This is a genomic window from Streptomyces gamaensis (genome assembly GCF_042656465.1).
GTDB classification, from domain to species: Bacteria; Actinomycetota; Actinomycetes; order Streptomycetales; family Streptomycetaceae; genus Streptomyces; species Streptomyces gamaensis.
The window spans coordinates 55,589-111,285 of the sequence record NZ_JBHSPB010000005.1; the positions used below are offsets into that span (position 1 = coordinate 55,589).

Sequence of the window (55,697 nt, forward strand, 5' to 3'; positions counted from 1 at the left end):
GCGCAGTGACACGCGTGCCCTCAGCGTGCCCGGCTGCCCACGCGCCGCCCTGTCGTGCCCAGTTCGTCGGGAACCCGGAACCGCGCCACCATGACCTTGCCGCAGCCCCGCGCGTCCCGTTCCGCGCCGATGGATCCGCCGTAGGCGGCGGCCAGGTCGGCGACGGTGCGCAGCCCGTCCCCGACGGCTTCCGGGGAGAGGTCGGGCAGGCGGGGGTCGCGGTCGGCGACCCCGATCACGAGCTGTCCGGCGCCGGCCGCGACCGTGACGTCCGCCGTCGGCGAGTGCTCGGCGGCGTGCCGGACGGCGTTGGCGACGAGTTCGCTCACCACGAGCAGGACCGCGCCGGCGAACGCGGAGTCCGGCCGGATCCCGTACTCGGCGAGCGCCGCCGTCGCGTCCTCGCGCGCGAGCCGTACCGCCTCGGGCTCCAGCGGGACCGTCAGGATGCGGCGCCACACGGGCGGCGGCGTGCGGTCGCAGGCCGGCTGCGGGCGGCCGCGCCGCCGCCTCACCGAGCGGCCCCCGCGGAGCCCGCCCCGCGCAGCTCCTCCAGCAGCTCGTTGCGGCCGGCGAGCATCTCGGTGAGGATGCGGCGCGCGGCCCGCATCAGCTCGGCGACGTCGCCGCCGGACAGCTCGTAGACGACGGTCGAGCCGGTGCGGGTGGAGCTGACGATGCCGTACCGGCGCAGCACGGCCAGCTGCTGGGAGAGGCTGGACGGCTCGATCTCGATCGCCGCCAGCAGCTCGCGCACGGGTTTGGGCCCGTCCTGCAGCAGCTCCAGCACGCGGATGCGCACGGGATGCCCCAGCATCCGGAAGAACTCGGCCTTCGCCTGGTACAGCGGAACCGGTGCCCTGCCCACTCAACGCCCTCCGCGTCCTGTCCGCCTCGGCTGCGATGCCCGGCGCTGCGACAGCTCACGATGTGAAGAACTCTTCAAGCCCCAGCGTAGCCGCTCCCCGGGGTGTGGTGCTGCGGTCCCCGGGAACGGGAGCGTACGGGCGTACACCAGCGGGAGCTAGGCCCCGCGCAGCAGTTCCAGCACCTTGACGCCCAGGGACAGCGCCTCCTCGGGTTCCCGCACGCACCCCTGGAGGTCGATGAAGCAGTCGGCGCCGGGGTCCCGTACGCCGGACAGGGCGGCGGTGATCTCCTCGGCGGTGGAGCCCGGCCCGGGGTTGAGGCGCAGTCTCTGCCGCAGCGCGTCGGGGTCGCGGCCGGCCTCCCGCGCCGCGCGGCGGGCCGTCTCCCACAGCGCGGCGTGGGCCTCGGCCGGCAGGACGACGCCCATCCAGCCGGCGGCGCGGCGTCCGACGCGGCGCATCGCGGCCGGGGAGACGCCGCCCAAGTAGACGGGCGGGTGCGGCTGTTGGAGGGGGCGCAGCCCGAAGTGGGAGCGCGGTATGTGCCAGTACGTTCCCTCGTGCCCGTACTCCTCCTGGGTCCAGATGCCGTGGAGGACGTCGAGGAACTCGTCGAGCCGTGCGCCGCGTTCGCCGAAGTCGGCTCCGGTGGCGGTGTATTCGTCCCGCAGCCAGCCGACGCCGAAGCCCACGTCCAGCCGCCCGCCGCTGACGCGGTCGAGCGTGGTGAGGGCCCGGGCCGGCAGTACGGGCGGGTGCAGGGGCGCGGTGAAGGTGCTGGTCCCGAGCCGGACCCGGGACGTGGCCGTGGCGGCGACGGTCAGCACGGTGAGCGGGTCGAGGAAGGTCCGGTGCGCGGGCGGGAGGGGGTTCTCGGGGGTGCCGCCGGGGTAGACGTCGCTGGGCTCGGTGGGTGCGAGCGTGCGGTCGCCGACCCACAGCGAGTCGAATCCGGCGGCTTCCGCGTCCCGGGCGAAGGCGGCGATCGTCTCCGGGCGGGCGTGGGTGCCGTGCTGGGGCAGCGCGATACCGATATCCATGGCGCCATGATGGTCCGGACGGGCCGGGGATTCTGACAGGCCGTCACCACAGGGCGGGTGAGATCCACCACAGCGCGGGCGGTATCAGCCGCTGCCGGGCGCCCACGACCGCACCCAGCTCCCCTCCCAGTGGTGCACCGCGTAGGCGTCGGGGAAGCGTTCCCTCCGGCGGTGCGGCTCGCTGTAGTGGTACGGGTGGAAGCAGGTACGGGGGAAGACGGTCAGCGGCGGAGGTGCGCCGGGGCGCCGCAGCCGGTGGTAGATGTCGGTGGTCAGCCCCGGTCCGGTCCTGTGCGCCGGGCTCGCGCCCCGGAGGCGGGCCGTCCGGGCGGGGAGATACTCGACGCATGCGGCGAGGAACGGGTGTCCCGGCACGGCACCGAGGATGTTGCTCGCCACGTGACAGCCGTCCGGTGTGCCGGCGAATGCGTTGACGCCGTTGAGCAGTTCGTCCAGCGAGCGCAGACACTCGAAGTCGGTGTCGGCGTAGATTCCGCCGTACCGCAGCAGGATCTCGTACCGTGCCACGTCCGACTTCTCCGACCAGGACGACGCGGCGTCGTAGGCCGCGCGGTTCCTCAGCAGAGGCTCGATGTCACGCTCGCGCCACAACCGGTAGTCCCAGCAGGGGTGGTGGCGCAGCCAGGTGCGGGTGTACCGGCGCAACCGCTCGGGCATCGGTCCGCCCAGCCACACCTGGTGCAGGATCTGCGGCAGGGTCATGTCCTCCCCTTTCCCCGGCCGTGTCCTGTCCGTGCCGGCGGGTGACCGGATCGTGGGCGCACGGCAGTGGACAGTGACGTGTGCATGCGCGGTCGTCGTGCGTCGTCACGCTGGTGACGGTGAGTGCCGGGCTCCGCCACGATGAGGCACGACGAGGGCCGGCAACGCGTCGTCTGCGGCCGGTGGTTCTCCTCCGGCCCGGGTGAAGGGGCACACCATGGATGGTGCGGTGCTCACCGTGTTCGGGGAACTGGCCGCGGCCGCGCCGCCGGCCGACGGACGCCGGCCGGGTGTCGTGGTGCTGGGCATGCACCGCAGTGGCACCTCGGCTGTCACCCGCGCGCTGAATCTGCTGGGGCTGTCCGTCGCTCCCGCGAGCGATCTCGTGGGGGCCGGTCCCGGCAACGAGCGCGGGCACTGGGAGAGCCGCACGCTCGTGGAGTGCAACGAGCTGATCCTGCGGGCCGCCGGAGCGTGTTCGTGGCGGCCGCCGCCGGCGGGAGGGGCGTGGCTGGCCTCGCCCGGGGTGCGTGCCCTGGTGCCGTTGTGCCGGGCGGCGTTCCGCGTGGTGCATCCCCACGGGCCCTGGGTGTGGAAGGATCCGCGGACCTGTCTGACGGCCGGGCTGTGGCTGTCGCTGCCGGCCGTGCCGCCGGCGGTGGTCCTGGTCGTCCGTCACCCGGTGGCTGTCGCCCGTTCGCTCAACGCGCGGGACGGGTTCGCGTTCCCGTACTGCCTGGCCATGTGGGAGCGCTACGTGCGGGAGTCCCTGCGGGTATCGGCGGGGTTGCCGGTCTGGATCACCTGGTTCGAGGAACTTCTCGACGCCCCCGAGGAGTGGGCGGACACCGCGTCGCGGTTCCTGCGTATTTCCGGGGTCGTGCCGGACGGCCGCCTGCCCGGCCCCGGACTGCTGCGTCCGTATCTCGACCCCCGGCTGCGCCATCACACGGGGGAGGAGGGCGAAGCCCCCCGCGGCCTTCGGCTGTCCTCGGAGCAGCAGCGGCTCCTGGACCGCCTCCAGTGGCTCACCGGCACGCACCGGTCGTTCCCGCCCCCGGTCCTTCCGGACGAAACCCCGGGAACCCAAGGGCGTTTCGCGGTCCCGCAGGCCGTGACCGCCTGACGCCCGACCGCGCTTCCTCCGGCACAGCACACGGCACGAGTCAGGCGAAGGGACGAGGATGGACGACACCGCGCTCACCGCGATCAGAGAGCTCGCCTCGTGCGACGACGGCCGCCACCGGCTGCGGCCGGAGTCCGGCCCGGCCGGGGAACAGCGGACGCTCACGGTCGGGATGGCGACCTACGACGACTACGACGGCGTGTACTTCACGGTCATGAGCCTGCTGCTCTACCACCCGGAGGTCAGGGACCGGATCGGCCTCGTGGTCGTGGACAACCACCCCGCCGGCCCGGACGCCTGGGCGCTCAAGCGCCTGGAGGAGCGCGTGCCGGGGCTGCGCTACGTCCCCTACGACCGGCGGGTGGGCACAGCGGCCCGGGACCGGATCTTCCGCGAGGCCCGCTCCGACTGGGCTCTGTGCCTGGACTCGCACGTCCAGCTGCTTCCGGGGGCACTGGCGGCGCTGCTGGAGTTCATCGACGCCCACCCCGACAGCGACGACCTCGTCCAGGGGCCACTGGTGGCCGAGGATCTGCGCACGGTGCGCACGCACTGGGAACCCGGCTGGGACCGGGGCATGTACGGGCAGTGGGGCTGCGATCCACGCGGCGCCGACCCCGCCGGACCGGCCTTCGAGATCGGCATGCAGGGCCTGGGGGTCTTCGCCTGCCGTACCAAGGCGTGGCCCGGCCTGAACCCCGCCTTCAGTGGTCACGGCGGCGAAGAGGGCTATCTTCAGGAGAAGTTCCGTCGCGCCGGGCGTCGTGTGCTGTGCCTGCCCGCCCTGCGCTGGACCCATCGCTTCAACCGCTCCGGGAAGGTGCCCTTCCCGCACAGCTGGGACCGGCGGCTGCGCAACTACCTCATCGGCTGGGGCGAACTGGGCCTGCCGGTCGACGAGATGACCGATCATTTCGCCGGACTGATCGGCGCGGAGCCTGTCGAGCGAGCGGTGCGGGACCGCCAGGCCGAGCAGAACAACCCGTTCACCTCGTTCGACGGCATCACCTGCATCAACCTGGACGAGCGGCCCGACCGCTGGGAACGTACCCGCGCGCGCCTCGCCGCCCTGGGCATCCACGGGGACCGGGTGCACCGTCTGCCGGCGGTCCCCACTCCTGGCAACCACCACATCGGCTGCGCTCTGTCGCACCGCAGGGCCGTCGAACTGGCCCACACCGACGGCCTGGAGAACCTGCTCGTCCTGGAGGACGACGTCCTCTTCCTCGACGGCGCGACCTGGGTGCTGCGCCGGGCCCTGGACGAGCTGCGCGGGCGGCCGTGGTCGCTGCTCTACCTCGGCGGGGCCGACTGGGGCCGTACGTTCGAGCGCGCGGACGGCTGTCATCACCTGGAGCACGTCACCGGCGTCACCACGACCCACGCCATCGTCTACGACCGCGGCGTCTTCAGCAGGCTGCTGGACGAACTGCCCGACAACGAGGCGGACATGGCGGCGTGGATCGGCGAGCACAGGGCCATCGACCAGTACCTCGCGCGCTGGGACCAGCCCGGCTGCTACCGCACGGTCCCGGTCGTCGCGGCCCAGGAGAACCAACTCGCTCTCGTCCCGCCCGACCTGCACGACCAGTTCGGCACGGCACGCACGGCATACACGGCATCGTGAAGGGAGACCCCTCCATGTCCCAGCCGCACGCCCGTCGCGACGGCCTGCGTTCCCGGGCCCTCGACGGCGGCCGGCTCGCCGTCTACGACGAGCGCACCGACACCGGCCACCTTCTCTCCCCACTGTGCGCGACGGTCTTCCGGTGCGCCGACGGCACCCGCACCCTCGACGACCTGGCCGAGGCCGCGTCGGCCGGCTCGGGCGTCCCCGTGAGCGTGGATCTCGTCCGGCTGGCCCTGGCCGAGCTGGAGGACAAGCGTCTGCTGGACCCGCCGGCCGGCTCCTCCGGGAGCGGTCTGACGCGCAGGCGGGCCCTGGCCCGGGTGGCCGCCGTAGGCGCGGCGGCCGCGTTGCTGCCGTGGATCGATTCGGTACCGGGCGTCACACGCCGGGCCGCGCAGGCGGCCGAACCGGCCCGGCCCGGGCAGCGGTCGGCGGCGGGGTCCCCGCAGCGGCCGCTGGACATCACGCTCACCGAGCCGGTCTGCGTGTCCGGGCTCATCTGCACGACCATCGAAGTCACTGTGCCGGTGCCGACCGAGACGCCCCCGCCAGACACCACTTCACCAGCCGGGGCCCCACGCACCGGCCGCTGAACCGGCCGCCGCGAACGGCCCGTTACTCTCCCACGATCACCACCGTCAGCCGTCGCGGCCCGTGCACGCCCTGGACCCGGATCATCTCGATGTCGGCGGTGGCCGACGGGCCGCTGATCCAGGTGAGCGGGCGGCGCGGGTCGAGCCGGCCGATGGCCTCGGGGAGGGCGGAGACGGTCTGGTCGGCGCGGACCACGCACACGTGGAGGTCGGGCAGCAGGGTCGGGGCGCGGCGGCCCTGGCCGGGGCCGGCGTCGAGGACGAGGGTTCCGGACTCGGCGATGGCCACCGCGCAGGCCGTCACGACCGCGTCGACGGCGTCGAGTGCGGTGTGCGGCAGGGGCGGGGAGTCCTCGTGGACGGTGCCGGTCCAGTCGGCGATCCAGGGGGCGGGGAGTCCGGCGGGGACGACGGCCGTACGGGCTCCGCCGTCGTCCAGGGCGCGGGGCACTGCGTGCGGCAACTCCTCGGCGCCGACGCGGTGGACGACGGCGCCGTACTCCTCCAGCCGCTCCGTCAGCAGGGCCACGGCGGCGGCGCGGTCGTCGGGGGAGTCGGTGGGGGCGTGCCGCAGATAGCGGCGGGGGATGTCGGCGCGGTCTGGGGGCAGGTCGGCGACGGCCGCGCGGATGCGGGCCAGCACGGTTTCGCGTGAGCTCACTCGGTGTCTCCGTCCTTCGTGCCGCCGTCGGTGCGTTTCCACCAGGTGCGGAAGGATTCCTTGGGGATGTCGGGGAGGGCGCGGCTGTCGGTCCAGCCGTGCAGGGGGCCGGGCAGCTTGCGGTGCGGCGGGAGCAGTACGCCGGCCTTGCCGGCCGCTTTCACCGCCGCGTTCCACAACGGGCTGTGTGCCATGACCTGTTCGACGGCCTTGAGGGCTGCTTTCTCCGCCGGGTGTTTGACGCGGGCGTCGCCCTCGGCGATGTCGGAGCGGAGTTCGAGGAGTACGTCGGTGAAGCGGATGCGGACCGGGCAGACGTCGTTGCAGGCGCCGCACAGGGTGGAGGCGTAGGGCAGGGAGGCGGTCTGCGGGTCGTCGGGGCCTTTGAGGAGAGGATTGAGGATCGCGCCGATCGGTCCGGGGTAGACCGAGCCGTACGCGTGGCCGCCGGTGCGCTCGTAGACGGGGCAGATGTTCATGCAGGCGCCGCAGCGGATGCAGCGCAGGGCCTGCCGGCCGACGGGGTCGGCGAGGGCGCGGGTGCGGCCGTTGTCGACGAGGACGAGGTGGAAGGCGCGCGGTCCGTCGCCGTCGGTCACCCCGGTCCAGGTGGTGGTGTAAGGGGCCATGCGTTCGCCGGTGGCGCTGCGGGCGAGCATTTGCAGGTAGATCTCCAGGTCCCGCCAGGTGGGTACGACCTTCTCGATGCCGACGACGGAGATCAGGGTGTCGGCGAGGGTCAGGCACATACGGCCGTTGCCCTCGGACTCGACGACGCACAGGGTGCCGGTCTCGGCGACCATGAAGTTGGCGCCGGAGACGGCTACTTTCGCTTGAAGGAACTTCTCCCGCAGGTGCAGGCGGGCCGCTTCGGCGAGTTCGGCGGGGTCGTCGGTGAGGCCGTCCGGGGCGGGCCGGCCGTGCTTGCCCATCTCGCGGACGAAGATGTCGCGGATCTCGGTGCGGTTGCGGTGCAGGGCGGGCACGACGACGTGGGAGGGCAGGTCGTCGCCGAGTTGCACGATGGTGGCGGCGAGGTCGGTCTCGCGGGCGCTGATGCCGGCCTCCTCCAGAGCGCTGTCCAGTCCGATCTCCTCGGTGAGCATCGACTTGACCTTGACGATCTCCGTCTCGCCTGTCTCCCGGACCAGGGCGGTGACGATGCGGTTGGCCTCGGCGGCGTCGGCGGCCCAGTGGACGGTGCCGCCGGCGGCGGTGACCCGCTCCTCCAGCTGCTCCAGGTAGGTGTCGAGGTGGGCGAGGACGTCGTCCTTGAGCGCCGCCGCCGCGTCCCGCAGGTGCTCCCAGTCGGGGCGTTCGGCGACGAGGGCGTCGCGTTTGGCGCGGATGGTGTGGGTGGCGCGGCGTACGTTGGCGCGCAACTGCTCGTCGCGCGTGGCGTGTTCGGCCGCCCTCGGGAAGGCGGGCCAGCCGACGAAGGTACGGCTCATCGCGGGGCTCCGCTCGGTGCGAGGGGCACCCCGGGCAGTGGTCCGTCCCGTTCGGTGCGGGCGAGGATCTCCACGAGGTGCAGGGTGCGGACGGTGTGGCCGTCCTTGGTGAGGCGGCCGCCGATGTTCATCAGGCAGGAGTTGTCGACGGCGGCCAGCACGGGTGCGCCCGTCTCGACGACGTGGCGGGCCTTGTCGCCGTTCATGGCGGCGGAGACGGCCCCGTTCTTGACGGAGAAGGTGCCGCCGAAGCCGCAGCACTCCTCCTGGGCGGGCAGTTCGACGAAGTCGATGCCCTGGACGGCGCGCAGCAGCCGGTAGGGGCGGTCGCCGAGCCCCGAGGCGCGCAGGCTGTGGCAGGTGGGGTGGTAGGTGACGCGGTGCGGGAAGTACGCGCCGACATCCTCGGCGTGCAGGACGTCCGTCAGGTACCGGGTCAACTCGTGGACGCGCGGGGCGAGTTCCCTGACGTCCCGCAGCAGGCCCGCGTCTCCGGCGGCCTCGGCGGCGGCCCCGTACGCCTCGGAGGGCAGCCCGCCGCAGGAGGCGGAGGGGACGACGACCGCGTCGTAGGCGCCGAAGACGTCGACGAAGTGGCGGGCCAGCTTCGCGGTCTCCTTGCGGTAGCCGGTGTTGTAGTGCATCTGCCCGCAGCAGCTCTGCCGCTGCGGGAACTCCACGTCCACGCCGAGCCGGCGCAGCAGGGCGACGGTGGCCTGCCCGCTCCGGGGATGGAGCGCGTCGTTGATGCAGGTCACGAAGAGCGCGGTGCGCAACGTGCCTCCTTGTCCGCGGGGGAAGGGGCGGTGCGGGGTCCGTTTCCCGCAGCCTCCACGAGAGTACGAACATAGATGCAAGACGGGACGCAAGGGGACGGGGCCGACGGCACAATAGGAACCATGACCTCTCCGCCGCCCACTGCCGACCGCGCCTACACCCATGTCCGGGAGCGCCTGCTCGACGGCCGCTATCCGGGCGGCGAGCTCCTCTCCGAGGGGGCCGTCGCCACGGAGCTGGGCCTGTCCCGCACGCCGGTGCGCGAGGCGTTCCTGCGCCTGCAGGCCGAGGGCTTTCTGCGGCTGTACCCCAAGCGGGGCGCGCTCGTCGTGCCCGTCTCCCCCGGCGAGGCGCGCTCGGTGCTGCAGGCGCGGCTGCTGCTGGAGCTGTTCGCGCTGGACTCGCTGGCCGCGCGGGGAGCGGAGGCGCTGCGCGGGACGGGCGAGGGGCTGCTGGAGGACTGCGCCCGGGAGCGCGCCGAGGAGGCCTCGCCGGTCCGGGCCCTGGAGATCGCCCGGGCCTTCCACACGCGGCTGGTGCGCGCGGGCGACAATCCGGTGGTGGCCTCGATGTACGAGACCCTGTGGGACCAGCAGATCCGGGTCTTCGCGGCCGCGACCACGGGGCGGGGCCACGCGGCCGAGGACGTCGGCGAGCACGTCGCCATCGCCGAGGCCCTGCGCGCGGGCCGCGCGGCGAAGGCCCGCCGTCTGCTGACGGAGCACGTCGCGGCGGCCCAGCGGCGCGCGGATCTCGGCGGCGAACCGGCGCTTCCGCCGCCGACGCAATAGGACGTGGCGGACCGGCAGGCCGGCTCAGCGGCGTCTGCCGGCGAGCCGGGGGCACACGCAGCGGATCTCGCCGCACAGATGGTGCGGCAGGGGGTCGCGTCGGGGCGAGGTGCCGTTGTCCAGCTGCCGCGCGTACGCGGCGGGCGGCTCGACGTAGGGGGAGTTGGTTCTGCAGCGGGTGCACGACCAGCGGCCGAAGATGCCGTTCACCTCCGCGCCGCAGTTGGTGCACACGTGCTCGGTGATTTCCGGCAGCATCGGGGGGCGCCCTCTCCTTCCACGAAGTCTCCGCCGGCCGCGGCGAAGCCGCCATCGTACTGCGTGACTATCGGGACCCGCCGCGCAGGAAGCGCCGCAGGCGTTGCAGCGGCCAGGTGTTGATGATGTCGTCGGCGGTGAGCCAGCCGCGCTGCGCGGTGCCGACGCCGTAACGCATGTAGGGCAGGTGCGTGGTGGAGTGGGCGTCGGTGTTGACCGCGAACTTCACGCCGTGCTTCTTGGCGCGCAGGATCTCCTCGTCGCCCAGGTCGAGGCGTTCGGGGTGGGCGTTGATCTCCAGGGCGGTGTGGTTGCGGGCGCAGGCCTCGTAGACGGCGTCGAAGTCGGCGTCGACCGGGGGGCGTTTGCCGATGAGCCGGGTGGTGGGGTGGCCGAGGACGGAGACGTGCGGGTTCTCGCAGGCGCGGACGATACGGCGGGTGAGCTCGCGGCGGCTCTGTTTGAAGTGCGAGTGGACGGAGGCCACGCACAGGTCGAAATCGGCGAGGAAGTCGTCGGGCCAGTCGAGCTCGCCGTCGGGGCCGATGTTGAGCTCGGTGCCGTGCAGCAGGTGCAACCCCCGGTGTTTTCTGTCCAGTTCGCGCAGTTTCTTGCGCTGGGCGAGGATCTTGGCGTCCGTCATGCGCTGCATGTACAGGTTCGGGGCGTGGTCGGTGACGGCGTAGTAGGCGTAGCCGCGCTCGGCCGCGGCGGCGACCATGTCCTCCAGGGAGGCCAGCCCGTCGGTGAGGTCGGTGTGGGTGTGCAGATCGCCCCGGATGTCGTCCTCGGTGACGAGCTCGGGGAGTTCGCCGCGCTGCCCGGCGGGGATCTCACCACGGTCCTCGCGCAGGGTCGGCGGGATCCAGGGCAGGCCGAGCCGCTCGTAGATGTCCTCCTCGGCGGCGGAGGTGATCTTCTTGCCGGTGCTGTTGTCGAACAGCCCGTACTCGGAGAGCTTGAGGTCCTCGCGCACGGCGATGGTGCGGATGCGGATGTTGTGCGCCTTGGAGCCGGTGAAGTACAGCAGTCCGCCGCCCCACGCGTCGGGCGGCAGCACCCGCAGGTCGACCTGGAGCCCCTTCGTCGTGCGGATGGACGTCTTCTTCGGGCCGTGGGCGATGACTTCGGCGACGTAGGGCAGGTTGCTGAGGGCGTCCATGAACGGGCCGGAGCGCTCGGCGGCGACGAGGACGTCGACGTCGCCGATCGTCTCGCGCATACGGCGCAGTGACCCCGCGTACGCACAGCCCTCGCAGCCGTCGACGGCGGAGAGGTCGGCGACGACCTGCTCGGCGACGTCCATGGCGGCGTCGATGCGGATGCGGCCGCCGGCCTGCTGCATGAGGGCGATGCCGTGGAGGATGTTCTCCTCGGTCTTCTCCCCGAAGCCCTTGAGGCCGCGCAGCTTCTCCTCGTGGACGGCGTCGAGGAGTTCGTCGACGGAGGAGACCCCGAGCTCCTCGAAGAGGGTCATGGCCCTGCGGGGGCCGAGCATGGGGATCGCGAGGAGCTCGCGCACGCCGGGCGGGACGGCGGTGCGGGTCTCCTCGAAGGCGGTGACGTGGCCGGTGCGCAGGAACTCCACGACCTTCTCGGCAATCGACTTGCCGACACCGGGGATCTCCTGCAGTCCCTTCGCGTCGAGTTTCGACACGTCGGTCGGGTGGCCGCCGATCGCGCGGGCGGCCTTCTCGTAGGCGCGGGCCTTGAAGGCGTCGCCGCCGGTGATCGCGAGAAGGTCGGCGTGCTCCTTCAGCGCCGCCTCGACCTCCTCGTTGGGCCGGGCCATGTCTTCAGCCTGCCACCGGCGGACGGCCCCCGCCGCTCGGACCGGCGGACACCCGGTTGCCTAAAACCTTTAGGCAACTGCATAATCGATTTAGCCGAACGGGAGGAAGCCATGGCACGCGTGGGACTGACCACGGAACGACTGACCCGGGCCGGGGCGGAGCTGGCCGACGAGGTCGGCTTCGACCAGGTGACCGTCTCCGCGCTCGCCCGGCGCTTCGACGTCAAGGTCGCGAGCCTGTACTCGCACGTGAAGAACTCCCAGGACCTGCGGACCAGGATCGCCCTGCTCGCCCTGGAGGAACTCGCCGACCGGGCCGCCGAGGCCCTGGCCGGACGCGCCGGCAAGGACGCCCTGACCGCCTTCGCGAACGTCTGCCGCGACTACGCCCGCGAGCACCCCGGCCGCTACGCCGCGACCCGGTTCAGGCTCGACCCGCAGACGGCCGCCGCGAGCGCCGGCGTGCGGCACGCGCAGATGATGCGGGCGATCCTGCGCGGCTACGACCTGACCGAGCCCGACCAGACCCACGCGGTCCGGCTGCTGGGCAGCGTCTTCCACGGCTACGTCGACCTGGAGCTCGCGGGAGGCTTCAGCCACAGCGCCCCGGACTCCGAGGAGTCCTGGGTACGCGTCCTCGACGCCCTCGACAGCCTGCTGCGCGACTGGCCCGCGCGGTAGCGTTCCGCGCGCCGGAGCCGCGCTACGGGACAGCCCCGCGCTCCTTCGGGGCGCCAACCGCACCACGCCGCGCCGGACTTCGCCAGGCCCGTTCGAGGCCGGCACGGGCCGCGCCCGCCCTCACCCCTGACCGATTCCCCACCGAGACAGGCCAAGAGCATGCCCACGCCCCGCCACCCCTGGATCACCACCCCCATCACCGAGGACCTCCTGCGCGGCGCCCTCGAACTCGAACGCACCGCGCACGGGGTGCTGCCGCACCGGCTGCCCGCGCGGGCCCGCGCCCAGTGCGCCGACGGACAGCTCGCCATGGCGGAGTCCCAGCCCTCCGGTGTCCGGCTGGCCTTCCGCACCCGGGCCACCACCGTCGAGCTGGACGCGCGGCCCACCAAGCGGGTCTACGCGGGCGCCCCGCCCCGCCCGGACGGCGTGTACGACCTGCTCGTCGACGGCCGCCTCACCGGGCAGGCCAGTGCGAGCGGCGGCAACACCCTGACCATCGACCTGGCCACCGGCACCGCCGAGCACCGGCCGGGCCCGTCCGACACCCTCCGCTTCGGTGAACTGCCCGACGGCGTCAAGGACATCGAGATCTGGCTGCCGTACAACGAGACCACCGAACTCCTCGCCCTGCGCACCGACGCCCCCGTCGAGCCCACGCCGGACCACGGCCGCAAGGTGTGGCTGCACCACGGCAGTTCGATCAGCCACGGCTCCGACGCCGCGAGCCCCACGGCCGTCTGGCCGGCCCGCGCCGCGTCCCTCGGCGGCGTGGAGCTGATCAACCTCGGGCTGGGCGGCAGCGCCCTCCTGGACCCGTTCACCGCCCGCACCCTGCGGGACACCCCCGCCGACCTGATCAGCGTCAAGATCGGCATCAATCTGGTCAACACCGACCTGATGCGGCTGCGTGCCTTCGTGCCCGCCGTCCACGGCTTCCTCGACACGATCCGCGAGGGACACCCCAGCACCCCGCTGCTGGTCGTCTCGCCCATCCTGTGCCCCATCCACGAGGACACGCCCGGACCCTCCGCCCCGGACCTCTCCGCCCTGGGCGAGGGGCGGTTGAGGTTCCGGGCCGCGGGCGATCCGGCGGAGCGCGCGAGCGGCAAGCTGACCCTGGCCGTCGTCCGGGACGAACTCGCGCGCCTCGTGGAGCGGCGCGCGGCCGAGGACGCGCACCTGCACTACCTCGACGGCCGGGCCCTCTACGGTGAGGCCGACTTCGCCGAACTGCCGCTGCCCGACGAGCTCCACCCGGACGCCGCCGCCCACCGCCGCATCGGCGAGCGCTTCGCCGGGCTGGTCCTCACCGGCGACGGCCCCTTCGCGGAGCGCGGCGTGCTCAGCCGATGACTGTGCTCAATCGATGAACACGCACAAGCTCAGCCGACGGACGCGGACGCCAGGTGCGAGGTGAACCAGTCCCGGGCCAGGGACGCGACCACGTCGAGCGTGCCCGGTTCCTCGAAGAGGTGCGTGGCCCCGGGCACGACGGCCAGCTCGTGCTCGCAGCGCAGCCGTTCGGCGGCCCGCTGGTTGAGGTCGAGCACGGTCTCGTCGCGGCCGCCGACGATCAGCAGGGTCGGCGCTCGTACCGCCGTCAGCCGGGGCAGCGCGAGGTCCGGGCGGCCGCCCCGGGAGACGACGGCGCAGATGTCCGGGTGGGTGCCGTCGGCCTCCACGGTCTCGGCCGCGTCGGCGGCCGCCCACAGCGCCGCGGCCGCCCCCGTGCTCGCGCCGAAGTAGCAGATCGGCAGCATGAGCCGGCGCAGCCAGCGGGTGACCTCGGTCAGCCTGCGGGCGAGCGGTTCGATGGCGAAGACGTTGGAGCGGTCGCGTTCCTCGTCCGGGGTGAGCAGGTCGAACAGGAGCGTGCCGAGTCCGGCGTCGGTGAGGACGTCGGCCACGGCGCGGTTGCGGGGGCTGAAGCGGCTGCTGCCGCTGCCGTGCGCGAAGACGACGACGCCGGGGGCGCCCAGGGGTACGGTCAGGTCCCCGGCGAGCGTGACGGTGCCGCCGTCGACGGGGAGTTCGACCGGGCCGCTCTCGCCGCCGCCCTGCCCGGCTCCCCCGCCCTCGTCCGCCGTCCCGCCCTCCTCCGCTGTCCCGGGCGCGGTGCCGCGCGACAGCAGCTCGACGACCTCCTCGTCCGAGACCTGCGCGAAGTCCGCGTACCACTCGCCGACGGCGAAGAACGGCGTCGGCAGCGACAGGCACACCACCTCGTCGGCGACGGCCCGCAGCGACTCGGCCGCCTCCGGCGGGGCGACCGGCACCGCGAGGACGACCCGGCCGGCGCCCTGCGCCCGCGCGACCTGGCAGGCGGCCCGGGCCGAGGCGCCCGTGGCGACACCGTCGTCGACGATGACGGCCGTGCGGCCGTCGAGCGGGATCCGCGGCCGCCCGGCCCGCAGCCGCTCCGCCTGCCGCACCAGCTCGTCCTGCTCCTGCCGTTCGACCTCGGCGAGGCTGCGCTCTCCCGCGCCGCTCATGTTGACGATGTCGGGGCTGATGACGCGCACGCCGCCCTCCCCTATGGCGCCGAAGCCGAGTTCGCGGTGCGAGGGCACGCCGAGTTTGCGCACGACGATCACGTCGAGGGGGGCGGCGAGCTCCCGGGCGACCTCCCAGGCCACCGGCACGCCGCCGCGGGGCATGCCCAGCACCACCGGCCGCGCCTCGCGCAGCCCGGGCATCCCGGCCAGCCTCCGCGCCAGCCTCCGCCCGGCTTCCGTCCGGTCCCGGAATCGCATGGTCGACCACCTCCGGCACCACGCTCGGTTCCGTGTCGTCCCCTGTGCTCCAGTTCCACGCTACGCCGGGCGGTCACGGCCGTTCCCGGAACAGTCATGTGCAGTCACACAGGATCACACGGGATCGGAAACAGCACGCTTCGTGGCCACTTCCGGAAAAGGTATCCGCGCAGGTATGCACGAGAGCATACTCAGAGCATGAGCGACACCACCGTCAAGATCGACACAGAGACCCGGGACAGGTTCGCCGCCCTGGCCGCGGCCCGCGGCATGAGCATGCGCGCCTACCTCGCGGAGCTGGCCGTCACGGAGGAGAACCAGGCCAGGCTCAACCGGGCCACAGCCGCCTTCGAGGCCGCCATCACCCGCCCTGGCTTCGCCGAGGCCTTCGAGCGCGACTTCGGCGCCCCGTCGGCCCGTACTTCACCCCGCACTTCACAGCGGGCTGCCTGACCTTGGAGCTGCTGATCGACCACCGCTGGCTCCTGGACCGGCAGGAGGACCTGCTCGGCAAGGAGCTCGCGGTCAGGGACTATTCCGGGCTCGTGGCCGCTGTCGCGAGGCACCGGGTGAACACGCCGAGCCTCGACGAGAGCAACCCGGACGCCTGCTGGCGAGCCGCCACGTTGTTCGAGACCGTCGTGCTGCTGCGCCCGCTGCCTTCCCACAATGAGTTCTTCGCCTACGGCATCGCGGTGGCCTACGCGCGGGCATCGGGCGAGACGATCGACGCGCCGTACGAGCACTGGCGGGACCTCGTCCACGACGTCCAGGCCCAGCGGCTCACCGTGTTCGACATCGCCGACCGGCTCCGTTCCTGGCGGACGTGACCCGGCGAGAACCGCACCGGCACGCGGAGCCGCCCGCTCACGCCTCCACGTACGTCACCACGACAATCGTCCGCAGAGCCGTCACGTAGTAGATGACCCGCACCCCGTCGACCTTGTCGGTGTAGTCGCGCAGCAGCGTGCCGGGTAACTCCGTGCCCAGCCCTGGGTCGACCGAGATGGCGACGACGACGCGGTCGAGGCGGTGGGTCTCGTTCGCGTCGAGCTTGGTCAGCTGGGTCTCGGCGGGCTCCACGAAGACGACGCGGCCACGGCTCGGACCGTGGTCAGGCGACACGGGGCGGCTCCTCGGCGAGTCTGGCCAGGTGCGCGTCGCGCAGGGTCTCCCACAGGACGCCCGTCTCCGGGTCGGGGAGGCCGTTGGCGGCGATGTCCTCCAGGACGGCGGCGAGACGGTCGGCCTTGTCCCGCTGCTCGGCAGCATAGGCGCGCAGGGCCTCGGCCGCCGCGGGGGGAACCGGCTGACGTTCCGGGGCCGGCTGCTGGGTCATGGGGAACTCCTGGGTATCGCTCGGTGTCGGCTCACGCTATCGCTGACGGAGTGACGACTTCAGCCTCTTGGCGATATTGCATCAGCTGTGGCGACGTCAGCCACGGTGAACTGCCGTAGTCACTGCGGCAGTTCTGGGACCCTTCTTTCCGTGCGTCAGATCTGATGACCGGCGGCCGGGGCGTCCGTCAGCCCGTCGTCGACCGGCACGTTCTCCGGTTCGAGGGCGAGTCCGGAGGCCGCGGCCTGGAGGTCGAGGAGGACCGCGAAGTCCTCCTCGGTCCGGCCGGAGGAGACGGCCGCCTGGATCAGCTGGGCGGTGGCGGCGGTCAGCGGCAGGGGGACGTCGAGGCCGCGCGCGGCGGCGAGGCCGAGGTCGAAGTCCTTGCGCAGCAGGACGGGCGTGAAGGTGGGGGTGTAGTCGAGGTTGACGAGGGCGGGGGTCTTGTAGCGGGTGAAGGGGGAGCCCATGACGCTGTCGTTGAGGAAGCCGAGGTAGACGTGACGGGGCACGCCGCCCTTCTCCGCGAGGACGGCGGTCTCGGCCAGGGCCTGGGTGACGATGCCGAGCAGCAGATTGTGGGCGATCTTCACGAGGCGGGCGGTCTCGCCCTCCCCCGCGTACGTCACCGTACCGGCGAGCGACCGCAGCAGGGGCGCCACGCGCTCGTAGGTCTCGCGCGGCCCGGAGGCGACGAGGCTCAGCCGGCCGGCGGCGACGGCCTTGGCGTTGCCGCTGACGGGCGCGGCGAGGAAGGCGGTGCCGCGCTCCGCGCACGCGGCGCGCAGGGAGGCGGAGGCCTCGGGGGAGACGGTGGAGCAGTCGACGAGGACGCCGGGCCCGCGGTCCGTGCCGGTGAGCAGTCCGGCCTCCCCCAACAGCACCTCCCGCAGAACCTGTTCGGTCGACACCGTCGTGAACACCACGTCGCGGTCGCGCAGTTCGGCGGGCGAGGGGCTGAGCGTGGCGCCGTGCGCGGTGAGCGGTGCGGCCTTCGCGGCCGTACGGTTCCACACGGCGAGGTCGGTGCCGGCGTCGGTGAGGCGGCGGGCCATGGCCAGGCCCATGCGGCCGGTGCCGATCCAGCCGACGCGGGGGCGGTGCGGGGTGTCGTCCGTCATCGGTGTCGTCCTCCTCGGCCCTGGGCTCACGGCCCTCGGTAGCGATCATCCTGGTGAGGGCGGGTGCTCATGTCAACGTGGTGCCGGGGGTGTTGGGTCCGCTGATCCGGCGCTTACAAGCCACCCGGGCCGGGCCCACGTCACGTGCCGGACCACGGGGATGCGAAGCTGGACACCGCACGACATGCGCGGACAAGAGACGACACCGTCCGCCGTGGTCATCGAAGGGACCGGTAGATGTTGCAGCACAGAACGGTGGGCGATCTGATGACGCACGCCGTCGCACGGGTACAGCGCGGCACCGTGTTCACGGAGATCGTGCGGGTCCTCCACGAGTACGACATCACCGCGGTGCCCGTGGTGGACTCCGAGGACCGGCCCATCGGCATTGTCTCGGAGGCCGATCTGCTGGCCAAGGCCTCCCAGCACGCGGACCCGCACCATCCCTTCGACGGGGAGCCGCTGGACGCCAGGACCCGCGCGAAGGTCGCGGCGACGACCGCCGAGGGCCTGATGAGCAGCCCCGTGACCTGCGCGCGTCCGGAGTGGAGCGTCGTCGAGGCGGCCCGGACCATACAGGAGCGGCGGGTCAAGCGGCTGCCGGTCGTCGACGACGCCGGGGTGCTTGTGGGCATCATCAGCCGCGGCGACCTCCTGCGGATCTTCCTGCGCTCGGACCGCTCGATCCGCGACGAGATCGTCGAGGACGTGATCGTGCGCACGCTGGGCGAGTCTCCCTCGGCGATCGGTGTCGACGTCAACAACGGGCTGGTCACGCTGAGCGGCACGGTGAGCGGCGCGGACCGGGTGCCGGTGCTGGTACGGCTGTGCCGCAGCGTGGACGGGGTCGTGGAGGTCGAGCACCGGCTGACGAGCCGGGAGGGGCAGGGCTGAGCGCCGGGTCCGGCCCCCGGGACCGTACGGGCGCCCGTCCGGCGCCCCGACCGGGCCGGGCCGGCGCACCGGCGGCGCGGGGACCGGCTCCGCGTCTTGCCGCGTTCCCGCTCCCGGCGCACCGTGGAAGACGGTGAGCGCCGATCGGAGGTGAGCGGCCATGACTCTGCCCGCAGGGACGACGGTGCCCACGGAGACGACGGCGTGGGTGGTCGAGCGCGCCGCCCCCGCCGCCGAGCGTCCGCTGCTCCGGGTGCGGCGCCCCCTGCCGCCCCTGGGGCCGGCCGGGCTGCTGGTCGAGGTGGCCGCGTGCGGGGTGTGCCGGACGGATCTGCATCTCGCGGAGGGCGACCTGCCGCCCCGGGTGCCGCGCTGCACGCCCGGGCACGAGATCGTGGGCCGGGTGCTCGCGGCCGGCCCGGAAGCGGAAGGGTTCGCGCGCGGGGACCGGGTGGGTGTCGCGTGGCTGGCGGGTACCTGCGGGGAGTGCGCGTACTGCCGGCGGGGGCGGGAGAACCTGTGCCCGTCCTCGCGCTACACGGGCTGGGACGTGCACGGCGGCTACGCGGAGCACACCGTCGCCGACGCCCGGTTCGCCTACCACCTGCCGGAGGGGCCGCCGGACGCGGAGCTGGCACCGCTGCTGTGCGCGGGCATCATCGGCTACCGGGCGCTGGAACGGGCCGAGCTGCCGGCGGGCGGGGTGCTGGGGATCTACGGGTTCGGGGCGTCCGCGCACCTGACGGCGCAGCTGGCCCTCGCCCGGGGTGCCACCGTGCACGTCCTGACCCGCTCCCCCGCCGCGCGCCGGCTGGCCCTGGAGCTGGGCGCGGCCTCGGCCGGGGGCGCGTACGACGCCCCGCCCGAACCGCTGGACGCGGCGCTGCTGTTCGCGCCGGTGGGCGATCTCGTGCCGTACGCGCTGGCGGCGCTGGACCGGGGCGGGACCCTGGCCGTCGCGGGCATCCATCTGACGGACATCCCGGTGCTGAACTACCAGAAGCATCTGTTCCAGGAGCGCACGCTGCGCAGTGTCACGGCCAACACCCGTACGGACGGCCGCGCTTGCCTCGCGGAGGCGGCCCGGCACCGGCCGGTCGTGCACGTGGAGCCGTATCCGATGCGGCACGCCGACGACGCCCTCGCGGACCTGGCGGCGGACCGGGTCACGGGGGTGGCGGTGTTGACGGCGGACTGAGTTCCGTGTCGGCTCAGCGGACCCAACACCCCCGGCATCGCGTTGACATGAGCGCCCGCACTTACCAGGATGATCACTACCGAGGGCTGTGGGCCGAGGGGGACGCCGCCCCGCGCCGCCCCCGCGTCGGCCGGCTCGGCACCGGCCGCATGGGACTGGCCGTGGCCCGCCGCCTCACCGACGCCGACCTCGCCGTGTGGAGCCGTACGGCCGCGCAGGCCGCACCGCTCACCGAGCCTCGCCAGGGGCCCGGAGAGGCACCAGCCTGCGGCCTGCGACGGCGTTGCGGTAGGACGCGTCACGCCCTGGGACCTGGCTGAGAACCGCCTCGGTCCACCATGCTTCGAGGACCGCGTCGATCTCCTCACCACGCTCGGCCGCGAGCACCTCACGGTAGAACTGGGCCCGGTCGGCTCCGGACAGGATGTCCCCGATGCTGTTGATCGTGCAGGGGATCGCCGGTACTCGCGGGTCCGTTCCGGCTCCGCAATCGGCTGGCTGTGCACTCATACTGCTGCCTCCTCACGGCGTTGACGGCAGTCGGTGTCATGCTACGGCAGTACGGCGCCGCGCCACGGCCGTACACCGCCCGCACCCCGGGAGGCGCTGGGCCCTGGAACCGTACGCGCCCACCGAGGAGAGACGACGCCGGGCGCGAGGCGTTCGCGGTGCGTATGGCGGAGTCGGTGCGCGGGTTGGTCGACGAGCCGGTCTGATCACCAACCGGCCGTCCTTACAAGGCGCTTCGATACCCACGCCACCGGAATCACCGAGCTCCATCCGATCGTGCGGTTTCCCTCGTTGCTGCCGATCCCGGTGATTCCGGAGACACTTGGCGGGGCGCGTGTTCCTCCGCAGCCCGTACGTCTGCTTTCGCCCGGAGATCTTCCGGAGATCCGCCCGGGGGAACCGTACGGCGCCCTTCCTGTGCGTCGCGTCAACGCCGGGCCAAATTCCCCGGATTGCGTTGTCCCGCGGCCCGGTGGTGGCCAACGCTGGGGGTCATGACGCACAGCACTCCGCCCGCGGGCAGGGCGCCCGCGCTCACGCTGCCGGCCCGTACGTCCGCTGCCCCGGCGGCCGGTCGGCTGGTCGGTGTGGATCTGGCCCGCGGGCTCGCGGTGCTCGGGATGTACGCCGCGCACGTCGGTCCCGATCCGTCGGACGGGGGTCCGGCCGGTCTTGTCATGGAGTTCGCCCACGGCCGGGCCTCCGCGCTGTTCGCGCTGCTGGCCGGTTTCTCACTGGTGCTGATGACGGGGCGGCTCCGGCCGAGGACGGGACGCGCGGGCCGGCAGGCCGTCGCGCGGGTACTCGTCCGTGCCGTGGTGCTCTTCGCGCTCGGGACCGTGCTGACCATGGCGCACACCGATGTCGACGTGATCCTCGCCTTCTACGCCCTGTACTTCGTGTGCGCGCTGCCGCTGTACCGGCTGCGGGCCCGTACGCTGGCGCTCCTCGCGGCCGGTTCGGCGGTGGTGCTGCCGCAGGTGCTGTACGTGGTGCAGGGTTCGATCGCCGGGTCCGACTGGGCGGACGCGGTGACCGGCCACGATCCGCTCGCGCGCCTCGGCGGCACGGGCGGTGTGCTGGGGCTGCTGTTCACCGGCGCCTATCCGGTGCTCACGTGGATCCCGTTCGTGCTCGCGGGCATGGCGGTGGCCCGGCTCGACGTGGCTTCGGCGGCCGTCCGCCGGCGGCTCGCCGGTGCGGGCTGCGCGCTCGTCGTCCTCGGCCACGGCGGCTCCTGGCTCGCGCTGCACCTGTGGCCGGCCGTCCCCGCGGCGATCGACGCCTCGAACGGCGGGACGGGGGCGGGGCTTTGCGCGTGGTGGTCGGACGTGGCCGGTTTCCCGGCCTGGGACACTCCGGCGTGGCTGCTCGCGGCCTCCCCGCACAGCGAGACCACGCTGTCGGTGGCCGGGAACACCGGGGTCGCCCTCGTCGTTCTCGCGGGCTGTCTCGCGCTCACCGAACGGGCGCCGCTCCTGCGGAAGTCGGCGGAGCCCGTGACGGCGGTGGGCCGGATGTCACTGACCGCGTACGTCCTCAATGTCGTCGGCATCTGGGCGCTGGGCATCGAGGACGTGCCGGGGTCGCCGCTGCCCGTCCTGTTCGGTTTCGTCGCGGTGGTCGTCCTCTTCGCCCTGCTGTGGTCGCGGGTCTTCCGGCGCGGACCGCTGGAGTACCTGCTGTACCGGGCGACCGGGCTCGCCCGCCTCGTCCCCTGACCGCCCCCGGCCCGCCCCGCGCGCGTACGCCGTCCGCCGCCCGCCGAACTGCGCGGGCGCGCGGTCCGGTGGACGATGGGCGGCGTGGGCGCGGGCGGTGCCGCAGCGGGCGGCACGGCCGGGCCTGCCGGACGAAGGGAGCGCCCGTGCTGCAGCCGGTCACCATTGGCGAGCGCCCGCTGCGGGCCCTGCTCCCCGCGCTCGGCCCGGAGCGGTACGAGACGTGCGAGGAGACGCTGCGCACCGCCCGGCGGGCGCTCGCGGGCCGCACCGTCTGGCAGGTCAACACGACGGCGGCGGGCGGCGGTGTCGCCGAGCTGTCCCACGCGCTGCTGCCGTACGCGCGGGCCGCCGGGGTCGACGTGCGCTGGCTGGTGCTGCCGGGCGACCCCGCCTTCTTCGACACCACCAAGCGGCTGTTCCTGCTGCTGTACGGGCACGAGAGCACCCCGGAGCCGGACGACGCCGCGTTCGCCCACTACGTGTCCGGGTGCGCCGACGCCGCGCGGGGGCTCGCCTCCCGGCTGCGGCCCGGCGACATCGTCGTCCTGCACGACCCGCAGACCGCCGCTCTCGCGCCCGCCCTCGCGGCGGCCGGGGCGCGGGTGGTGTGGCGCTGCCACATCGGCTGCGACGCGCCGCCGCCCTCGGCGGAGCGCGCCTGGCGGCGGCTGGCGCCCTTTCTGGACGCGGCGCGCCTGATGGTCTTCTCCACGCCCCGGCACGTCCCCGGCCTGTGGCGCGACAGGCGGACCGCGGTCCGGGTGATCCCGCCCTCGCTGGATCCGCTGTCGGCGAAGAACCGGGAGTGGGGCCACGAGCCGGCCCTGGCCATCCTCTCGGCGGCGGGACTGTTCGCGCCCGGCTACCGGGCGGCCGCACCGCCGCCGGGGACCGCGGTGGCGCGGGTGAACCACGTGACGGACGGGCCGGGGCTGCCGGTGGGGCGGCCGCTGGTCACGCAGGTGTCGCGCTGGGACGTGCTCAAGGACATGCCCGGGGTGATGGCCGCCTTCGCCGAGCGCACCGCGGACCTGGACGGCGCGCACCTGGTGCTGGCCGGGCCGGATGTGACGGGCGTCGCGGACGATCCCGGCGGGGCGGCGGTGCTGCGGGAGTGCCGGCAGGGCTGGCGCAAGCTGTCGGCGAAGGCCCGGAGCCGGATCCACCTGGTCACGGTGGACATGGCCGACCCCACGGCGAACGCCACGGTCATCGCGGCGCTCCAGCGGCACGCCACGGTCGTCACGCAGAAGAGCCTCGCGGAGGGCTTCGGGCTGACGGTGACCGAGGCGATGTGGAAGGCGCGGCCGGTGGTGGCGAGCGCGGTGGGCGGGATCACCGACCAGATCCAGCACGGGCGTGAGGGCATCCTCGTCCGCGACCCGTACGACCACGAGGCGTTCGGGGACTGCATTCTGCGGCTGCTGGCCGACTGCGAGCTGCGCGGGCGTCTGGGCCGGGCCGCGCACGAGCGCGTGCACCGGGACTATCTGCCGGACCGGCACCTGATCCGCTGGGCGGAGGCGCTGCTGGGCCTGCTGGACTGACGGGATCTGCCGCGCCGGCCAGACCGAGGGGGGTCACTGGCCGGCGGTGCCGGAGCGGTTGGCGTCCTGCCAGTCCTTGTCGTCCTGCCAGGCGTAGAGCGTGGTGTCGGTCATGTAGGCGTAGTAGGCGCCGCAGCGGGCCGTGGCCTGGCCCTGCGCGTCGAGGGGGAACCACGAGGCACTGAGGTCGGGCTTCTTCGCGCCGTCCGTGGTCGCGGGCCGGCACTCGGCCGGGAGCTCTGTGCTGGGGAGGGTGGCCTTGAGCAGCCGGTCGCCGCCGGTGGTCCTCATCACGTACCGCACCGACTTCGCGTCGTCCGGCAGCCAGCGGGGCACCGAGGCCCGCTCGCTCTTGGCTTCGGCGCCCGTCGCGTACGAGGAGGCCTGCTCGTGCCGCTTGCCGAACCAGTCGGCGGCGGCGGGCACGGCGACCACGGCGAGGACGCCCGTGGCCGCGACGACCCCGGCGGTGACGAGGACGGCGGTCTTCTTGCTGCTCATGGGTCTGCTCCGGATCGGCTCGGCTGCTGTCGACGTTGCCATCCTCTGCCCCGTTTCCGGGCTGTACGTCCGTCTGGAGAACCGATTCCGTATGCGACTCAGGGACTACGGGAGGGCGGCCGACCCCGAGCCGACCCCGAGGGGGAACCCGGAGCCGACCGGACAACTGCCCGTGGGGGTCAGCGGTTCCAGTCCTCCTCCCAGATCAGGGTCTGGCACTGGAAGCCGTCGCTGCTCGCCTTGACCACGGCCCGCTTCTTGGACTCCAGGACCTTCCCCTGGTCGGTGGTGAGGCGGTAGAAGACGTCGAAGGTGCGCTCATCGCCCCGGTTGCGCGTGACCGTCCAGCCGGGCGACTTCCCGTCCGAGGCGGGGTAGGTGTACTCCTTGCCGCCGCGTTCCCTGACGACGGTCTGCGTCTTGCCGGGGACCTTGACCGAGGTGTCCCACAGCACGTCCATGGTGAACCACCAGATGCTGCACGGGAGATCGGCCTTGGGGACGGGCAGGATCGGCAGGGCGCCCTTGTCGAGGGAGGGCGGCGGGGGCGGGTCGGCCTTGGCGCGCTCGAAGATGTCGATGAGGGTTTCCACGACGGCGTCGGCGAGCAGGGCCACGTCGACGATCTCACCGACGACGGGGACGGCCTGGGAGGCGACGAGGGCGGCCAGGGCGACCGCGTTGACGGCGATGGCCTCGGGGTCGTGGTTCTGGACGCCGTCGGCGATGCCCAGGGCCTGGCCGACACCGGGGACGATCGCGGTGGTGGCGGCGGCCTTGTCGAGGGGGGTGGCGTTCTTGTCGGAGAAGGTACGGGCCATGCCGTACGCCCAGGTGCCGACGCCGAAGGCACCGGCGGCCACGTGCGTGCCGCTCACCTCGCGGACCTTGGCGTGGGTGCGTTCGGCGACGGCGACGGCCTCGGGGCGGCTGAGTCCGGTCCTGCTGCGCTCCGGGAGGCTGTCCATGTGGGCCTTGTCCTCGGTGACCTTCTTCACCGTGGCCTTGGCCTTCTCCTTGACCTGCTGCCAGTCGACGGCCTGGCACCAGCTGGCGGAGCGGCGGACGCGGGTGCCGCCCGTGCCGCAGCTCTCGGCCTGTGCCGCGTAGACCGACGCGTCGGCCACTCCCTTGAGGCCGGCGCGGAACTTCAGGGCCGAGGTGGCCTTGCCGTCCTTGGCCATGTTCCAGGGGACGATGATCTCGTTCCGGCCGGTGCCGTCGTTCATCTTGATGACGGTGTTGCGCTGCCCGAGCGTGTCCATCAGTTGCTCGCCCGGTTTGACGTCCAGTTTTTCCTTGATGAAGGTCAGCTGGCGTGCCAGATAGGTCTCTTCGGCCTCGCCTTCCCGCTGGGCCAGGGTCACCTCGGCCACCGTGACCTCGTGCGGCAGGGTCACTTCGACGACTCCGCCGGCCTGTGTCGCGTCGTCGTTGATGCTGTATCCGGCGGCGTGGTTGATGGATTCGGCCAGATAAAGGCCCTTCCAGTTGGGGTCGTTGTTGCCGGCCGAGCCGACGGGGCGGAGTCCTTCGAGGATCGAGTCCAGGTGCTCGGGCTGTTTGTAGCCGTGGTAGGCCGTCAGCCCGGTCTGTGTGGTGGTGGATATGCCGTCGGGCGTGGGGGAGTTCGGTGCGGCGTGGGCGAGTTCGGCGGAGGCGGCGGCCATGACGCCGGCGAACGCGGTGACGGCGACGGCGCGGTGGAAGCGCCGGGCGGGTCTCGCGGATCCGGCGGATCTCGCGGGGGGTTCGGTGAGGGTGCGCATACGTCTCCTCGGGCAGGTGGGGGGAGGGAGGTTTCATGCGGACAGCCGGTAAAGGCTTGGTCATGATCCTGCCGGAGACGCGTAAAGGGCTGGCATTGGCCGAAAGGACGACATCGACGCCGCCAACCCCCGCCGAACGGCGGGGGTATGGCACGTCGGCGCCCGCAGGTCGCGTACTCGAAAACCCCCTTCGCCCGCGCGCCTCAGTCGCGCACGGAAGCCTCCCGCGCGCCGAGGAGTTCGCGAATGTGGTCGTTGAGGGCGTAGCGCCGCAGGATCTCGACGGGGAGCGCGTGCGCGCCCGTGATGGCGCCCAGGCAGCCCCGGTGTCCGCACGCGCAGCGGAAGGGGTTGACCACTTCCCACTCGGTGGAGGGGTAGAAGAAGGTGAGCGCTTCCCCTTCGCCGACCGGCCGCAGGGTCCGTACGTGACCGAGTTTCACGTCGACGAACGTATTGGGGACGCACGAGTGGTTGAGATGCCGCAGCGCGCCCGGCGGATCGATATAGCGGCCGGGCGCGATCTGGATGGTGTAGCGGTCGGGTGTGGTGCGCGGCCGGGTGAGGGGCAGTTCGGCGACGAGCGCTCCCAGGGGCATCGCGTGGCCGGTGACGCACCGGGTGCCGTGGAGGGTGCCGGAGTCGAGCGCGAGGAGCCGGCCGGGTCCCCGGCGCGCGCCGCCCCTGTCCCCCTTGTTTCCTTCTGTTGCGCGGTCGTCGGTCATGCTGCCTTTATACGAGCGGTGGTCCCGCTGCGGCAGCAGGCCGCGCCGGGGGCGGCGAGCCGACCCCGGCCACGGCGTCCCGTTACGCGCTTCCCCTGCGCCTGCTCTCCTCCAGCCGTTTGCGGCGCTCCCGTTCCTTGTCCACCAGGACCATCATTTCCTTGACCTCTTCCGGCGGCTCGTGCTCGTCCTCGTCCTCCTCGCCCGTGATCACCCCTTGCTCGCGCAGCTGCCGGTCGTGGACCATGACGGGAGGCTGCGGGTCGGGGTCGGAGGGGCGCGGCCCCTCGGGGCCGTCGGGGCCGAACCGGATCAGGCTCTCCACCCGCACGACCCTGAAGTGCCGGTCGGCGACGTACAGTTCCGCGCCCCGCTCCGTATCGAAGCGGTCGGCGGCGCGCGCGTACTCCTCGCGTTCCCGCTCGTCCAGCCGGCGCAGCACGGGGGCCATGACCCGCAGGTCCATCGTCAGCGCGTCGCGGGCGCCCTGCGGGGTGTCGGAGCCGGAGGTCAGCGGCTGCCAGTCGCCGTCGACCCGCTCGGCGATCACGAAGGTGACGGGGAGCAGCACGCCTCCGGGGTGGGTGCGGGCGGCCCGTACGGATTCGTCGCGCACGGCCCGGGGCACGGTGCCGGGTTCGAGGACGAGGGAGAGGAGCTCGGCCTTGAGGATGCCCTCGGACATGCCGGTGGGGTTGACGGTGTCGAGGACGAACCCCTCGGTGGAGCGCGGGAGTTCGTGCGAGGCGCCGGGCTCGGCGGGGTCGGGGTCGGAGGGGCGCGGGGGTTCGGGCCCGTCGGGGCCCGTTCTGATGAACCGTTCGGCGCGTACGACGCGGTAGCGGCTGCCCAGGACGGTGAGTTCGTCGATCACCTCCCAGTCCAGCCGCTCCGCCGCCTTCAGGCACTCGCGCGCCGCCGCCGCGGGCCCGCCGGCGGACTCGATCTCGCAGGCCTTCCTGCGGAAGTGCACGGCCATGGTGTCGCGGGCGTCCTGCGGGGCGCGCTCACCGTAGTAGCCGCACAGCTCCCACCCGCCTTCCTCCCGCTCGCGCGCCACCCCGAACACGGGCCCGCCCGCGCCGAGGATCACGGGATGGGACTCCCGGGCCGCCCACGCCTCCTCGTCCGCGCGGACGGCCTCCGGGCCGGCCGGCACCGTCATTCTGATCTGCCGGTACCCCGGCACTCGCTCACTGGGATCGGACATGCCCCGAGCATGGCCCGCGCCGCGGCCCGTCCGCAGGAAAACCGGTCAGACCGGCGGGCAACCCGCCGGTCCTGACCGGTACTTCGGTACGGGCCGTGCTCAGTGCTCGTGCGGGCCCCGGTGGTGCACGCTGCCGTGCGGGGACTCGCAGTGCCGTGCCGCTTCCCCGCCCGTCCCGGAGCCCACGCCCACGAGCGTCCCGGGCGCGTGGTCCACTTGCAGGGTCGCGTGCGTGATGCCGTACTCGTCACGCAGCGTGGACTGCACGGTCTGGCGTACGGTGTGGCAGTCGCCGCCGGGCTCGACGAGGACGTGGGCGGAGAGCACCACCTCGCCCGAGGTGATCTCCCACACGTGCAGGTCGTGGACCTCGACGACGTCGTCCTGCTCGGCCATCCGGTCGCCGATGGTGTCCGGCTCCACGCCGGAGGGCGCGGCCTCCAGGAAGATCCGGCCCGAGGCCCGCAGCAGCCCGACACCGGAGCGCAGCATGAGCACCACCACGACCAGCGAGGCGATGGCGTCGGCCCGTTGGAATCCGGTGAAGAGCACGACCGCGCCGGCGACGGCGGTGGCGATGAAGCCGTAGAGGTCGGTGAGGATGTGCTGGAAGGCGCCCTCGACGTTGAGGGAGGAGCGGTTGGCCTTCGACATGCACCACGCGGCGACGATATTCACCACGACTCCGGAGAGCGCGGTCCACAGCACCAGCGCGCCGCCCACCTCCGGCGGGTCCAGCAGCCGCTGGACGGCCTCATAGGCGAGCCAGCCCGAAAAGAGCAGCAGGGTGAGGCCGTTGGCCTGTGCCGAGAGGATTTCCGCCCGTTTGAGGCCGAAGGTGTAGCCGGCGCGCGCGGGCCGGGCCGCGAGCCGCATGGCGACGAGGGCCAGCACGATGGCGGCGGCGTCCGAGAGCATATGGGCCGCGTCGGATATCAGCGCCAGGGACTGGGCCGCGAAACCGATGACGACTTCCACCGCCATGTAGGAGACGATCAGCACCAGGGATATCGAGAGCCAGCGGCGGTCCGCGTCCTTCGCGACGCCGTGACTGTGTCCGTGACCGTGACCGTGGCCGTCCGCTCCGTCAACTTCGTCCGTGTGCCCGTGGGTTGCGGTGGACTGACCGTGCCCGTGGCGCATCGAGCCCCCAATTGAGTCGCTGTGATTCGCGCATCGACAAAAGGAAGTGAAGCGTATTGCGGCGCGAATATCAAAGGCTGCAATGGGGACGGTTTTCGATTCCGAAATCGTTTGCAATGGTTGTCGGAGGTGGCGCACAGCCGGACGGCCCGGTCCCGCATCCACTGCGGGGCCGGGCCGTTGTGCGTGCCGCCGGCTCAGGCCAGGGAGAGCAGCGGCTCGGCCTCGGCCGCGGGGGCCGTCGTGCGCCACCGGTACTCGGTGCCGTCCGGTACGAGACCGGGCAGCATCAGATCCCACAACACGGCGACCCTGCGGGAGAGTTCGTCCTCGGGGAGGCCGAGGTCGGTCAGGGCCTCGATGCCGCAGACGACGACGGCGAGCAGCGTACGGGCGCCCTCGCAGCCGTCCGCGCACGCGACATCGTGCCCGACGGGCAGACCGGCCTCCCCCTCCCCGGGGAAGAAGTCCGCGTGTTCGGGGTACTCGCGCAGTTCGCCCGACTGCCGTGCCTCGTCCAGCAGTCGCCAGGCGGCCGCGACGGAGGCCTGGTGGAAGTCGGCGGACTCCGCCTGCGTGCCGCGCAGTTCCCTGGAGACGCGCAGGGCGGCCCGCAGGGGCGGGTCCGTGCGCAGCACGGCGGCCAGCCAGTGCGTGAGGTCGACGAGGGCCTGCAGCGGCGAGTCGTGCGCGGCGCGCAGTTCGCGGGCGGCGGTGTGCAGCATGGCGCAGCCGTTGCGCTGGATCTCCTCGGCCAGTTGCTCCTTGGAGTCGAAGTGGAAGTAGAGCGCGCCCTTGGTCAGTCCGGCCTCGCGGGCGATGTGCCCGAGGGTCGCGTTCGCGTAGCCGACCCGGTCGAACATCACGGCCCCGGCCCGCACCAGCTTCCGGCGGGTGCGCTCCGATCTCTCCTGCATGGTGGTTCTCCCCACGGGTCCCCCCTTGTTCGGCCGCGGACCTGGAATGCCGTGATTAAAAAACAGGGCATACGGTTTGTCAATGCTGCGTCGATCCTCGGGCGAGCACTACCGACAAATCACTATTGATTCCCCTAAATCACCCCGAAGTTGCGCGGTCCGAGCCCCACCGAGCGGTCCCAACAGCCTTGCCCGCCCCCGAAAAAGAGACTGGCCTGCCTGTGAACTTCACAGGCAGGCCAGTCTGGCAAGCGCCGGTCAACGGCGGATCAACGCCGCGTGCCGCTCCTCACTCCGCGGGCGCGAGCGTGTCGCGCACCTCCAGATACGTCTCCCAGATCCTCGCGCCGCGGTCGGGCGCGGTGTCCAGCCGGCGCAGCACGCCGGGGACGGCGATGCCGGGCAGGAGGTGGTCGTAGAGCTTGGCTATCCACTGCTCCAGGCTCTCCTCGCCCTTGAGTCCGACGGAGATGACCTCCATGCCCGTCCACGCGCCGACGACGACCGTGGCGGTGTCCTCCGGGACGACGTGCGGCAGCAGCTCGCCCTGCTCCTTGGCCCCGCGCAGCTGCTCGGCCATGAACTCCGTCCACGCCGGCCACGAGGTGCCCAGCAGCTCGCGGGCCGCGTGGTCGGCGGAGAGTCTGATGCACGCGCTGAGCAGCGGCTCGCGCGGCAGCCGGTGGGCGAGCACCATGCCGATGTCGACGAACTCCTGCAGCTTGGACTCCTGCGGCAGGATGCCCTCGGTGGTCACGGCCTGGTCCAGCACGCCGCGGGCCAGCTCCTCCTTGGAGGAGAAGTGGAAGTACAGGGCCCCCTTGGTCACGCCCGCGCGCGCGAGGATCTCGGCGATCGTCGCGGCGTCGTACCCGAACTCGTCGAAGACGGCCCCGGCCGCTTCCAGGATCTGGCGGCGTGTCCGGATCGCCCTCGCCTGCTTCGCCATGCGCATTGCCTCCCAGTCAGTCCACGGTGCTCGGCTTCTCGCAGTCCTCCCGCTACGGCAGAGGAGTCGGCAAGTGGACGGTCGCGATTCGGCCAGTGGCGAGTATTGAAAATAAAACCGGTAAGTACGTATCTTAGCATCGAGCCGGACAGACCGGCCCAGGTTGTACAGGCCTGCCCTCAGGGGGAGTCAATGATCCAAACGACGCGCAGCCCCGACTGCACGCCCAACTCCTGCGTTCTCACGGGGAGTTCCACGATTCCCGCGCAGCGGGGCGGCGACAGACCGGCGTCCCGGGTCCCCAAGGAGTACGTGCACCTGAGCTTCGAGGACAAGGTGTACGTCACCGACTGGCAGCGCCTGGACGCCACGCGCTTCCTGGTCACGGCGGTCTGGCGGGCCGGGACGAGCACCTCCGTGCCGGGGGGCCGCCACCGCCACGAGTCGGTGATCGCCGCGCAGACCGTCCGCCAGGCGAGCCTGCTGCTCGCGCACGCGGAGTTCGGCGCGCCGCTCAAGCACCAAGTCCTGCTGCGCGGCTTCGACTTCGCCTTCGATCCGCGCCGGCCGGGGGCGGTGGAGCAGGACGCGCACCTGGCCATCGAGGTCACCTGCGCGCCGACCGGTTCGCGCGCGGGCCGTACCACCGGGCTGCGGCTGACCCTGGACATCACCTGCGACGGCGAGCCGTTCGGCAGCGCGCGGACCGCCTTCGAGTGGATACCGCCCGCCGTCTACCGCCGGCTGCGTGGCGACCACGTCGAGGCCGTGCGGGAGCAGCCGCCGCTGCCCGCGCCCGTGCCGCCGCACCTGGTGGGGCGGGAGACGGAGGCCGAGGTCGTGCTGTCCCCGCTGCACGGGGCGAGCGAGGGCCCGGGGCGCTGGCTGCTGCGGGGCGATTTCACCCACGTCGCGCTCTTCGACCACCCCGTGGACCATCTGCCGGGGCTCGTGATGATCGAGGCCGCCCATCAGGCGGCCCGGCTCGTCACCGCGCCGGAGGTCTTCGTGCCGGAGTCCGTGGAGACCACTTTCGACCGGTATGTCGAGTTCGACGCCCCCTGCACGATCGACGCGGAACGCGTCGCGGACAGCGCTCCCGGCACCACGGCGGTGCGCGTGACCGGTTACCAGGGCGGCGAGTTGGCGTTCACGTGTGTGCTGACCGGGGCGTCCGGTCCGGCTAGGGGCCTTTAAGAAGGGGGCCTCTGGAAAACAGTCCGGCGAGTTGGTTTCATGGCGGGCATGACCAAGCAGGAGAGGGCCGCCGCCACCCGGCACGCACTGCTGCGCTCGGCGGCGCGCACCTTCGACCAGCACGGTTTCGCCCAGGCCAAACTCACCGGGATCAGCTCGGGAGCCGGGGTGAGCCCGGGGGCGCTGCACTTCCACTTCGACACCAAGGCCGCCGTGGCGGCGGCCGTCGAGGCGGAGGCTGCCCGGACGCTGCGGGGCCTGGCCCGTACGGCGCGCCAGCGCGGCCGCCCCGTGCTCCAGTCGCTGATCGACACCACGCACGTCCTCGCGCAGCAGATCCACTGGGACGTGGTGGTACGGGCGGGGCTGCGGCTCAACCGCGACACCCCGCACGCGGCCGGGGTGAATCTGCGGCAGGAGTGGCTGGCGTGTGTCCGTGAGGCGTTCGCGCACGCCGAGGCGGAGGGGAGCCTGCGCGCTGGCTGCTCCCCGGAGGACGCGGCGGCCACGGTCTTCGCGGCGACGACGGGCATCGAGGCGCTGGGCCGCGACAACCCCGAGTGGCTGTCGCGGACTTCGCTGACGGGCCTGTGGCAGACTCTGCTGCCGTCCGTGGCCGCCCCGGGGGCCCATGGCGGGCTCGACCCGCGCGGTACCGAGTCGTCGCTCGACGCGGGCGGCGAGCCCGGCGGGGCCTCGGCGGGACGGGTCCGGCCGCTGTCGCGTGCCTCGGCGGACCGCGCCCGCTGAAGGCGCCGCCCGGCCCGTACCCGCATGCCGTGGGCACAGTCCCGGCGGGCGGGCCGGAAGTCGATCAACTCCCCCTGCCCGCCGGGCCGTTCGAGCTCCGCGCATCCGTACCCGGCCGTCCGCTCCGCCCGGACACGATCGGGTGGCTCCGTCGCACGACTCTTCGCACGGACACCAGGGTTCCGCTACCCATGAATCACCCAAGAGGCACAAAGGTGCCTCGCCATACGAAAGGGGATTTCATGCGCGAATTCCTGAGGGCGGCCGCGGTCGCGGCGTGCGCGGCGGGAGCGGTCCTGGCCGTCCTGCCGACCGCGCAGGCCGCCCCGCACACCGCGGGCAAGGCCCCCGCGGAGTGCAGATTCATCTTCGACAGCAGACACCCGGGGCCGAACGGCGAGATCTCGGGCGCCCGGATCTTCCGTGACGGCGACCGCGACCCCCTGGGGCGCGTCTGCCGCGACGGCTGGTGGGTCTTCCCCGACCGGGATCACGAGCGTGACCCCTACGACCACGGTCGCGACTGGGACCACGGCCGCGATCACGACCGCCTCGACTACCCCTACCCGCCGCCCTTCGGCGGCTAGCGGGTACCGCACTGGTGCGCCGGGTTCGCCGGCCGTCCCGCGAGGACGGCCGGGCGCTGCCCGGCGCACGTCCGTCACGCGCCGCCGCGCGGACCTCACACCTCGGCGGTCCGCCGCACCGGCCGCAGATACACCGCCCAGGTGACCGCGAGGCACAGCACGTACCCGGCGAGGAAGGCGGCATAGGCGGCGTCGCCGGTTCCGCTCGCCGCGAACGCCTGCCGGTAGGCGAGGTTGATGAGCACCCCGCCCAGGGCGCCGACCGCCCCGGCGATGCCCATGAGCGCGTTGGCCTGCCGCTGGGCCCGCGCCGCATCGCCCGCGGCCTCCCGCAGGAAGAGGCCAGGGATCATCTTGTACACGGAGCCGTTGCCGATCCCGCTGAACGCGAAGAGCAGCACGAACCCGGTGAGGAACAGCGGCAGCGAGCGCGCCCCCGAGGCCAGCAGCACCAGCAGGGTGCTGCCCGCGAGCGCGGCGAACGTACCGAGGGTGACGCGTGCCCCGCCCCAGCGGTCGGCCGCGGCCCCGCCCAGCGCCCGCGTCAGCGAACCCAGCAGCGGTCCGAGGAAGGTGAGGGCGGCCGCCGACACGGGCGTGGGGAAGGCCTCGGGGAACTGCACGAGCAGCACCTGCCCGAAGGCGAAGCCGAAGCCGATGAAGGAGCCGAACGTGCCGATGTACAGCAGGGAGACGACCCACGTGTGCGGGTGCAGGCTCACCTCCCGCAGCGGCTTGCCGGTCCTCCGGCGCGGCAGGTTGTCCATGCGCAGCGCGGCGGCGAGCGCCGAGACCACGATGAGCGGGATGTAGACGAGGACGACGAGCCGAGGATGCGCGGCACCGGCGGTGGCCAGCACCAGCAGACCCACCAACTGCACCGCGGCCACGCCCAGGTTGCCGCCGCCCGCGTTGACGCCGAGGGCACGGCCCTTGAGGCGCTGCGGGTAGAACGCGTTGATGTTGGCCATGGAGGAGGCGAAGTTGCCGCCGCCCAGGCCGGCGAGCGCCGCGACAGCCAGGAGGGTGCCGTAGGACACCCCGGGATCGAGGACCCACGCGGTGAGCAGGGTGGGGATCAGCAGGACCAGGGCGCTGACCACGGTCCAGGTACGGCCGCCGAAGCGGGTGACGGCGACGGTGTAGGGCAGCCGCAGCGCGGCGCCGACGAGCGTGGGCACCGCGGTGAGCGTGAACTTGCCCGCCGGGTCGATGCCGTACTCGGGGCCGAGGAAGAGCACGAGCACGGACCACAGGCTCCACACGCTGAAGCCGATGTGCTCGCACAGCACGGACCACACGAGGTTGCGCCGTGCGGTCCGGGCGCCGGTCTCCGCCCAGAAGACGGGGTCCTCGGGCCGCCACGCGCCGGGCCGGCCGTCCTCGGCGCGGGCCGGTCCGTCGCCGGTGAGGCGTACGGGCCACACGGGCAGGACGGCCGGGCTGCCGTCGGGGGCGTGCTCCTCGTCCAGGCAGACTCCCGAGCGCAGGTCGAAGGCCTGCTTGTACATGGGCGAGGCGACGGCCGGGGCGCCGTCGCGGCCGACGAGCAGGCCGCGCGAGATGACGTGGGCGCCGCTGAACGGGTCGAGGTTGCCGACGGCGTGGACTTCGCCTGCGCGGTCGCGGAAGAGGGCGACCTGCTGTCCGTCGACGAGCGCGGCGACCCCGCGGCCGGTCCGCAGGGTGTCGTAGTCGCACACGGGCGTCCAGCCGCTGCCGGTGTCGACCTCGACCACGCGGGCGTCGGTGCGATCGGTACGTTCGGTGTGTGCGGTGTGTTCGGTGCTCATGACGCCACCCCCACGGGAGCGGGGCGGATCTGGCCGCGCTCGGGGACGAAGCGGACGGCGGGGTCGGGGGTGCCGGGCGCGTTGACGAACGACACGAAGCGGCGCAGGCGTTCGGGGTCCTCCAGGGTGGCGCGCCACTCGTCCTCGTAGGTCTCGGTGTGCCGGGCCATGAGGGCGTCGAGTTCGGCGCAGATGCCCAGGGAGTCGTCGACGATCACCTCCCGCAGGTGGTCGAGTCCGCCGGGCAGGCGTTCCAGCCAGGGGGCGGTGCGCTCCAGGCGGTCGGCGGTGCGGATGTAGAACATCAGGAAGCGGTCGATCGTACGGATCAGGGTGGCGTGTCCGGCGTCGGTGAGCAGCAGTCGCGCGTGGCGGGGGTCGGTGCCGCCGTTGCCGCCGACGTAGAGGTTCCAGCCGGCGGCGGTGGCGATGACGCCGAAGTCCTTGCCGCGGGCCTCGGCGCACTCGCGGGCGCAGCCGCTGACGGCGGCCTTGAGCTTGTGCGGGGAGCGCAGCCCCCGGTAGCGCAGCTCCAGTTCGATGGCGAGGGCGACGGAGTCCTGCACGCCGTAGCGGCACCAGGTGCTGCCCACGCAGGACTTCACGGTGCGCAGGGCCTTGCCGTAGGCGTGGCCGGACTCGAAGCCGGCGTCGACGAGGCGGCGCCAGATCGCGGGCAGCTGGTCGACGGTGGCGCCGAACATGTCGATGCGCTGCGCCCCCGTGATCTTGGTGTAGAGGCCGAAGTCGCGGGCGATCTCGCCGATGACGATGAGTTTCTCCGGGGTGATCTCGCCGGCGGGGACGCGGGGGACGACGGAATAGGAGCCGTTGCGCTGGAGGTTGGCGAGGAAGTGGTCGTTGGTGTCCTGCAGAGCGGCCTGCTCGCCGTCGAGGATGTGGCCGCCGCCGGTGAGCTGCGGGGCGAGGGAGGCGAGGATCGAGGCGACGGCCGGTTTGCAGATCTCGCAGCCCTCAAGGCCGTTGCCGTGCTCGTCGAGGAGGCGGGCGAAACTGGTGATGCCCTTGACGCGGACGATCTCGAAGAGTTCGGCGCGGGAGTGGCGGAAGTGGGGGCACAGGCCCTGGTCGGGGACGGGGGCGCCGGTCGCGGCGAGGGCGTCGTCGACGAGGCAGGTGACGGCCTTGACGCAGGAGCCGCAGCCGGTGCCGGCGCGGGTGAGCTTCTTGACGGCCGTGACGTCGGCGCAGCCGTCCTCGGTGACGGCCGAAGTGATGGCCGCCTTGCGGACGTTGTGGCAGGAGCAGACGACGGCGTCGTCGGGGAGCGCGGCCGGGCCGGGCGGGGCGCTGCCGGCGGTGGGGGGCAGGACGAGGTGTTCGGGGGGTGTGGTGAGGGGGGTGCCGTCGGCGGCGAGGGCGCGCAGCAGGTCGTAGGCGGCGGTGTCGCCGACGAGGACCGCGCCCAGGAGCCGTCCCTCGGGGCTGACGAGGAGTTTCTTGTAGACCCCGGCGCGGCTGTCGGCGTAGAGGACTTCGAGGGCGCCGTCGGTGCCGTGGGCGTCGCCGATGCTGGCGACGTCGACGCCGAGGAGTTTGAGCCTGGTGGCGGTGTGGGTGCCGGTGAAGCCGCCGTCCTTCCCGGTGAGTCCGGCGGCGGCGGCCTCGGCCATGGCGTAGCCGGGGGCGACGAGTCCGTGGACGCGCCCGTCGGCGGCCCGCGCGCATTCGCCGATGGCGAGGATGCGGGGGTCGGCGGTGCGGCAGTGGGCGTCGACGACGATGCCGCCGCGTTCGCCGACGGGCAGCCGGGCGGCGCGGGCGAGCTCGTCGCGGGGCCGGACCCCGGCGGCGAAGACGATCAACTGGGTGTCGAGGGTCTCGCCGTTGGCGAGGAGCATCCGGGCGACGGTGCCGTCGGGGCCGGCTTCGACGGCCTTGGCGCCCGCGCCGGTGTGGACTGCCACGCCGAGCTCCTCGATCCTGCGGCGCAGGGTGCTGCCGCCGCCGTCGTCGACCTGCAACGCCATCAGCCGGGGCGCGTGTTCCACGACATGGGTGCGCAGGCCGAGCGCGCGCAGGGCTCCGGCGGCCTCCAGGCCGAGGAGTCCGCCGCCGACGACGGCGCCGGCCGTCGCGCGCCCGGCGCGCTCGCGGATGGCCTCCAGGTCGTCGAGGGTGCGGTAGACGAAGCAGCCGGGGGTGTCGTGTCCGGGGACGGGCGGGACGAACGGGGACGATCCGGTTGCCAGGACGAGGACGTCGTAGCGGACGGTGTGCCCGGAGCGGGTGGTGACGGTGCGGGCGGACCGGTCGACGGTGGCGGCCGGGTCGCCGAGCCGCAGCCCGATGCCGTGTTCCTCGGCGAAGTCCGGTGGGCAGAGGGTGAGTTCGTCGGCGGTGGTGCCGGTGAACCAGCTGCTGAGCCGGACCCGGTCGTAGGCGGGCCGGGGCTCCTCGGCGATGACGGTGACTCGGTACCGGCCGGGCGCGGCCTCGGTCAGCGCCTGCAGGAAGCGCTGGCCGACCATGCCGTGGCCGATCAGTACCAGTCGGGCGGTGTCGCTCACGGGGTGGCTCCTCGCGTGGTGAGCAGGTGCACGGGGTCGGGAGCGGGGCCGGTGCTCCGCTCGTGTTCGCGGCAGGCGTGGCAGAGGTCGCCGGCGGCGGCCGTGTCGCCGACGAGGACGGCGGCGGCGAGGCGCGCGCCGCGCAGGGCGAGAGCCTTGTACGTGCCGCGGGTGGCGTCGGTGAGCCGCACGGTGTCGTCGGCGGCGGCGTGCTCGGCCGGGTCGCCGAACGCGGCGATCTCCAGCGGGCCGGCGGTGAGCCGCAGCAGCCGGGGCGAGCCGGTGTAACAGGCGTCGGGGCGGGCGCCGGAGAGCCGGGCGGCGAGCACGTCGGCCTGTTCCCAGGCGGCTTCGGCGGTGCCGTGGACGGTGCCGAGGTGTTCGGCGCAGTCGCCGATGGCGTGGATGCCGGGGGCGGAGGTGGCCAGGGTGTCGTCGACGAGGACGCCGGTACGGACGGCCAGGCCGGCGGCGCGGGCGAGGCGCGTACGGGGCCGTACGCCGCGGGCCGCGACGGTGAGTCCGGGATCCGGCGGGGGCCGGTCGGGGCCGAAGTGCACGGTGACGCCGAGGGCTTCGAGGGCACGGCGTACGGCTGTGGCGGCGCCGGGGTCGAGGTGGCGTTCCATGAGGTACGGGCCCCGGTGGACGAGATGCACCTCCGGGCCGCGGGCGGCGAGCGCGACCGCCGTACTCACCCCGAGCACTCCCCCGCCCACGACGAGCGCCCGGCGCGCCCCTGGCAGCGCGGCCGCGAGCCGCCGGCAGTCGTCCAGCCCGCGCAGGACGTACGCGCGGCGGGTACGGGCGCGCAGGGGGGCGGCGCCGGTGGCGAGGACGAGCTCGTCGTAGCGTACGGTCTCGCCGGAGGCGGTACGCAGCGTGCGCGCGGCCGGGTCGACGGCGACAACGTCCGTACCGGTACGGATCGTTGACCCGCCCGTGGCCAGGGTGAGGGCGGTGTCGCGGTAGCGGCCGGCGAGGACGTCGGTGAGGCGGGTGCGGTTGTACGGGGCGTGCGGCTCACGGCCGTACAGCACGATGTCGGCCTCCCCGTCGGGGGTCGCCGCGCTCAGCTGCTGGGCGAAGCGGGCGGCGGCCATGCCGGCGCCGACGACGACGATACGCCGGGGACTCATCGGACGTCCCCGTTCTGCTCCCCCGCCTTGTCCACCCGGACCGCGCACACCTTGAACTCCGGCATCCGGGACACGGGGTCGAGGGCGGGATTGGTGAGGGAGTTGGCCCGGCCCGGGCCCGGCCAGTGGAACGGCATGAACACAGTGTCGGGCCGGATCGCCCCCGTGACGACGGCGGGGGCGGTGGCCTGCCCCCGCCTGCTCGTGACCGTCACCGCTTCCCCGTCGACGACCCCGAGCCGCCCGGCGAGATCCGGGTGCAACTCGACGTAGGGCCCGGGCGCGGCGGCATTCAACGCGGGACTGCGCCGCGTCTGGGCCCCGCTCTGGTACTGCGCCCCGACCCGCCCCGTGGTCAGCCACACCGGATACCGGGGATCGGTCTCCTCGGCGGCAGGCCGATACGGAGCGCCCGAGAAACGGGCCCGCCCGTCGGGGGTGGCGAAGCGGGTGAGGAAGAGCCGGGGGGTGCCGGGGTGCGGCGGTGCCGTACGGGCGGGCGAGCCGGGGTCCGGCGCGACGAGGGGGATGGCCCCGGCGTCCGGGGCCGCGCTGCCCGGAGCGCCGGCACCGGTACGGTCCGCGCCGCGAGCCCCGCACGTCGGCACCGCTCCGGCGCAGCCGGGACACGTATCGCCTCCGGCGGTGCCGGGGCAACTCGCCGTGCCGGCAGGCAAGTCGGCATCCGGCACCGCGTCGGCAGTGCCACCGGGACAAGCACCGCCCCCCGCACCCGAGTCGGCGGCTCGGACCGTACTCGCCGGGTACCCCGCAGACGCGCCCGGCCCCGCGCCGGTGCCGGCGGTCCCGGCGGCCGGGTCGGCGGTACCGGCGGGGTCGCAGACCCCCACCGCCCCGCCGGAAGGGCACGGCCAGAAGACCCCGTTCTCCGCCGCGATGCGTTCGTAGGTGATGCCCGAGTAGTCCGCCGGGCCGCCCGCCGAGGCGCGGCGCAGTTCCGTGAAGGCCTTCTCGGGTTCCGTCGGGAAGCCGTGGGTGACCCCGAGCCGGGCGGCGAGCTGTCGCAGGATCGTGAGGTCGGTGCGGACGCCCGGGGGCGGGGTGAGGGCGGCGCGGCGGAGGAGTACGCGGCCTTCCAGGTTCGTCATGGTGCCGTCCTCCTCGGCCCACTGGGCCGACGGCAGGACGACGTCGGCGAGTTCGGCGGTCTCGGAGCGCACCACGTCGCAGACGACGAGCGTGTCGAGGGCACGCAGCCGGCGCGTGACGTGTCCGGCGCGGGGCGCGGAGACGACCGGGTTGGAGCCCATGACGAGCAGGGCGCGCGGCCCGCCGGGCGTGCCGAGCGCGTCCAGGAGTTCGTAGGCGCTGCGCCCCGGCCCGGGCAGCGTCTGCGGGGGTACGCCCCACACCCCGGCGACGTGGGCGCGGGCGGCCGGGTCGGTGATGGAGCGGTAGCCGGGCAACTGGTCGGACTTCTGGCCGTGTTCGCGGCCGCCCTGCCCGTTGCCCTGACCGGTCAGGCAGCCGTATCCGCAGCGGGGCCGGCCGGCGCGGCCGGTGGCCAGGCACAGGTCGATCCAGGCGCCGACGGTGTCGACGCCTTTGCTGTGCTGTTCGCCGCCGCGCGCGGTGAGCACCATGCCGTCCGCCGTCCCGCAGAACAGCTCCACGGCACGCCGCATGAGCGGAACGGACACCCCCGTGATCCGTTCGACGCGTTCGGGCCAGTGCGCCATCGCGGCGGCGTGCGCGTGCTCGTACCCGCTCGTGCGAGCGGCCACGAATCCGTGGTCGACGTGCCCGTCGGCGATCACGAGGTGCAGCAGGCCCAGGGCGAGCGCGAGATCGGTGCCGGGCACGGGCCGCAGGTGCAGGTCGGCGAGTTCGGCGGTGCGGGTGCGGCGCGGGTCGACGACGACCAGCCGGCCGCCCGCCTCCCGCAGTTCACGGAAGTAGCGCAGGGCCGGCGGCATGGTCTCGGCGACGTTGCTGCCGACGAGCAGGACGCACCCGGTGCGGGGTATGTCCGCGAGCGGGAACGGCAGCCCCCGGTCGAGGCCGAACGCTCTGCGCTGCGCGGCGGCCGCCGAGGACATGCAGAAGCGGCCGTTGTAGTCGATGTGCGGGGTGCGCAGCACGACGCGCGCGAACTTGCCGAGCAGATAGGCCTTTTCGTTGGTGAGTCCGCCGCCCCCGAAGACGCCGACGGCCTCGCGCCCGTACCGCGCCGCGGCCGTCCGCAGTCCGCGCGCCGCGCGGTCGAGGGCCTCGTCCCAGCCGGCCTCGCGCAGCCGGCCGGCGTCGCGGACCAGGGGCGCGGTCAGCCGTACGCCCGCGTCGAGCGGGTCGGCGGCGCTGCGTCCCTTGCCGCACAGGGCCCCGAGGTTGACGGGGAAGTCGGGGCGCTCCCCGATCTCGACGCCGGGCGCGCCGGGGGCGGACCGTGTGACAGGGTGCAGGCGCATGCCGCACTGCAGGGCGCAGTACGGGCAGTGCGTGTCGGTCGGCCGCGGCGCGGCGGGGGCGGTGGTCATGCACGAAGCGTGGCGGTGGCGCGTGACGGGGGTGGGTCGGTGGTGTTGCGGAGTGCGCACATGCCGTGCACCGGTCTCAGCAGGCGGCGTGCGCGGTACGACACATGTCCGTAAGAAAAGAGCGCCCTGCACTAACTGCCCTGTCACACTCGTGCAATTGGCTCTTAATGCCGGTCGGTCACGCTCTGCGCATGACACGAGCCACACCCGGGGAACCGCCGCCGCTCCGGCACGGGCCGTTGCTCGGCTTCACCGTGGGCGTCACCGCGGACCGGCGCCGCGACGAGCTGACCGCCCTGCTGCGGCGCAACGGCGCGACCGTCGTGTGCGCGCCGGCGCTGCGTATCGTGCCGGTCGGCGACGACACCCTGTTGCACGAGGCCACCCGCGCGTGCGTCGCGGAACCCCTGGACTACGTCGTCGCGACGACGGGGGTCGGCTGGCGCGGCTGGATGAGCGCGGCGGAGGGGTGGGGCTACGGCTCCCGGCTGATCGCCGCCTGCCGGGCGGCGGTTGTCGTCAGCCGTGGCCCGAAGGCGGCGGGCGCGCTGCGGGCCAGCGGGCTGCGCGAGGCGTACGCGCCGGAGTCCGAGACCCTCGACGAGGTCCTGGCCTGGCTGCTGGCCCGCGATCTGCGGGGCCGGCGCGTGGCCGTGCAGGAGCACGGGGCCCCGCTGCCGAACCTGGCGGCCGCGCTGCGCGACCAGGGCGCGTCGGTGATCCCCGTGCCCGTCTACCGGTGGGGCCCGCCCGAGGACCCCGAGGCGCTGCGGCGCCTCGCCGAGCAGACCGCGCGCCGCGAGATCCACGCCCTGCCGTTCACCAGTGCCCCCGCGATCGAGGCGTTCCTGTCGGCCGCCGAGTCGGGCGGCCGCCGCGCGGACGTCCTCGACGCGATGCGCCACGATGTCGTCCCGGTGTGCATCGGCCCGGTGTGCGCCCGGCCGTTGCTGGCCGCCGGCCTGCCGTGCCCGTGGCCCGAGCGCGGCCGCCTGGGCTCCCTGGTCCGTACCCTGACCCGCGAACTCGCCGACCGTCACCGCCACGAGGTCAACACCCCCGCCGGCCCGCTCGTCCTCCAGGGCGCGGCCGTCCTCGCCCCGGGTACGGTCCTGTGGCTGCCGCCCGTACCGGCCGCGATCCTGCGGGAGTTGGCGGCCCGCCCGGGTACGGTCCTCAGCCGTGCGGAACTCCTGCGCCGTGTGTGGGGCGAGACCGGGCAGCGCCGCCCGGACGCGCACGCGGTGGAGGCGGCGGTGGCCCGGCTGCGCGGCGCGCTGGGCCCGTACGCGCCCCTGGTACGGACGGTGACCAAGCGGGGCTATCAGCTGGTGGCGACGCCGTGACGGCGGGGCCGGGCGGGCCTGTGCTGCTCGCCGTGGCGCACGGCACGCGGGACCCGGACGGCATGGCGGCGGTCCACGCCCTGTGCGCACGGGTGTCGGCACTGCGGCCCGGACTCCCGGTGCGCCTGGGGTGCGTGAGCTCGGCGCGTCCTTCGCTGACGGAGGCGCTGGCGGGCGTCTCGGGCGAGGTGGTCGTGGTCCCACTGCTGCTGGCGCCGGGCCATCACGTGCGGGTGGACATCCCGCACGCCCTGTCGCAAGCACCGTGGGTACGCGCACGGGTCGCCCCGGCACTGGGCCCGGACCCTTTGCTGGCGGAGGCCCTGACGGACCGGCTGACGGAGGCGGAGAGGACGCGCAGCGCGGACCCCGCGCACCCGACGGATCCCGGGGGCGCCCCGGGCACGGCGGCGGCTGCCGGACATCCGGCGCTGCCCGGCAGCAAGACGACCACCGCAGGCGCGCATCGCGCGACCACCGCGGGCACTACCGGGAGCACCACGCACACGGCAGGTCCCGGAACCGCCCCGGGCACGGCGGACGCTCCGGGCCCCGGCAGCACCGGCGCGCGTCGCGCACCCATCACGGGTGCCGCTGAGGACACCGCACACGCGGCGGATTCCGGGACTGTCCCCAGTCGGGCCACCGACACGGCAGCGGGCACCGTGCCTACAGCGCTGCCCCGCAGCGGGACGAGCGCCCCGGGCGCACATCGCGTCACCACCGCGGGCACCACCGGGCGCTCCGCGCACCCGACGGATTCCGGAACCGCCCCGAGTACGGCCGCCGGCACGGCGGAGGGCACCGCACCCGCCCCCGACCCCGACGGCTCGGCCGGCGTCTCGCGGGACGCAGCCGGCATCGTGCCCCGCCGCACGGCGACTTCACGGGGCGCGCCCCCCGCCCGTACCCCCGTCGTTCTCGCCGCCGCCGGGTCGGCGGATCCCGGGGCCCGTGCCGCTATCCGGGCCACGGCCGCCCTCCTGGCGGCCCGGACCGGGCGGACGGTCTTCGCCGCGTTCCTGTCCGGTGCCGGGCCGGCGCCTTGCGAGGTGGTGGCGGCTCTGCGCGCGGCGGGGCACGACGACGTTGTCGTGGCGAGCTGTCTCCTGGGCTCCGGGGCCTTCGCGCGGCTCGCGGCCGGGTGTGGGGCGCGTGTGGTGTCCGCGCCGCTGGGGGGTCATGAGGCGGTGGCGCGGCTCGTGTTGCGGCGCTATGACGAGGCGGCGGCGCGGACGTGTTCCCGCAAGTCGGTGATGCGGTAGCCCCGTTCCCGTACGGCGTCGATGATCCGTGGCAGCGCCCGCGCGTCGAGTACCGTCCCGCTGCCGTCGGGCGTGCCCACGTGCATCTGCACGATCTCGCCGGGCCCGAGCGCGTCGAGGGCGCGCCGCACCGCCGCCTCGGTGCTCATGCCGCCGCCGGGCCCTTTGTAGCCGTTGGTGTCGGCGCTGAACTCGATGTCCGCGAAGCCGAGTCCGTTGACCTCGGCGATCCGCTGCGGGGTCGTCTCGCTGTAGGGGAAGCGGAAGAAGGGCAGCGGGCAAGTACCGGCGGCCGCGCGCAGCGCCCGGTGGGCGCGCAGGACCTCGTGGCGGGCCTGCGCCGGGGTCAGCGCGCTGAAGTGCGGGTGGCTGTGGGAGTGGCTGCCGATGCCGTGCCCGGCGGCGGCCATCGCCCGGACCGCGCGCGGGTGCCGTTCGGCGAACTGCCCGGTGGGGAAGAACGTGGCGGGCGCGTGCTTGTCGCGCAGCACGCGCAGGACGTCGGCGAGTCCGTCCTCGTTCCAGGCCGCGTTGAAGGTGAGGGCGACCACCCGCCGCTGGGTGGGGAGGCGGCGGACTTCGCCGCCGTAGAGCGCGGGGGCGGGGGTCGCGGCGCAGGGCGGCGGGGCCGAGGGGCGTACGGCCGGCGCGGGGCCGAAGCCCGTGAGGGCCACGGCCGCCGCGACGGCCGGCAGGGTCGTACGGAGCCACAGGGTGGCGGGGAACCGTCTCATGCCGGCACCCTGCACACAATCCCGCGGCCCCGTACGCTTCTTCGGACGTACTTCACCCGACCGTGCCTTCGAAGACCGTGCCTTCGAAGAAGGCCACGCACCCGTGCGTCCACAGCCGGTGTTCCGGGAAGCGCGCGGCGAGCGCCTCGCGCAGCCCGGTCAGCGAGTCGCCCGTGTTGTGGAAGACGCCCCGCCGGTTGAGCGCGCGCATCAGCAGGCGTCCGCCGGCGCTGACGGGTAGCCCGGAGGCGAGCACCGTGCTGCCGAAGACCCGCCCGCCGGGCCGTACGCACCGGGCCGCGTGGTCGAGGGCACGGGCCTTGGTGTCCATGCCGCCGGGCAGGCAGTGCAGCAGGAAGTTCAGCCCGGCGGAACCGTGGGACTCCGGTGGCAGCGGCAGTGGTTGGAGGATGTCGGCCCGGCAGACGGTCACGTCGCAGTCGGCGAGCCGGCGTGCGGTGTGGGCGAGGGAGGCCCGGTTGAGGTCGACGAGCGTGACCTTGCGGCGGGCGGTGGGTGAGCAGCGGGCGATGAGCCGGCCGGTGCCGACGCCGATGTCGAGGTGTTCGGTGGTGATGTTGCGTTCGTACAGGTCCGCCATGTGGCGGGGTGGGCACTTCCAGAACAGCGGGATGTTGATGCCGTGCACGGCGAGGTCGTAGCCGCGCAGGGTGAACGCCGTGTAGGCGGCCTGTCCTTCGTGGAGTTCGCGGGCGCCGGCACCGGGCGGTCCGGTCACGGGGGTCACCGTGCTTCTCCCTCCGTGAGTCCCAGGCGGGCCAGGACCCTGCCCGCGAGTACCTCGATGTTCCCGGCGTTGATGATCTCCACGGGGGAGAACTCGCAGCGCAGGCGGCGCCGGATGGCCTGGGTGACTTCCGTCGCCATGAGCGAGTCCACGCCGAGTTCGTCGAGGGGACGGCCGCGGTCGAGCGTCTCGGGCGCGTGGTGCAGGATCCTCGCCAGCAGCTCCGCCAGGACGTCGCACACCGTGCCGTGGGCGGTCGCGGGGTCCGATTCCCGTAGCCGGTGGTGGAGTTCGTCCGAGGAGCCGTCCGGTCCGTCGGCGGCCTCGGGGAGGACGGCGGCGAAGCGGGGGACGAGGATCGCGGGCAGCAGCCGGGGGATGCGGGTCCAGTCCGCGCCGTCGAGGAAGACGACGTCGGCGCCGTCGGTGAGGTGTTCGTCGAGGGCGGTCAGTGCGGTGCGGGCGGTGACGGGGAGCCAGCCGATCCGGGCGAGGGGTGCGGTGAGGACCTCGCGGGCGACGTATCCGGCGTCCTGGATGGGCCCGTACTCCATGGTGACCGCGCGGTGTCCGGCGTGCCTGCGGGCCCTGGTGAGGGCTTCGAGGTAGAGGTTGGCGGCGCTGTAGTGGGCCTGTTGGACGTTGCCGGTGAGGGCGGCGCCGGAGGAGTAGGCGGCGAAGAAGTCCAGTGGGCGGCCGCGGCTGGCGGTGTCGAGCAGCAGGCCGCCGAGGAGTTTGGGGGCGAGGACGGCGCGTATGCGGTCGTCGGTGAGGTCCGGGAGGAAGCCGTCGTCGAGGGCCATGGCGCCGTGGACCACTCCGCGCAGCCCCCCGCCGCCGGCCTCGACCGTCTTCAGCAGGGCGGTGACCGCGTCCGGGTCGCTGACGTCCACCGCGTGCGCGGTGGCCTCGGCTCCCAGGTCCGCGAGCGTCCGCAACAGGGCGTCCGCGCCGGGGGTTTCGGGTCCCCTGCGGCCGGCGAGGGCGAGCCGGCGGATCCCGCGCCGCGCCAGGTGCACGGCGGTGGCGGCGCCCAGTCCGGTCAGGCCGCCGGTGATCAGGACCGTGCCGGCGCTGCCCGACAGGGACGGCAGTGCCGGTACGGCCGGGTGCGCGGGCGGCGGTTCGTCGAAGGAGACGACGACCTTGCCGAGGTGCCGGGAGCGCAGCAGCACGTCGAAGGCCTCGTCGACGCGGGCGGCGGGCAGGATCTGGTGGGGCAGGGGGCGGTAGGTGCCGTCGGCGATGCGCTCGGCCATCGTCGCGTAGGTGGCGCGGGTGGCGGGGGTGTCCCGCTCCAGCAACTGGTGGGCGTCGACCGCGTGGTAGGAGAGGTTGTTGCGGAACGGGGCCAGCGGCAGCGGGCTGGAGGCGTAGATGTCGCGTTTGCCGAGTTCGACGAACCGGCCGCCGGTCCGCAGCAGTTCGAGGCTGCGCGGTATGGCCTCGCCGGCGAGCGAGTTGAGGACGACGTCCACGCCATCGCCGCCGGTGAGCTCCCTGACGTGTTCGGCGAAGTCGAGGCTGCGGGAGTCGAGGGCGTGGCGGGCGCCGAGCATGCGCAGCAGTTCGCGTTTGGCGGGGGTGCCGGCGGTGGCGATGACGGTGCAGCCGCGCTCGCGTGCGTGGCGCAGGGCGGCGAGTCCGATGCCGCCTGCGGCGCCGTGCACGAGCACCGTCTCGCCGGGGGCGAGGCGGGCGAGGTCGTCGAGGGCGTGCTGGACGGTGAAGGAGACCACGGGCAGGGTCGCGGCCCCGGCGAAGGTCGTGCCGTCGGGGACACGGGCGCAGCGCCGGGCGTCGGCGACGACGTGGGTGGCCAGGCAGCGGCGGCCGATGGCGAGGACGCGGTCGCCGGGGGCGAGCCCGGTGACGCCGGTACCGACGGCGGTGATCTCCCCGGCGCATTCCAGGCCGAGTTCGATGCCGTCGGGGGTGACGCGTTCGCCGCCGGGCGGGTAGATGCCGGCGGCCATCATCACGTCGCGGTAGTTGAGGGCGGCGGCGCGGACGGCGATGGCGACCTGTCCCGGGCCGGGGCGGGGGTCGTCCCCGGGGACCCAGGTCAGCCGACGTCCGCTGCCGGGCACGTCGACGCGCAGGACGCGGGGCGTGGCGGTGTCGCGGGGCGAGGGCGCGGGCCGGTGTTCGACGAGGCGGGCGGCGAAGCGGCCTGCTGGGGTGAGCAGGATCTCGTCCTCCGCGTCGGGGGCGAGGAGTTCACGGGCGAGCCGCCGCGCGTCGGCTTCCGTGTCCTTGGGGTCCTCGCTCCGGCACAGGGAGATCCGGCGGACGGTGAGCCGGGGCTGTTCGTTGGCGAGGGTGCGGGCCGCTCCCCAGGGGACGGCGTCGCCGGGGGCCCGCGGGGGTTCGGGGGCCGGGAGGGCGCCGCTGGGCCGGCAGACCAGGGAGATCACCGGCCGGACGGCGGGCGGCAGTTCGCGGCAGGCGGTGGCCAGGTCCCGCAGGTAGCCGACGCGGCGGACGGCCTGCTCCAGTACGGCGGCGCTGTCGGCGGCCGCGGGGGTGTCCTCGTCCAGCAGCACGGCGACGCGGGGGGCGCGCGCGTCGTCGGGGACGAGCGGGCCGCGCCGTGGCGCCCGGAGGGAGGCCAGGGTGACGCGGGTGCGGGTGGCTTCCGTGAGGAGGGCGGCGAGGTGGCGGGTCAGGGGGGCGCCGGGGTGTTCGGCGAGCAGCAGCCAGTGGTCGCCGTCTCCGGGGGGCAGCGCGGCCGGCCGGGGCGGGAGGTCGTCGGCGGGGCGGCGGGCGAGCAGCAGGGAGTGGTCGCCGGTCGCGGACCGGTCGGTCTCCTCGGCGGGGTCGTTGGCGCGGACGGCGTCGGCGAAGCCGCACTCGCCCAGCAGCCGCAGCCAGGTTCCGGCGGGCAGCAGGGGGGAGCCGGCGCGCAGGTCGTGGTCGGTGAACGTCCAGAAGCCGTCGAGGAGTCCGAAGCACAGGGCCATGGGTTCGGGGTCGTGGTACTCGACGGCGAGGAGCTGGCCGCCGGCGGCGAGCAGGCCGCGGATGCGGTGGAGGGTGGCCCGCAGGTCCCGGGTGGCGTGCAGGACGTTCGCGGCGACGACGAGGTCGAAGGAACCGTCGGCGAAGCCCTGCCCTGCGGGATCCTGGTCCAGGTCGAGGGTGCGGTAGTCGACGAAGTCGTGGGCGGCCAGCCGTACTTGGGCGCGGGTGAAGAAGGAGGGGCTGACGTCGCTGTAGACGTACCAGGTGCGTTCGGGGGGCAGCAGGGGCAGCAGTTCGGCGGTGACCGCGCCGGTGCCGGCGCCGACTTCGAGGATCCGCAGGGGCCGGTCGGCCGGCCAGTGCCGGACGAGGGAGCGCAGTACGGCGCGGGCGCGCAGGTAGTCGGTGCGCAGTGCGGCGATGTCGCTGTAGAAGTGCTCGATGAGGTGCTGGTCGGCTTCGGAGAACAGCAGTTGTACGGGGTCTTCCTCGCCGCGCAGCACGGCGGGCAGGTGTGTGCCGCAGCGGCCGTAGAGGGCGATGGCCATGGCCTGGCGGGGGAAGCGGTCCAGGGAGCGGCGCAGCAGGGGTTCGGGGTCGGGGTTTCCGGTGAGCCGCCAGTGGCCGGGGGCGGCGGTGGCGGCGAGTCCCCAGCGGGTGGTGAGGCGCAGCAGGAGGGCGGCCTCGGGCCGGTACGTGTCGGGCATGCCGGCGGCGGTGAGGTCGTCGAGGGTGAACTCGCGGCCGCCGGGGGCCAGTCCGGCCAGGGCGCGGGCGGCGAAGTGGGCGCTGAACTCCGCGAAGGCGTCCTTGCAGCCGTGTTCGCCGGAGAGTTCCGCGCCGGCCCGGCGGCCGGCGGAGGCGTCGCGCAGTTCCCCCGGCGGGGGCAGTGGTGAGGTGGCCGCGCCGGGTGCGGAGCCGGGCCGGGCCCGCAGGACGGCGGTGAGGCGGCGGGCCGGGGCGGGGCCGTCCCCGCCGGGCCGGCGGCGGGCCCGGCAGCCGGTGATCTCGCAGGTGACGTTCCCTCGCAGGTCCAGGACACGGACGTCCCAACTGGCCTCGTGCTCGCCGAGTTCCCGGCAGCGGACGTGGACGAGGCCGCTCGCGCCGGGGGTGCGCCACAGCCGGACGCGGTCGATCGCGACGGGCAGGAAGGGTGCCGTGCCGCCGAGCCGGTCGAGGAGGGGCGCGCCGGCCTGGAGGGCGCCGTCGAGGAGGGCGGGGTGCACGCGGTAGGTGCCGTCGTCGGGCGGTACCCGGTAGGTGGCCAGTATCTCGCCGTCGCCGGTGCGCAGTTCTTCGAGGACGCGGAAGGCCGGACCGTAGGACAGTCCGGAGCGGGCGGCGCGCTCGTAGTGTTCGGCGGCGGTGCGCGTGTGCGGGGTACGGGCGCGTACGGCCGCGACGTCCACCGGCAGCGGTTCCGCGGCCAGTTGCCGGCGCAGTGTGCCGCGCGCGTGCTCCAGCCAGGGCGACCGGGCGTGCGTGCGGCCGGAGAGGGTGACGGACTGGTCGGCCTCCGCGTAGGCGGTCTGGAGGCGGACGTCCAGGGCTTCCTCGTCCCACGGCAGGACGAGGGCGCGGCCGATGGTGAGCCGGGTCAGTTCGGCGGGGGCGTCGAACAGCCGGGCTCCGGCGGCCAGTGCGGCCTCCACGTAGGCCGCTGCGGGCAGGACCACGGCGCCGTCGACGCGGTGGTCGGCGAGCCAGGGCATACGGGAGGGGGCGAGGGGGCCCGTCCACACGGGCGCGCGTTCGGTGAGCCGGGTGCCGAGCAGGGGGTGCGGGTCGGTCATGGGGGCGTCGCCGCCGATGCCGGAGACGTTCCACCAGTGGGGCGCTCCGCGCCAGGAGCGGGTGCGCTGCCAGGGGTAGGCGGGCAGGTCCACGACCCGGCCGGGGTGCGGGAAGTACGTGTTCCGGTCCGGGCGGGCGCCGGCGGCCAGGACGCGGGCGGCGCAGGTGCTGACGGCGGCGGGCCCGTCCGTGTCGCGCTCGCAGGCGGGGACGGCGACGAGGGGCCGCGGGTCCTGGGCGCTCGCGCGGCGGAGGTAGCCGAGCAGTACGGGGTGCGGGCCGATCTCCACGAAGATGTCGCAGCCGTGCTCGCGCAGCGTGCGGACGGCGGCGCCGAAGAGCACGGGGCTGCGCATGTTGTGCCACCAGTGCGTGGCGTCGAGTTCCTGTCCGTGCGCGAGTGTGCCGGTGACGGTGGAGGCGAGGGGGATCCGGGCGGCCTCCGGGCGGATCCCGGCGAGTCCGGCGCGTACGGATTCCTCCAGGGGGTCCATGGCCCGGCTGTGGAAGGCGTAGTCGAGGTCGAGCCTGCGGAAGTGGATGTCGCGGGCGGTGAGCCTGTCCTCCAGGTCGCGCAGGGCGGCCGCGTTCCCGGAGACGGTCATGTCGCGTTCGCCGTTGATGCCGGAGAGCTCCAGTGCCCCGCCGTAGTCGGCGAGTTCGGCGCGCAGCGCGTCCTCGGTGAGGCCGACGGCGGCCATGCCTCCCGTGCCGGCGGTGTGCTGCTGGGCGCGGCTGCGGGTGACGACCGCCCGTGCGGCGTCGGGCAGGCGCAGCGCTCCCGCGACGCACGCGGCGATCGTTTCGCCGACGCTGTGGCCGACGACGGCGTCGGGCCGGATGCCGTGGCTGTCCAGCAGCGCGACCAGCCCCCACTGGACGGCGAACAGCATCGGCTGGGCGACGTCGGTGGCGTCGAGCCGCCGGCCGGCGGGCGGGCCGGACGCGAGGGCTTCCCGGACGGACCACGTCAGGTGCGGGGCGAAGGCCCGGTCCGCCTCGGTGACGGCGCGGCGGAAGACGGGTTCGCGGGCGAGCAGGTCGGCGGCCATGCCGGGCCACTGGGAGCCGTTCCCGGAGAACGCGAAGGCGACCTTGCCGTGTTCGGTCCGGGGGGCGGTGGCGCTGCCGGGCGGCGGCTCCTCGCCGCGTGCCACGGCCCGCAGGGCCGCCGTGGCCCGGTCCGGTCCGTCGGCGAGGACGGCGGCGCTGTGGGGGTGGTGGCCGCGGCGGAGCGCCGTGGTGTGGGCGAGGTCGTAGAAGTCGCCGTCGGCGCGGCCGGTTTCGATGCGGTCGGCCAGCGCCGCGGCGGCGGCCCGCAGGGCCTCGGCGGTCCGGGCGGAGACCAGCACGGGCACCGGCCCGCGCGGCGTACGGGCCGCCGGGCGCGGTGCGGGGGCGCGGCCGAGCAGCACATGGGCGTTGGCGCCGCCGAAGCCGAAGGAGTTCACGCCCACCGCCGAGGACGGCCCCACGCCGACCGGGCGCGGGCCGAGCACGGGGGCCAGGCGCAGGCCGTCGAAGTCGATGGCCGGGTTGAGGGGTTCGGCGTGCAGGGTGGGCGGCAGGGCACCCTCGCGCAGCACGAGCATCGCCTTGAACAGGCCGGCCATGCCCGAAGCGGCCTCCAGGTGGCCCATGTTGGACTTCACGGACCCGATCGGCAGCGGCCCGCCGGTGCGCCCCTCGCACAGGGCGCGGCCGATGGCCGTGCACTCGGCCGGGTCACCGACGGGCGTGGCCGTACCGTGCGCCTCGAAGTACACCACGTCGTCCGGGGCGACACCGGCTCGCGCGTACACCTCGCGCAACAGCGCTTCCTGCGCGGCACCGTTGGGCAGGGCGAGCCCGCGGGTCGTACCGTCGCTGTTGGTCCCGCTGCCGAGGATCACCGCGTGGACGCGGTCGCCGTCGGCCAGCGCGTCCGACAGCCGTTTGAGCAGCACGAGTCCGCCGCCCTCGGCGCGTACGTAGCCGTCGGCGCGGGCGGAGAACGTACGGCAACGCCCGCTGGGCGACAGCATGTTCGCGTCGCAGAAGCCGATGTAGACGTAGGGGCTCAGCAGCACGTTGACACCGCCGGCCAGCACCGTCCTGCTCGTGCCGGCGCGCAGGCGTTCGCAGCCCTCGTGCAGGGCCGTCAGCGCGGAGGAGCACGCGGTGTCGACGGCCAGGCTGGGGCCGCGCAGGTCGAGGAAGTGGGAGATGCGGTTGGCGCAGTTGGCGGAGGCGCTCCCGGCGATGGCGTACGGGCTGCCGGTGTCGGTGACCCGGGTCTGCAGTTCCAGATAGTCACGGGCGGCGACGCCGATGTAGACGGCCGTGTCGCCGCCGACGAGGGACGCGGGGTCGACGGCCGCGTCGTCGAGGGCCTCGACGGCCAGTTCCAGCAGGATGCGCTGCTGCGGGTCCAGCCACTCGGCCTCGCGCGGCGAGATGTGCCGGAAGTAGGAGGTGTCGAAGCCGGCGATGTCGTCGAGGAAGCCGCCGGCCGCCGTGTACGTCCTGGCGTGCCCACGGCGCTCGGTGTCGAGGAACTGGGCGATGTCGAAACGGTCTTCCGGCACGTCGGTGATCAGGTCGCGGCCGGAGGAGAGGGCGGTCCACAGGGCGTCGAGGCTGTCGATGCCGCCGGGGAGACGGCAGGCGGCGCCGATGACGGCGACGGCGTCACCGGCGGCTTCCGGGGGTTCCGGGGTGGGAGTGGGGGTGGGGGTGGGGGCGGCGGAGTGTGCTCGCACGGTCAGGACCTCCGGGTGGGAGTGGGTGGCGTGACGTGTGGGAGCGGGGGCTGAGAGCCGCCGAAGCCTAGTCGAGGGACAGGTGTTGGCCCAGACTTTCCGGCGCGTGACGTCAGGGCCGCGACGGCATTCGGACAGCGGCGGCCGGGGCCCCACCAGGACGTGGCGGGGGCGGGTCAGCTCACGCGGGTCGGGAAGTTGTCGCTTGCGTCTTGTTGACACGCGGTGGGGGTGGGAGCACGGTGGCTGGCGGCGTGCGCGACGGGCGCGAGCGGTGGCGAGCGGTGTGTACGGCCGTGTACGGCCGCCAACGATCGCGTGCGTACGGTCGCGTGCGTACGGTCGCGAACAACGGTGAACAGCCGCACCAGGAGCCCCGAGGGGAGCAACCCCATGCCGTCGGCCGCCACCAGCCACCAGCCTCCCCCCACCGCCCCCGGCGCGCTCCCGCTGCTCGGCCACTCCCTGCGGCTGGTACGTGACCCCCTCCCGTTCGTCGGCGGACTGCGCGAGCAGGGCGAACTGGTACGGATCCGCGTCGGCACACGCCCCGCGCTCGTGGTGTGCCACCCCTCCCTCGTGCACGAGGTGCTCGTCACCCAGGCGCACCGCTTCGAGAAGGGCGGCATCATCTTCGAGCACCTCAAACCGGTGTCCGGCAACGGCCTGTTCACCGTCGAGGAACCCGACCACCTGCGGCACCGGCGCCTGATGCAGCCCGCCTTCACGAAACCGGCCATCGCCGCCTACACGCAGATCATGGCGGAGGAGGCGCACCGGCTCAGCGAAGCCGTCGGCCGTGCCGGCACGGCCGACATCAAGGCCGCGACCCGCCCGGCCGTCGCCCGCATCCTCCTGCGCTCGATCTTCCCGACCATGCCGCCGGAGCGCGTCCTGCACTTCCTGCGCTGCCTGGACACCGTCTTCGCCGGGGTGTTCGCCCGCATCGTGCTGCCGGTGGACTTCCTGCACGAGCTGCCGCTGCCGCGCAATGTGCGCTATCAGCGGGCGCTGGAGCAGTCCTGGGCGACCGCGACGAGCATCGTCGCGGAAGCGCGGGCGGCACAGCGGTCGGGGGCGCACGGCGCGGGGCTGCTGCCGGAGTTCATGCGGGCGGGGGCGGGTGTGGGTACGGACGCGGGTACGGGCGCGGCGGCCGGAGCCGATACGGACCGGCGCGCGCAAGCCGGCACAGGCGCAGGCTCCAACGCCGACGCCGACACCAACACCAACACCGGCACCGGCACCGGCACCGGCACCGGCAAGAACCCGGCCCCCGGCACCGGCTTCACCGACACCCAACTCCGCGACCAGGTCATGTCCCTGCTCCTGGCGGGCTCGGAGAACGCGGCGACCGTCGTCGCCCTCGCCTGCCACCACCTCGCCCACGACCCCCGCGTCGAACGCCTCCTGCACGCCGAAGTGGACTCCCTGCCGGCCACCCCGGACGCGGGCCTCGTCGCGAGCCTCCCCTACACCGCCCGCGTCGCCACGGAAATCCTCCGCCTGTACCCGCCGGTCTGGTGCATCGACCGCCGCGCCCAGGAGAACTTCACCCTGGCCGGCCACCGCTTCCCCGCCGGTACCGACGTCATCGTCAGCCCCTACCTCCTCCACCACGACCCGGAGTTGTTCCCCGACCCCGAACACTTCCTGCCCGAACGCTGGGAACCGGGCCGCACGAGCGAGCGGGCCCGCGCGGCCTTCATCCCCTTCGGCGCGGGCAACCGCAAATGCATCGGCGACGCGTTCGGCATGGCGGAGGCCACGGTACTGCTGGCCGTCCTGACACGAAGCTGGCGCCTGCGCCCGGCACCGGGCGCCCGGGTACGGGTCCTGGCGCGGGCGCCGTTGGCGGCTCGGGGGGTGGTGATGCGGGTGGAGAAACGGACCGAGGTCCCGGCCGACCGGGGTCAGTAGGGCGGCCGGGACGGTCTCGGCGCACCAAGCGCGTATGGGCCGGCGCTCGTCCAGCCCCCTCACGGAAGGAGAGCCGGTGAAGGGCAAGACCCGACGGATCGACTACTGGCAGGACCCGAACGCCCCCGCGCCCACCAGCCGCAAGGCCTCCGCATCGGCGTTCGTGCTCGACGACAGCGGGCGCCTTCTGCTGTTGCAGCGCGTGGACAACGGCCTGTGGACCATCCCGACGGGCGGCGTGAAGAAGGGCGAGACCGTAGCTCAGGCGGCGGTGCGTGAGTGCCGCGAGGAAACCGGCCTCGGTATCGAAGTGACCGGCCTGGTGGGCGTGTTCTCGGACCCCGGGCATGTGATCGCCTATCTGCACGGAGACCGTGTGGACGAAGTACGCCAGCCGATCAACGTCTGTCTGCGTGCCCGTGTCGTGGGCGGCGCGATGTCCCCGGATCCGAAGGAGGCGGCGGCCGTGCGGTGGGTGAGCCCTGCCGAGTTGGACGGGTACCGGATCCATCCGGCGCTGCGTGTACGCATCGAGCACGGGTTGCACTCCCCGGAGCCGCACATCGACTGACCGGGGTCCGGCCCGTCAGGGCCAAGGCACCTCACCCGGCAACGCCCGACGGAAAACGACGCGCGCCTGCCCTGGACCGCTGTAGTCCTCGACAACCGTCACCTCGAAGCCGAGGACGCGATGGAAGGCGATCGAGCCGGCATTGTCGAGCGTCGTGATCGCCTTCAGTCTCCGCGCCCCCTGCCCCACCGCCGCCTCCGCGAACTCCGCGTACAGTCGCCGCCCCAGACCACCGCGCCGGGCATCGTCACGTACGGCAAGCAGATGCGCGTACCCGGTGCCGTCCGGGGTGACGAAACCGAAGACGTAGCCGCGAATGCCGTCATCAGCACGAGCGACCAGGCACGTCGGCCCGAACTCCTGCACCAGCATGGGCAGATGCAGCGAGCGCAGATCACGCTCACCCCAGTATCGAGGGTAA

The 55,697-nt window shown here is 73.7% G+C and carries 49 protein-coding genes (2 of these 49 running past the window's edge); 20 read left to right on the top strand and 29 right to left on the bottom strand.

From position 1 onward, the window contains the following. A protein-coding gene (locus ACFP1Z_RS09850) for a terpene synthase family protein (RefSeq protein ID WP_390315607.1) crosses the window boundary here: on the top strand, positions 1-9 show its end. 1,071 nt of this gene lie to the left of the window's left edge; only the last 9 of its 1,080 coding nucleotides appear in the window; the start codon falls outside the window, past its left edge; its stop codon occupies positions 7-9. Positions 10-20: 11 nt separating this feature from the next. On the opposite strand, the gene ACFP1Z_RS09855 is transcribed toward ACFP1Z_RS09850, so the two are convergent. From ACFP1Z_RS09855 to ACFP1Z_RS09870, 4 genes are all read right to left on the bottom strand, one after another. Further along, on the bottom strand, positions 21-461 hold the full coding sequence (locus ACFP1Z_RS09855) for an ATP-binding protein (protein ID WP_390315608.1): 441 nt from the start codon (positions 459-461) through the stop codon (positions 21-23). A 50-nt stretch (positions 462-511) separates the two neighbouring features. Beyond that, positions 512-868: an ArsR/SmtB family transcription factor gene (locus ACFP1Z_RS09860; protein WP_390315609.1), complete on the bottom strand. Its 357-nt coding sequence runs from the start codon at positions 866-868 to the stop codon at positions 512-514. 156 nt (positions 869-1,024) lie between these two features. After that, the gene (locus ACFP1Z_RS09865) at positions 1,025-1,909 is read right to left on the bottom strand and encodes a TIGR03619 family F420-dependent LLM class oxidoreductase (RefSeq protein WP_390315610.1); all 885 of its coding nucleotides are present in this window, start codon (positions 1,907-1,909) and stop codon (positions 1,025-1,027) included. A gap of 84 nt (positions 1,910-1,993) precedes the next feature. Beyond that, entirely contained in the window at positions 1,994-2,632 is a 639-nt protein-coding gene (locus tag ACFP1Z_RS09870; protein WP_390315611.1) for a glycosyltransferase, read from the bottom strand. Between the two features lie 217 nt (positions 2,633-2,849). Here ACFP1Z_RS09870 and ACFP1Z_RS09875 point away from each other — a divergent pair, with 217 nt between their 5' ends. Genes ACFP1Z_RS09875 through ACFP1Z_RS09885 form a run of 3 tightly spaced genes read left to right on the top strand, consistent with a single transcriptional unit; the run spans position 2,850 to position 5,981 of the window. After that, a complete protein-coding gene (locus ACFP1Z_RS09875; RefSeq protein ID WP_390315612.1) occupies positions 2,850-3,758 on the top strand; it encodes a sulfotransferase family protein in 909 nt (302 codons plus the stop codon). A gap of 58 nt (positions 3,759-3,816) precedes the next feature. Next, positions 3,817-5,385: a glycosyltransferase gene (locus ACFP1Z_RS09880; protein ID WP_390315613.1), complete on the top strand. Its 1,569-nt coding sequence runs from the start codon at positions 3,817-3,819 to the stop codon at positions 5,383-5,385. A gap of 14 nt (positions 5,386-5,399) precedes the next feature. After that, on the top strand, positions 5,400-5,981 hold the full coding sequence (locus tag ACFP1Z_RS09885; RefSeq protein WP_390315614.1) for a hypothetical protein: 582 nt from the start codon (positions 5,400-5,402) through the stop codon (positions 5,979-5,981). Between the two features lie 22 nt (positions 5,982-6,003). On the opposite strand, the gene ACFP1Z_RS09890 is transcribed toward ACFP1Z_RS09885, so the two are convergent. The 3 genes from ACFP1Z_RS09890 to ACFP1Z_RS09900 are packed head-to-tail and all read right to left on the bottom strand — an operon-like array spanning position 6,004 to position 8,869. Next, on the bottom strand, positions 6,004-6,642 hold the full coding sequence (locus tag ACFP1Z_RS09890; RefSeq protein WP_390315615.1) for a LutC/YkgG family protein: 639 nt from the start codon (positions 6,640-6,642) through the stop codon (positions 6,004-6,006). Beyond that, the gene (locus ACFP1Z_RS09895) at positions 6,639-8,093 is read right to left on the bottom strand and encodes a LutB/LldF family L-lactate oxidation iron-sulfur protein (protein ID WP_390315617.1); all 1,455 of its coding nucleotides are present in this window, start codon (positions 8,091-8,093) and stop codon (positions 6,639-6,641) included. The genes ACFP1Z_RS09890 and ACFP1Z_RS09895 overlap by 4 nt, the downstream gene beginning before the upstream one ends. Continuing rightward, positions 8,090-8,869: a (Fe-S)-binding protein gene (locus ACFP1Z_RS09900; protein ID WP_390315618.1), complete on the bottom strand. Its 780-nt coding sequence runs from the start codon at positions 8,867-8,869 to the stop codon at positions 8,090-8,092. Before ACFP1Z_RS09900 ends, ACFP1Z_RS09895 begins: the two co-directional genes overlap by 4 nt. Before the next feature lie 123 nt (positions 8,870-8,992). On the opposite strand from ACFP1Z_RS09900, the gene ACFP1Z_RS09905 reads away from it, so the two are divergent. Beyond that, complete coding sequence (locus tag ACFP1Z_RS09905; protein WP_390315619.1) at positions 8,993-9,661, top strand: GntR family transcriptional regulator; 669 nt, start codon at positions 8,993-8,995, stop codon at positions 9,659-9,661. 24 nt (positions 9,662-9,685) lie between these two features. On the opposite strand, the gene ACFP1Z_RS09910 is transcribed toward ACFP1Z_RS09905, so the two are convergent. Next, on the bottom strand, positions 9,686-9,919 hold the full coding sequence (locus ACFP1Z_RS09910; RefSeq protein WP_390315620.1) for a hypothetical protein: 234 nt from the start codon (positions 9,917-9,919) through the stop codon (positions 9,686-9,688). 67 nt (positions 9,920-9,986) lie between these two features. Then, entirely contained in the window at positions 9,987-11,711 is a 1,725-nt protein-coding gene (gene polX, locus ACFP1Z_RS09915; protein WP_390315621.1) for a DNA polymerase/3'-5' exonuclease PolX, read from the bottom strand. A gap of 111 nt (positions 11,712-11,822) precedes the next feature. Here polX and ACFP1Z_RS09920 point away from each other — a divergent pair, with 111 nt between their 5' ends. Together ACFP1Z_RS09920 and ACFP1Z_RS09925 are read left to right on the top strand one after the other, a co-directional pair. Next, complete coding sequence (locus ACFP1Z_RS09920; RefSeq protein WP_390315622.1) at positions 11,823-12,392, top strand: TetR/AcrR family transcriptional regulator; 570 nt, start codon at positions 11,823-11,825, stop codon at positions 12,390-12,392. A 159-nt stretch (positions 12,393-12,551) separates the two neighbouring features. Further along, entirely contained in the window at positions 12,552-13,748 is a 1,197-nt protein-coding gene (locus ACFP1Z_RS09925; RefSeq protein ID WP_390315623.1) for a GDSL-type esterase/lipase family protein, read from the top strand. Between the two features lie 29 nt (positions 13,749-13,777). Here ACFP1Z_RS09925 and ACFP1Z_RS09930 read toward each other — a convergent pair whose 3' ends face one another. Next, positions 13,778-15,148, bottom strand: a complete 1,371-nt coding sequence (locus tag ACFP1Z_RS09930; protein WP_390315625.1) for a phosphoribosyltransferase family protein — start codon at positions 15,146-15,148, stop codon at positions 13,778-13,780. 198 nt (positions 15,149-15,346) lie between these two features. On the opposite strand from ACFP1Z_RS09930, the gene ACFP1Z_RS09935 reads away from it, so the two are divergent. Continuing rightward, entirely contained in the window at positions 15,347-15,601 is a 255-nt protein-coding gene (locus ACFP1Z_RS09935) for an antitoxin MazE7 (RefSeq protein ID WP_390315626.1), read from the top strand. Positions 15,602-15,603: 2 nt separating this feature from the next. Beyond that, complete coding sequence (locus tag ACFP1Z_RS09940; protein ID WP_390315627.1) at positions 15,604-15,978, top strand: toxin Doc; 375 nt, start codon at positions 15,604-15,606, stop codon at positions 15,976-15,978. 37 nt (positions 15,979-16,015) lie between these two features. Here the strand turns inward: ACFP1Z_RS09940 and ACFP1Z_RS09945 are convergent, their stop codons facing one another. From ACFP1Z_RS09945 to ACFP1Z_RS09955, 3 genes are all read right to left on the bottom strand, one after another. Next, the gene (locus ACFP1Z_RS09945; RefSeq protein ID WP_390315628.1) at positions 16,016-16,273 is read right to left on the bottom strand and encodes a type II toxin-antitoxin system RelE family toxin; all 258 of its coding nucleotides are present in this window, start codon (positions 16,271-16,273) and stop codon (positions 16,016-16,018) included. Beyond that, the gene (locus ACFP1Z_RS09950) at positions 16,263-16,487 is read right to left on the bottom strand and encodes a hypothetical protein (protein WP_390315629.1); all 225 of its coding nucleotides are present in this window, start codon (positions 16,485-16,487) and stop codon (positions 16,263-16,265) included. The genes ACFP1Z_RS09945 and ACFP1Z_RS09950 overlap by 11 nt, the downstream gene beginning before the upstream one ends. A 155-nt stretch (positions 16,488-16,642) precedes the next feature. Beyond that, a complete protein-coding gene (locus tag ACFP1Z_RS09955; protein WP_390315630.1) occupies positions 16,643-17,608 on the bottom strand; it encodes an NAD(P)-dependent oxidoreductase in 966 nt (321 codons plus the stop codon). A 240-nt stretch (positions 17,609-17,848) separates the two neighbouring features. On the opposite strand from ACFP1Z_RS09955, the gene ACFP1Z_RS09960 reads away from it, so the two are divergent. After that, positions 17,849-18,502, top strand: a complete 654-nt coding sequence (locus tag ACFP1Z_RS09960; RefSeq protein ID WP_390315901.1) for a CBS domain-containing protein — start codon at positions 17,849-17,851, stop codon at positions 18,500-18,502. Between the two features lie 160 nt (positions 18,503-18,662). After that, complete coding sequence (locus tag ACFP1Z_RS09965) at positions 18,663-19,700, top strand: zinc-dependent alcohol dehydrogenase family protein (RefSeq protein ID WP_390315631.1); 1,038 nt, start codon at positions 18,663-18,665, stop codon at positions 19,698-19,700. Positions 19,701-19,928: 228 nt separating this feature from the next. On the opposite strand, the gene ACFP1Z_RS09970 is transcribed toward ACFP1Z_RS09965, so the two are convergent. Continuing rightward, complete coding sequence (locus tag ACFP1Z_RS09970; RefSeq protein ID WP_390315632.1) at positions 19,929-20,210, bottom strand: hypothetical protein; 282 nt, start codon at positions 20,208-20,210, stop codon at positions 19,929-19,931. Between the two features lie 494 nt (positions 20,211-20,704). Between ACFP1Z_RS09970 and ACFP1Z_RS09975 the strand changes: the two genes are divergently transcribed. Further along, the gene (locus ACFP1Z_RS09975) at positions 20,705-21,931 is read left to right on the top strand and encodes a DUF418 domain-containing protein (RefSeq protein WP_390315633.1); all 1,227 of its coding nucleotides are present in this window, start codon (positions 20,705-20,707) and stop codon (positions 21,929-21,931) included. A 146-nt stretch (positions 21,932-22,077) separates the two neighbouring features. Then, positions 22,078-23,481 carry a glycosyltransferase gene (locus ACFP1Z_RS09980; protein ID WP_390315634.1) on the top strand — a complete coding sequence of 468 codons (1,404 nt, stop codon included), beginning with the start codon at positions 22,078-22,080 and terminating at the stop codon, positions 23,479-23,481. Between the two features lie 33 nt (positions 23,482-23,514). On the opposite strand, the gene ACFP1Z_RS09985 is transcribed toward ACFP1Z_RS09980, so the two are convergent. From ACFP1Z_RS09985 to ACFP1Z_RS10015, 7 genes are all read right to left on the bottom strand, one after another. Further along, on the bottom strand, positions 23,515-23,982 hold the full coding sequence (locus tag ACFP1Z_RS09985) for a hypothetical protein (RefSeq protein ID WP_390315635.1): 468 nt from the start codon (positions 23,980-23,982) through the stop codon (positions 23,515-23,517). A gap of 179 nt (positions 23,983-24,161) precedes the next feature. After that, positions 24,162-25,652: a hypothetical protein gene (locus ACFP1Z_RS09990; protein ID WP_390315902.1), complete on the bottom strand. Its 1,491-nt coding sequence runs from the start codon at positions 25,650-25,652 to the stop codon at positions 24,162-24,164. A 302-nt stretch (positions 25,653-25,954) separates the two neighbouring features. Continuing rightward, on the bottom strand, positions 25,955-26,476 hold the full coding sequence (locus ACFP1Z_RS09995; RefSeq protein ID WP_390315636.1) for an SET domain-containing protein: 522 nt from the start codon (positions 26,474-26,476) through the stop codon (positions 25,955-25,957). Positions 26,477-26,558: 82 nt separating this feature from the next. Continuing rightward, complete coding sequence (locus tag ACFP1Z_RS10000) at positions 26,559-27,686, bottom strand: DUF5954 family protein (RefSeq protein ID WP_390315638.1); 1,128 nt, start codon at positions 27,684-27,686, stop codon at positions 26,559-26,561. Positions 27,687-27,785: 99 nt separating this feature from the next. Next, complete coding sequence (locus ACFP1Z_RS10005; protein ID WP_390315639.1) at positions 27,786-28,829, bottom strand: cation diffusion facilitator family transporter; 1,044 nt, start codon at positions 28,827-28,829, stop codon at positions 27,786-27,788. Positions 28,830-29,026: 197 nt separating this feature from the next. Next, complete coding sequence (locus ACFP1Z_RS10010) at positions 29,027-29,746, bottom strand: TetR family transcriptional regulator (protein WP_390315640.1); 720 nt, start codon at positions 29,744-29,746, stop codon at positions 29,027-29,029. 289 nt (positions 29,747-30,035) lie between these two features. Further along, entirely contained in the window at positions 30,036-30,695 is a 660-nt protein-coding gene (locus ACFP1Z_RS10015) for a ScbR family autoregulator-binding transcription factor (RefSeq protein WP_390315641.1), read from the bottom strand. A gap of 192 nt (positions 30,696-30,887) precedes the next feature. Here ACFP1Z_RS10015 and ACFP1Z_RS10020 point away from each other — a divergent pair, with 192 nt between their 5' ends. The 3 genes from ACFP1Z_RS10020 to ACFP1Z_RS10030 all read left to right on the top strand — a co-directional run bounded on the left by ACFP1Z_RS10020 (position 30,888) and on the right by ACFP1Z_RS10030 (position 33,229). Beyond that, positions 30,888-31,892, top strand: coding sequence for a ScbA/BarX family gamma-butyrolactone biosynthesis protein (locus tag ACFP1Z_RS10020; RefSeq protein WP_390315643.1), 1,005 nt, complete (start codon positions 30,888-30,890; stop codon positions 31,890-31,892). Between the two features lie 48 nt (positions 31,893-31,940). Then, positions 31,941-32,642, top strand: coding sequence for a ScbR family autoregulator-binding transcription factor (locus ACFP1Z_RS10025; RefSeq protein WP_390315644.1), 702 nt, complete (start codon positions 31,941-31,943; stop codon positions 32,640-32,642). 242 nt (positions 32,643-32,884) lie between these two features. Further along, positions 32,885-33,229 (top strand): hypothetical protein, encoded by a 345-nt coding sequence (locus ACFP1Z_RS10030; RefSeq protein ID WP_390315646.1) that lies wholly within the window; start codon positions 32,885-32,887, stop codon positions 33,227-33,229. Between the two features lie 95 nt (positions 33,230-33,324). Here ACFP1Z_RS10030 and ACFP1Z_RS10035 read toward each other — a convergent pair whose 3' ends face one another. From ACFP1Z_RS10035 to ACFP1Z_RS10050, 4 genes are read right to left on the bottom strand one after another with little or no spacing between them, the layout of a single operon-like run. Next, a complete protein-coding gene (locus ACFP1Z_RS10035) occupies positions 33,325-35,022 on the bottom strand; it encodes an MFS transporter (RefSeq protein ID WP_390315647.1) in 1,698 nt (565 codons plus the stop codon). After that, positions 35,019-37,514, bottom strand: a complete 2,496-nt coding sequence (nirB, locus tag ACFP1Z_RS10040; RefSeq protein ID WP_390315903.1) for a nitrite reductase large subunit NirB — start codon at positions 37,512-37,514, stop codon at positions 35,019-35,021. The genes ACFP1Z_RS10035 and nirB overlap by 4 nt, the downstream gene beginning before the upstream one ends. A 35-nt stretch (positions 37,515-37,549) precedes the next feature. Continuing rightward, entirely contained in the window at positions 37,550-38,692 is a 1,143-nt protein-coding gene (locus ACFP1Z_RS10045) for an NAD(P)/FAD-dependent oxidoreductase (RefSeq protein ID WP_390315648.1), read from the bottom strand. Continuing rightward, positions 38,689-41,190, bottom strand: coding sequence for a molybdopterin-dependent oxidoreductase (locus ACFP1Z_RS10050; RefSeq protein WP_390315649.1), 2,502 nt, complete (start codon positions 41,188-41,190; stop codon positions 38,689-38,691). Before ACFP1Z_RS10050 ends, ACFP1Z_RS10045 begins: the two co-directional genes overlap by 4 nt. A gap of 191 nt (positions 41,191-41,381) precedes the next feature. Here ACFP1Z_RS10050 and ACFP1Z_RS10055 point away from each other — a divergent pair, with 191 nt between their 5' ends. Further along, positions 41,382-42,536, top strand: a complete 1,155-nt coding sequence (locus ACFP1Z_RS10055; protein ID WP_390315650.1) for a uroporphyrinogen-III synthase — start codon at positions 41,382-41,384, stop codon at positions 42,534-42,536. A 32-nt stretch (positions 42,537-42,568) separates the two neighbouring features. Beyond that, on the top strand, positions 42,569-43,801 hold the full coding sequence (locus ACFP1Z_RS10060; protein WP_390315651.1) for a CbiX/SirB N-terminal domain-containing protein: 1,233 nt from the start codon (positions 42,569-42,571) through the stop codon (positions 43,799-43,801). Here ACFP1Z_RS10060 and ACFP1Z_RS10065 read toward each other — a convergent pair. Genes ACFP1Z_RS10065 through ACFP1Z_RS10075 form a run of 3 tightly spaced genes read right to left on the bottom strand, consistent with a single transcriptional unit; the run spans position 43,750 to position 52,785 of the window. Then, positions 43,750-44,535 (bottom strand): polysaccharide deacetylase family protein, encoded by a 786-nt coding sequence (locus tag ACFP1Z_RS10065; protein ID WP_390315652.1) that lies wholly within the window; start codon positions 44,533-44,535, stop codon positions 43,750-43,752. The two genes, ACFP1Z_RS10060 and ACFP1Z_RS10065, sit on opposite strands and share 52 nt — an antisense overlap. 52 nt (positions 44,536-44,587) lie before the next feature. Further along, the gene (locus tag ACFP1Z_RS10070; protein ID WP_390315653.1) at positions 44,588-45,274 is read right to left on the bottom strand and encodes a class I SAM-dependent methyltransferase; all 687 of its coding nucleotides are present in this window, start codon (positions 45,272-45,274) and stop codon (positions 44,588-44,590) included. 5 nt (positions 45,275-45,279) lie between these two features. Continuing rightward, a complete protein-coding gene (locus ACFP1Z_RS10075) occupies positions 45,280-52,785 on the bottom strand; it encodes an SDR family NAD(P)-dependent oxidoreductase (protein WP_390315655.1) in 7,506 nt (2,501 codons plus the stop codon). 393 nt (positions 52,786-53,178) lie between these two features. On the opposite strand from ACFP1Z_RS10075, the gene ACFP1Z_RS10080 reads away from it, so the two are divergent. Beyond that, a complete protein-coding gene (locus ACFP1Z_RS10080) occupies positions 53,179-54,705 on the top strand; it encodes a cytochrome P450 (protein ID WP_390315656.1) in 1,527 nt (508 codons plus the stop codon). Positions 54,706-54,739: 34 nt separating this feature from the next. After that, a complete protein-coding gene (locus ACFP1Z_RS10085) occupies positions 54,740-55,276 on the top strand; it encodes an NUDIX domain-containing protein (protein ID WP_390315657.1) in 537 nt (178 codons plus the stop codon). Positions 55,277-55,291: 15 nt separating this feature from the next. Here ACFP1Z_RS10085 and ACFP1Z_RS10090 read toward each other — a convergent pair whose 3' ends face one another. After that, positions 55,292-55,697 carry the 3' portion of a GNAT family N-acetyltransferase gene (locus ACFP1Z_RS10090; RefSeq protein WP_390315658.1) on the bottom strand. Its footprint extends 56 nt past the window's final position, so the window shows 406 of its 462 coding nt (coding positions 57-462); its start codon lies beyond the right edge, outside the window; the stop codon is at positions 55,292-55,294.

Bases quoted from the DNA above. Each gene is read 5' to 3' on its own strand.
- ACFP1Z_RS09910 (WP_390315620.1), bottom strand. From the start codon at position 9,919: ATGCTGCCGGAAATCACCGAGCACGTGTGCACCAACTGCGGCGCGGAG.
- ACFP1Z_RS09970 (WP_390315632.1), bottom strand. From the start codon at position 20,210: ATGAGTGCACAGCCAGCCGATTGCGGAGCCGGAACGGACCCGCGAGTA.
- ACFP1Z_RS09935 (WP_390315626.1), top strand. From the start codon at position 15,347: ATGAGCGACACCACCGTCAAGATCGACACAGAGACCCGGGACAGGTTC.
- ACFP1Z_RS10035 (WP_390315647.1), bottom strand. From the start codon at position 35,022: ATGAGCACCGAACACACCGCACACACCGAACGTACCGATCGCACCGAC.
- ACFP1Z_RS09875 (WP_390315612.1), top strand. From the start codon at position 2,850: ATGGATGGTGCGGTGCTCACCGTGTTCGGGGAACTGGCCGCGGCCGCG.
- ACFP1Z_RS10005 (WP_390315639.1), bottom strand. From the start codon at position 28,829: ATGCGCCACGGGCACGGTCAGTCCACCGCAACCCACGGGCACACGGAC.
- ACFP1Z_RS10065 (WP_390315652.1), bottom strand. From the start codon at position 44,535: ATGAGACGGTTCCCCGCCACCCTGTGGCTCCGTACGACCCTGCCGGCC.
- ACFP1Z_RS10020 (WP_390315643.1), top strand. From the start codon at position 30,888: ATGATCCAAACGACGCGCAGCCCCGACTGCACGCCCAACTCCTGCGTT.
- ACFP1Z_RS10080 (WP_390315656.1), top strand. From the start codon at position 53,179: ATGCCGTCGGCCGCCACCAGCCACCAGCCTCCCCCCACCGCCCCCGGC.
- ACFP1Z_RS09955 (WP_390315630.1), bottom strand. From the start codon at position 17,608: ATGACGGACGACACCCCGCACCGCCCCCGCGTCGGCTGGATCGGCACC.
- ACFP1Z_RS10030 (WP_390315646.1), top strand. From the start codon at position 32,885: ATGCGCGAATTCCTGAGGGCGGCCGCGGTCGCGGCGTGCGCGGCGGGA.
- ACFP1Z_RS09975 (WP_390315633.1), top strand. From the start codon at position 20,705: ATGACGCACAGCACTCCGCCCGCGGGCAGGGCGCCCGCGCTCACGCTG.
- ACFP1Z_RS10085 (WP_390315657.1), top strand. From the start codon at position 54,740: ATGGGCCGGCGCTCGTCCAGCCCCCTCACGGAAGGAGAGCCGGTGAAG.
- ACFP1Z_RS09865 (WP_390315610.1), bottom strand. From the start codon at position 1,909: ATGGATATCGGTATCGCGCTGCCCCAGCACGGCACCCACGCCCGCCCG.
- ACFP1Z_RS09965 (WP_390315631.1), top strand. From the start codon at position 18,663: ATGACTCTGCCCGCAGGGACGACGGTGCCCACGGAGACGACGGCGTGG.
- ACFP1Z_RS09925 (WP_390315623.1), top strand. From the start codon at position 12,552: ATGCCCACGCCCCGCCACCCCTGGATCACCACCCCCATCACCGAGGAC.
- ACFP1Z_RS09880 (WP_390315613.1), top strand. From the start codon at position 3,817: ATGGACGACACCGCGCTCACCGCGATCAGAGAGCTCGCCTCGTGCGAC.
- ACFP1Z_RS10045 (WP_390315648.1), bottom strand. From the start codon at position 38,692: ATGAGTCCCCGGCGTATCGTCGTCGTCGGCGCCGGCATGGCCGCCGCC.
- ACFP1Z_RS10000 (WP_390315638.1), bottom strand. From the start codon at position 27,686: ATGTCCGATCCCAGTGAGCGAGTGCCGGGGTACCGGCAGATCAGAATG.
- polX (WP_390315621.1), bottom strand. From the start codon at position 11,711: ATGGCCCGGCCCAACGAGGAGGTCGAGGCGGCGCTGAAGGAGCACGCC.
- nirB (WP_390315903.1), bottom strand. From the start codon at position 37,514: ATGGTCGGCCAGCGCTTCCTGCAGGCGCTGACCGAGGCCGCGCCCGGC.
- ACFP1Z_RS10010 (WP_390315640.1), bottom strand. From the start codon at position 29,746: ATGCAGGAGAGATCGGAGCGCACCCGCCGGAAGCTGGTGCGGGCCGGG.
- ACFP1Z_RS09930 (WP_390315625.1), bottom strand. From the start codon at position 15,148: ATGCGATTCCGGGACCGGACGGAAGCCGGGCGGAGGCTGGCGCGGAGG.
- ACFP1Z_RS09995 (WP_390315636.1), bottom strand. From the start codon at position 26,476: ATGACCGACGACCGCGCAACAGAAGGAAACAAGGGGGACAGGGGCGGC.
- ACFP1Z_RS09990 (WP_390315902.1), bottom strand. From the start codon at position 25,652: ATGGCCGCCGCCTCCGCCGAACTCGCCCACGCCGCACCGAACTCCCCC.
- ACFP1Z_RS09895 (WP_390315617.1), bottom strand. From the start codon at position 8,093: ATGAGCCGTACCTTCGTCGGCTGGCCCGCCTTCCCGAGGGCGGCCGAA.
- ACFP1Z_RS09920 (WP_390315622.1), top strand. From the start codon at position 11,823: ATGGCACGCGTGGGACTGACCACGGAACGACTGACCCGGGCCGGGGCG.
- ACFP1Z_RS10055 (WP_390315650.1), top strand. From the start codon at position 41,382: ATGACACGAGCCACACCCGGGGAACCGCCGCCGCTCCGGCACGGGCCG.
- ACFP1Z_RS10025 (WP_390315644.1), top strand. From the start codon at position 31,941: ATGACCAAGCAGGAGAGGGCCGCCGCCACCCGGCACGCACTGCTGCGC.
- ACFP1Z_RS09985 (WP_390315635.1), bottom strand. From the start codon at position 23,982: ATGAGCAGCAAGAAGACCGCCGTCCTCGTCACCGCCGGGGTCGTCGCG.
- ACFP1Z_RS09905 (WP_390315619.1), top strand. From the start codon at position 8,993: ATGACCTCTCCGCCGCCCACTGCCGACCGCGCCTACACCCATGTCCGG.
- ACFP1Z_RS10015 (WP_390315641.1), bottom strand. From the start codon at position 30,695: ATGGCGAAGCAGGCGAGGGCGATCCGGACACGCCGCCAGATCCTGGAA.
- ACFP1Z_RS09885 (WP_390315614.1), top strand. From the start codon at position 5,400: ATGTCCCAGCCGCACGCCCGTCGCGACGGCCTGCGTTCCCGGGCCCTC.
- ACFP1Z_RS10050 (WP_390315649.1), bottom strand. From the start codon at position 41,190: ATGACCACCGCCCCCGCCGCGCCGCGGCCGACCGACACGCACTGCCCG.
- ACFP1Z_RS09870 (WP_390315611.1), bottom strand. From the start codon at position 2,632: ATGACCCTGCCGCAGATCCTGCACCAGGTGTGGCTGGGCGGACCGATG.
- ACFP1Z_RS09950 (WP_390315629.1), bottom strand. From the start codon at position 16,487: ATGACCCAGCAGCCGGCCCCGGAACGTCAGCCGGTTCCCCCCGCGGCG.